This window comes from Bacillus sp. AY2-1 (assembly GCF_008368965.1).
Taxonomy (GTDB): domain Bacteria; phylum Bacillota; class Bacilli; order Bacillales; family Bacillaceae_G; genus Bacillus_A; species Bacillus_A thuringiensis_S.
Map to the genome: position 1 here is coordinate 115,343 of NZ_QPEL01000016.1, position 57,671 is coordinate 173,013.

Below are 57,671 nucleotides of genomic sequence, written 5' to 3' on the forward strand. Positions count from 1 at the left end.
TGCTTCATAAGCGGGCTCTAAAGTAATATATGGATTATCCCAATCTGCACGTACACCTAGACGCTTAAATTGTTCACGTTGACGTTCTACTTGTTCATATGCATACTCTGCACATAACTTACGGAACTCAGCAACTGTCATTTCTTTACGCTTTACACCTTTATTTGTTAAAGCTTGTTCAATTGGTAAACCGTGCGTATCCCATCCTGGAACATATGGCGCACTAAAACCAGTCATTGATTTATAACGAACAATAAAGTCTTTTAATACTTTATTTAATGCATGTCCCATATGAATGTCACCATTCGCATATGGAGGTCCATCATGCAATACAAATAAAGGACGACCTTTTGTATGTTCTTGTACTTTTTCGTAAATATTCATTTCAGCCCATTTTTCTTGCATTGCAGGCTCACGTTTTGGTAAGTTCCCACGCATTGGGAACTCTGTTTTCGGCATCAGTAATGTATTTTTGTACTCCATGCTCAATTCCTCCTTACATGTATATAAGAAATACTTAAAAAACGGAATAAAAAAGAGACTTTCTCATCCCAAAAAGGGACGAGAAAGTCTCCCGCGGTACCACCCTAGTAGATCATATACATATGTATAGAATCCTCTTATATTCTTAACGCGAATACACGCCTACGCTTACTCTATTTGTTCAGCGCGGAACTCCAGGGTGATATTCCCACTATCTCCTTATCCTGAGCTTACACCGTCCTCAGTTCGCTATATAAGGTTTGAAAAGGTACTTATCCCTATCTTCGTTTTTCTTAATAAATATGTTGTTTAAAATTATATGTAATAATGAGAAAAACGTCAAGCTTACACTGTTTCTTCTTTTTTCAACAGTTCATCTACTTCGTCTTCTAACTCAATTAGTTTATCCCAATCATCGTTGTTTAACATTTCAAGCTGTGTTTCTAATAACATACGGAAACGAGTTCGGAATACTTTCGCTTGTTTCTTTAACTCTTCAATATCAAAAGCAACTTTTCTTGATTTTACTAATGCTTCGTTAATAATACGATCAGCATTCTTTTCAGCTTCACGCACAATTAATTTCGCTTCTTTTTGCGCATTACGTTTTACTTCTTCCGCTGCTTCTTGCGCAACAACGATAGATTTGTTTAACGTATCTTCAATATTAGAGAAATGATCTAACTTCCCTTCTAACTGCGCAACTTTTTCTTCTAAAGCTTTTTTCTCACGAATGACCAATTCATAATCTTTGATAATTTGATCAAGAAACTCATTTACTTGATCTTCATCATAGCCACGGAATCCGCGACCAAATTCTTTGTTATGAATATCTAATGGTGTTAACGGCACAACGCCACCTCCAAGTAGTTATCTAAATTTCCTCTTTCAATTATATCTTTTCTTCGACAAAATAGGAGGATTTCCTTCTAAAAAACCAATCATTTTAGTATACCATACAAAATTCTCCATTTGTCGCGTTTTGTTCTACCTTCTACAGAAAATAATTTACTTCGGCCATATCCTCTAACAGAGAAAACGTCTCCTGGATAACATTCATAAGAAGTTTGTTCCACTATTTTCCAATTAACTTTTACTAAACCATTTTTAATGAAAGGTTGTACTTTCTGTCTAGATAAATGTAACATTTCAGCTAACATAACATCTAAACGAAGTGAAGAAACCGTTCCAGATTTCTCCCCCCACGTTTCATGTATCTGTAGAATTTGTTCTCCTTGTACTGCTGATAAGGAGACTTTTACTTTTCCTATTGCTTGTAAGTTCATCTCAATGTACGATACGATTTCTTTCGCAACTACAATTTGGGCACGATTTTCTTGCAGCAAAATATCACCACATTTTTCTCTCGTTAAACCAAGAGACATAAATGTACCTAATATTTGCCTATGTTCTAGCGTATAAAACTTGGAAGGATAGTCAATTTCTAATACTTCTACTTGAAATTCTTCTTCATTTAATTCTAGATAGTCTGGATAAATGAGTGCTCTTTTACGCTCTGCATTAGGCGTTGCACCACCAAATTGCACAGCAACATCTCCTTGTCCAATTACCATAGAAACAATTTGTTGCTGTCTTGGATCAAGGAAATCTGTTAATTTCACTTGATGGTACTCCGCCGTTCGCTTCCACTCTAGCACTTTATCTACAAAGACCTCTTCATCAGGCCTAAAATGTTCGTAAATGCTCATGTATTTAACCTCTTACTATAAGAAATAGCCGAACAAGCTGAACAAACCACTTTTAGCAAGTTTTAACGCAAAAATCGCAACGAGTGGAGAAATATCAATCATACCCAGCGGCGGAATAAATCTGCGGAATGGTTCTAAATACGGTTCACAAATTCGCGCCAAGAACTCTCCAAAAGATGATTCCTTTGCACCAGGAAACCATGATAGGAGAATGTAAATAATCAGTGCCCACGAGTAAATCTCGATAGCAGAACTTAACACCATTAAAACTGTTGTCATGGCGTATTACCACCTCTTTATATTTGTTTCTTCTTCTTCACCGAATAACTCTGAAATTGCACCAACAATATCAACATTTTCAGGTGTACACATAAATGTTTTCGGTCCTATTTTTTGAATGTCCCCGCCTATAGCGTATACAGTACCACTTAAAAAGTCAACGATACGTACCGCTTGATCAGTAGACATTCTCTGCAAATTAATTACAACAGCTCGTCTACCTTTTAGGTGGTCCGCAATCCCTTGCGCTTCCGAATATGTGCGTGGTTCTAATAAAACAACTTTTGAAGATTGTTTTGCTGTTTCAATACTCACAACATTTTGCTTCGGTTGCGCTTTCGGAAACGTAACATCTTGTTGTTCTGGTGGATCTTGCTGCTTTTTCATGTCTGTTTGCTCCTTTTCATAACCATATTGAGCTGCTTCTTTTTCTTCCGGTGTATCAAAAAAGAAGTATTTTACTTTTGACCAACTCATAATAAGATTCTCCTTCCTTTTACGCTTTTCCTACTAAAATCGTTCCCAAACGAATATATGTAGCCCCTTCTTCAATTGCAATCGTGTAATCGTTGGACATTCCCATTGATAATTCTTTACATGGCGCATGTAATAATTCTAGCTCCTGCACCTCTGTTTGTAGCATACGTAATTCCTTAAAACAGCGTCTGATTTCTTCCTCTTCTTCTGTAAATGGAGCCATCGTCATTAGTCCAACCACTTCAATTTTATCGAATTCTTGCAAACTTTGAATAAAAGAAACAACCTCTTCTATTGCCAATCCTTGCTTCGATTCTTCAGATGAGGTTTTCACTTGAATAAAGCATTTCACTTTCTTATCAGCACGTTTCTGAATTTCTTTCGCCAGGGAAAGACGATCTAACGAATGTAAATAATCAATTTCATTAATGATTTCTTTTACTTTTCTCGTTTGTAATGAGCCAATAAAGTGCCAATTAACTTTTGAACCGAAATGCTCGTATTTCTGTAAGAAACCTTCATTTCTATTTTCACCTAAATCGATAATTCCAGCTTCAATTACTTCGTTTGTTTTTTCAATCCCTACAGTTTTTGTCACTGCAACAAGTTTAATATCTTGCAACGAACGTCCAGCTCGAGCGCAAGATTCTTTAATAGCTTCGTTTACAATCACTAAATTTTCTTGTACTGTCACTTGCTTCCTTCCTCCTTAAAACCTATGAAACTCAACATTCTTCCTGTCTTACCTTGATCACGACGATGAGAGAAAAATAGTTGCTCTTCACAGCTTGTACAAAGAGATGACATTACAATATGCTCTTCTTTTATGCCTGCTTGTACACATAATATACGATTAATTTCTTTTAAATTAATTGCGTACTGCCCGTCAGAAATTTTTTGATGAGGAACAGCACCGCTAACTACTTCCTGTGCTGCTGTTAATACACGATCATCCACAACATAACAACAAGATCCGATCGACGGCCCAATTGCAACATGAATTTCATCACTTGAAATACCTTCTGCATTCCACTTTTGAATCATTTCCTTTGCAATCTCTTGTACAGTGCCTTTCCATCCAGCATGCGCAAGTCCTATCATACCATGTGATGGTGCATAAAAATAGAGCGGAACACAATCCGCGTAACAAGACGTTAACAGAACATCTTCATTACTCGTATAAATGCCATCTGTTTTTGAAATGCCGTCCTCATATGAATAGACGCCACTTCCTTTTTCCTGTTGCCCTACTTTTTCAACATGATGAGCATGAACTTGTTCAGAGCAAATCCAGTTTTCTAATGGTTTTTGTAACTTATTTGCTAAAATGCGTCTGTTTTCATGAACGTTCTCCACGATATCATTCACATGTAATCCTAAATTCATCGCATGAAAGGAGCCCGTACTTATCCCACCATCTTTTGTCGTAAATCCAGCAGTAATGTTTCCAAGTTCTTTCCACGCTTGTAAATACAGTATACCGTCCACATATTTAAATGGTTCTCTCATAATAAAGCGGCTCCTTTTAATTAAAATAACAGAAAAAAGCATGGTACTTCCTGTCTATTTTACCATACTTTTATTTTTTCATAATCCTAACAGAAAAAAAAGAGGAATTTGTAATATTCTTTATGAAATTGTCGGTGTTTGTATTGATTCTGTTACAGAATTAACAGGATTTACTCTTACAAGTATGACATCTTCCCCAATTTTCACAATTTCCTTCCAAGGAATTACAATCTCAACATCTTTTCCAAAAATACCTAGCATACGTGTCTGTTTGGAAATAATAACAGAACAAATTTTCCCTGTGTTCATATCAATTTCAATATCTCCAATATTCCCAATCCTTTTTCCATCTGAAATATTTATAACATCCTTCATCTGTAACTCTGAAATTCGTATCACCATTTTTATCCTCTCCCTTATATGACGAATTGGAAACTGTTTCTCATATTTACAGGAAGCCACCTATACGAAACACCATGCTAGTTTCATTATATGAACACTAATCCCCTACTATGAGCACAAACCATATTACATATAAAAAGGTCTCACCATAATTGGTGAGACCTTATCCTTGAATCGTTTTATTCATTTGTTTAATGGCTGACTTCTCTAAACGTGATACTTGCGCTTGGGAAATCCCAATTTCTTCTGCAACTTCCATCTGTGTCTTTCCTTGGAAGAAACGTTTTCTAATAATCATTTTCTCTCGATCATTTAAACGCTTCATTCCTTCTTTTAATGCTAATTCTTCAACCCACTGCTCGTCCTTTTGTTTTTCATCACTTAACTGATCCATAACAAAGATAGGATCTCCTCCATCATTATAAATCGGTTCAAATAATGAAACTGGGTCTTGAATCGCATCTAAAGCAAATACTATCTCTTCATGAGTTACTTCTAGCACTTTTGCAATATCCATTGCTGTTGGTTCTTTTGAATTTTCTGCAATCAACTTTTCTCTTACTTGCAAAGCTTTATACGCAATATCTCGCAATGAGCGCGATACGCGAATTGGATTATTATCACGCAAATATCTGCGTATTTCCCCAATAATCATCGGCACAGCATACGTTGAAAATTTTACATTTTGGCCTAAATCAAAATTATCAATTGATTTCATAAGTCCAATGCAACCAACTTGAAATAAATCGTCAACATATTCTCCTCTGTTATTAAATCTTTGGATGACGCTCAGTACAAGACGTAAGTTTCCATTCACTAATTTTTCTCTTGCGCTTATCTCTCCACTTTGCATTTCACGAAATAATTTACGCATCTCTTCATTTTTTAATACTGGAAGTTTAGCTGTATCAACACCGCAAATTTCTACTTTGTTTCTCGTCAAAGTGTTCCCTCCTATCGGGAGTTGCTGTACAGTGTAAAGTATTTCCTTTGAAGGGGATTTTATGCATATGGTTTTTTCACGATTTTTTATTTAAATTATCTTTCCTAATACAACTAAATAGAATAAGACCAGCCTACATAACGGCTGGTCTTATTCTTCACACCATTTTATTAAATTCTTTTCGTAATCTTTTTATAATTCTTTTTTCTAAACGCGAAATGTATGACTGTGAAATCCCAAGCATATCCGCCACATCTTTTTGCGTCTTTTCCTCTCCTCCAGCAAGACCAAACCGAAGTTCCATAATTTGTTTTTCACGATCATTTAATTGGTGTAATGCTTTCATTAAAAGGTGACGATCTACAGTAGCTTCTAAATCTTTTGTAATAATATCATCATCTGTACCTAACACGTCAGACAACAACAGTTCATTCCCATCCCAATCAATGTTTAGCGGTTCATCAAAAGAAACTTCTGAACGATTTTTGTTATTTCGACGTAAATGCATTAAAATTTCATTTTCTATACAACGCGATGCATATGTTGCTAATTTTATTTTCTTTTCTGGATTAAATGTATTTACCGCTTTAATAAGGCCGATTGTTCCTATACTAATCAAATCTTCAATATTTATCCCTGTATTTTCAAACTTTCTTGCTATATATACAACGAGCCTTAAGTTACGTTCAATAAGTAATGACCTTGCTGCCTGATCTCCCTTTGGCAATTTATTCAAAAGAACTTCCTCTTCTTCTTTCGTTAACGGTGGTGGCAACGCTTCACTTCCACCAATATAATAAATTTCATCGGTCTTAATTCCTAATTTCAGCAATACTTTATACCAAAGGTATACTAAATAAAATTTTAATTTCATCATATTATCCCGCCTCTCATTATTAAGCGATCACCATTTTTTGTGAAATCAACATTTTTGGATGCACAATACATTGATACTCCCCATTTGTAGACAGTTGTTGTGTATTTAATCCAATTAATACTTTGTTTACAACAATAGAACTACCTTCATGATCAACTTGCACACTGTCAGGCTTAATTGCCCACAAAAATTGACTTTCTACTCCTACTGCACGGAAAGGAATTAAACGTAATTTTGTCGCCCAACCAGAATCATTTTCTGGTATTTGAGGAATTTCTGTTTTGGAATAAATTTGTTCTGTTAACCAAGATGGTAAGCAATGTTCTAATGATGAAACATGCATAATCATAACGGGTGTTTTTGTTAATGGATCGTAAAGTTGGTTCCCACTGTCAATAAGACCTGCCAGTTCTAGTTCTTCTTCGGCCAATTGAATTTTTACTTTCACAATTTGGTCATAGTGTATTTTCGTGACCTCTACGCTTTCAATACGCTTTTTAGAAAAATAATAAATTACCGGAAAACCAAAAATAACAAATAACCAACTAATTGGATCGCCGTAAGAAATTGACTGAGATTGAACCAATCCATTTACCATTTCATTCGTTTGCAAAAAGAAATGAGTTCCAATTAATCCTCCGCCAACCATAAAGGTTACAAAGTAAAAAGTACAAACAGTCTGTGCATAATTTCTAAATGTTGTAAACCCAAATGCTGTATACACAATAAGTAACGAGTACAGTAGTTTCATAATTGGATGTGTCATCATAGAAGCAAAAGGAGTAAAGGCAAAAATAACAATAGTTGAACCTATAAATGCCCCTAACACAAGCCTCCATCTTTTGATTTTCTTTTTTAACACGGTAGCTGTTAATAAAAGCAAAAGAAAATCAATGCAGGCGTTTAACAACCAAACAACGTCGGCGTAAACAACCAAACAATTCACCTCTTTTTTCAAGTTGAGACTAGTATAATGCATATCCAATAGGAAAGTGTGTCAATTTGCGGAGGTGTTTTTTTGTTATTTTGTGATTTCTAGACATAATCTGTCGGTAAAGAATAAAAGTACAAATTCATAGAATGATATACTCTTATTTTCACCAACAAAATATATTGAAATATACCAAATAAAAAAAGACCTGCTTAGCAGGTCTTTTCCATTTAAAAAACAAAAAAGGAGCATGAAAGCTCCTTTTTTTATCGTCTACGACGGTTACGTAAAAATGCTGGAATATCGATATCATCTGAATCTGAATGACGTTCATGTACAACTGGCTCTTCACGCTTCATTTCACGTTTTACTTCACGTTGTTTTGAAGGTTGAGCTACTGGTTGTTGCTGTTGTTGCGTGTGGTTCGCATTCGGACGAATAATTGGTTTTGGTGGTTGAGTTGCAATGCTATCATCAAAACCAGTTGCAATTACAGTTACAACGATATCATCTTTTAATCCTTCGTTAATAACAGAACCGAAGATCATATTTACTTCTGGATCTGAAGCTGAGGCTACGATATCTGCCGCTTCTTGTACTTCATATAAGCTTAAGTTAGCGCCACCCGTAATATTCATGATAACACCTTGAGCTCCATCAATAGATGTTTCTAGTAATGGACTAGAAATCGCTTTTTTCGCAGCTTCTGCAGCACGATTTTCCCCGTTACCAGAACCAATACCCATTAAAGCAGAACCTCTATTAGACATAATTGTCTTTACGTCTGCAAAGTCTAAATTAATTAAACCTGGCGTTGCAATTAAATCCGAAATACCTTGAACACCTTGACGTAATACGTTATCAGCTTCACGGAATGCTTCTAACATTGGCGTATTTTTATCAACGATCTCTAATAAGCGATCGTTTGGAATTACAATAAGAGTATCTACATTTTCTTTAAATGCTGCAATACCAGATGCTGCTTGCGTTGCACGTTTACGTCCTTCAAAAGTAAATGGACGTGTTACAACACCAACTGTTAAAGCACCTAATTCTTTTGCAACTTGAGCAACAACTGGAGCTGCACCAGTTCCAGTTCCACCGCCCATACCAGCAGTTACGAAGACCATATCCGCACCACGAAGTGCTTCTTGGATCTGTTCTTTACTTTCTTCTGCAGCTTTTTTCCCTACTTCAGGGTTTGCGCCTGCACCAAGTCCACGCGTTAATTTTCCACCAATTTGCATTTTTGTTTCAGCTTTTGATAGATTTAATGCTTGTGCATCAGTGTTCACAGCGATAAAGTCTACACCTTGTACACCGTGTTCAATCATACGGTTTACAGCATTGTTTCCGCCACCGCCGACACCGATAACTTTTATATTCGCTAATTGATCTTGAGTAGTATCAAACTCTAACATGTCGAAATCCCCCTAGAACCTCATTTTTCGTGTCCAATTTTAATCCCATAAATAACGGAATACACGTTTTACTTTTGACATCATACGGTCATCATTTTGATTATTATTGTTTTGATTACGAGTTTTTTGTTTCGCAGGTTGCTGTTGTACCGGCGTTGGTGCTGGTGCTGGTACTGTTTCAAAATGCTCTTGCTTTTCCTGCACATTTTTCCCACGTAATTTAGCTTTTTGATAAGAATGTTTAATTAATCCAACTCCGCTTGTATATTGGGGCTCACGCACACCAATATAATCAGGAGTTGCTACACGAACATTTTCATGTAAAATATCATATGCAAGATCAAGAACACCTGGCATAGAAGCAATTCCGCCAGTTAGTACATAACCAGAAGCCACTTGCTTTACTCCTAACTTACGCACTTCATCTTGAACAAACATTAAAATTTCCTCTACACGAGCCTCTATTATATCCGATAATTCCAACTGAGAATATTGTTCTGTTTGATCACTTCCCATAATAGGAACCGTAAACATCTCTTCTTCAGATGCTGTATCATAAAAAGCATGTCCATATTTCAACTTAATTTGATCTGCATTTTCTGTTGAAGTTTTCAACCCAATTGCAATATCCTTCGTTATATGGTCTCCACCTAATGGTAATACGCTCGTCGCTTGTAACTCTCCGTCTTTAAAAATAGATAAAGTTGTAGATCCTCCCCCCATATCAACAAGGGCTACTCCTCTATTTTTTTCATCTGAAGATATAGCAACTGTTGCAGCCGCTAAAGGTTGAAGACAAATATCAACAATTTCAAGACCTGCTTTTTCTACACAACGAAGTAGGTTATGTAGTAAAGTTCTCGAGCCTGTAATAAGTGTGCCTTCCATTTCTAATCTTACACCGATCATCCCGCGTGGATCGTTAATCTCGTCAAGACCGTCTACGATGAACTGTCGAGGTACCACATCAATAAACTCACGTTCTGGAGCAATTGACACAACTTGTGCTGCATCTAGAACGCGTAAGACATCTTCATTCCCGATTTCACGATCTTCATTTGAAACAGCGACTACTCCGTGACAAGGAAGTAGCTGTACCTGGTTTGCATTGACACCTACTACAACTTGCTCAATGTGGATTCCCACCATACGCTCAGCTTGTTCAATTGCTTTTTTAATTGATCGAACAGTCTCGTCTATATCAACTATCGATCCCTTCTTTAAACCATTTGATTTTACATTTCCAACACCAATAATGTTTAAGCTGTCATTAACCATTTCACCAATGATGACTTTAACATTGGATGTACCGATGTCAAGACTAACATATATTTCATTGCTGTTCATTCTTTGGCACCTCCTTCTTTATTTATACCATACAACTCAATATATGGAACAACAATCGCAACTTTACTATTTATAAGAAAAATATTCAACGTCTTTATACGTTTCCCTTTTTTAACCCTATATTTTTCTTATTTTTATTTAGCATTCAATTAAGAATATCGCAGTAAACTATGAATAACTGCTTATCTTGAAATAATTCTATTTCGAGTGTAAAGTTTACCGCCAAGTATAAGTCTACACTAAGATGTACTCATAGAAAAGTGAAACTTGTACCAATACTAGTATGAATCTAAGAATTTTTACATATTTTTCATCAAATGAACCATTCTTCTAAATTCGTATGCATATAATAGAACGTTTGTTTTGTTTTTTCTGCTATAAGCAACGAAAACTACCATTCTATTCTTTTTTTTCTCCCGCACCTAATTCTTTCGTATATGCACCTACTTCTAAATCAATTAATACCTTCTTACCTGGTTCAATTGTTTTTAAAATAAGCGGATAGGCTTCCATACGTTTTGCGAAATTTTGAATCGTAGTGCTCACTTCATAACCTTCATTCATATATAAAGTAAGATGATCTTCATTCGCATTCGTTGGAGAATAGCGAATCTCCGAAATAGATTTTAAAATAGCTGGTGTTAATTTTTCTAGTTCAGCGATTAACTCCTTCATTTTCTCTTCTTTAAAAGGTTCGAAAATCGGTGCTGCAACAGGAAGTTTTCCATTAGGTAGTACATCAAGTGTTTTTCCATTCTCTAATAACGGTTGTAATTTTCCCTCTTTATTTATATAACCAATCGTTAAATATTCTTCAATATGAACATCAATCTTGTTTGGAAAACGTTTTTTTACATTTACTGCTTTAATTTCTTTTCGCTTCGTTAAGTTTTCTTCAGCTTTATGTGCTGTCACTCGGAAATAACTTGTATCATATGTCACGCCTGAATCCTTCATTACTTGCTCATCCGTCATATAATGATTTCCAAACACACTAATCTTTTTTATATTACTAAGCGGAGACCGAAAATAAATTAAAAAGAGCACTAATAAAAATAAAATTGATATGTATAAAATCAATCGATGATTAACATTTTTTTTGTTTTTTTTCTTTTGATTTTTCAATTTTGGTACACGATCTTGTAGTTTAATCACTTTACTATTATTCATGTACGATCCCCCTATGTAACATAAAGAACGGCATGTTCCTCATGCCGTTCTTATCTTCTTATTATAACATAAATGATAATGAGCGGAACGAATAACCGTTATCTTCCAATGATTTCTACTTCTGTGTGCATATCTACATCAAATTTATCCTTAATTGTATGTTTTATTAATTCAATTAAGGACAATACATCTTGCGCTGAAGCTCCCCCGGTATTAACAATAAAATTGCCATGCATTTGAGAAATTTGAGCTCCACCAATCCTATAACCACGAAGCCCTGCTTTTTCTACTAAATCGCCTGCAAAATGTGGGATTGGATTCCGAAATATACTTCCTGCACACGGGTGATTCCATGGTTGCGTTTCACGGCGGTAATCTTTATTATTTTGCATGCTACGTACAATTTCTTCACGTTTTCCCGCCTGTAATTGAAACTCCGCCTCTAAAACAATACCAGGCCGTTTCGTTTGCAATACAGATGCCCGATAAGAAAACTCCAGTTCTTTATTCGTTAACCAGTCAATTGTACCGTCTTCAAACAGAATGAGAGCCTTCGATAATACACTCGATATATCCGATTTATGTGCACCTGCATTCATATATACTGCACCACCGACACTTCCTGGAATACCGCTTGCAAACTCCAATCCAGCTAACCCTTGACGACTAAGTAAAGTTGACAATTTAATAAGAGAATATCCACTACCAACTCTTACCTTATGTTTTTCGACCTCTAAGTGATCTAATCCTTCTCCTAAACGAATAACAACACCTTCTATGCCTTGATCAGATACAAGAAGGTTTGAACCGCGCCCAATTACAGTCCACTTCGTTTTGTATTGCTTTACTAACTGTAATGTTTTTTCAATACCGGCTACATGCTTAGGCACAATTAAAATATCCGCTGGTCCACCTATTTTCATAGTTGTATAACGCGCTAACGACTCGTTAACTAAAACACGACCAACGTCTGCTTCTATAAGCTCATTTACTAATTGTTCCATAGACAATCTCCCCCATATTAAGTCTCCTTATGACAATAATATGCAGGGCGTTCACCTAACGTTATCCCTCTATTTACGGGCAGTACAGCTCCTAAATCAAAATTCGGCGGTAACAAAGAAGTTAGGCGGTATCGGGATGCCAGTAAACATCCGATTAGTGAAAGGTAATAATCAACGAGAGAGAATCACTCCCCACTGATTAAAGCCTCACTTTATTTTTTTACAAGCTTATTCATTACTTCATACAGCTTATTTGCTGCATCTGGAATACCTAGTTTCTTAGCAGCTAGCTTCATATTTTGTAATGTTTGTGCATCCAATAAAATCTCATCAATATCACGAATAAGTGTTTCAGCTGTTAAATCTTTTTCAAGTAACATTTTTGCCGCTCCTTTATCAACAACTGAACGTGCATTCTTTTCCTGATGATTATTTGTTACGTACGGACTCGGTATTAACACACTTGGTTTTCCTAACGCTGTTAATTCTGCAAGTGTTGTTGCCCCAGCCCTTGAAACAACAAGGTCTACACCAGTTAGTACCTCTGGCATATTATGAATGAACGGCTTAATAATAACATTGTTCGGGTTCCCTTTTTGCTTCACGGCTTCCATCACTTTGTCATAATGTACTTCACCTGTTACATATAGTATTTCGTAGCTTTTGTTCCCAAACTGTTCAATTGCTTCAACGAAGGCATCGTTAATCGGTCTAGCCCCACGACTTCCACCAAATATAAGTACAGACTTTTTAGGAAGAGAAAGCCCAACTGAACGTTTCCCTTTCATTCCATTTTGATCCATTACCTCTGATGCTCGCGGATTACCTGTCATTACCACTTTTGACTCTGGAAAATGCTCTGTAGCTGCTTCAAAACAAACAGCAACTTTATCAACATAACGACTTAAAAATTTGTTCGTTACACCTGGTACACTATTTTGTTCATGTACAATAGTCGGAATACCTAATTTGGCTGCAGCGTATACAACTGGTCCACATACATATCCACCCGTTCCAATTACGATATCCGGATTAAAACGACGAATATATCGTTTACTATCCTGTACACCTTTTAGAAAACGCATTACTGTTTTCACATTATCTAATGATATTTTTCGTTTAAATCCACTTATAACAATAGATTGAAATGGTATACCTGCTTTTGGAACGATTGTACTCTCTAGTCCATTTTCCGTACCAATATATAAAAATCTTGCTTCTGGATTTAACTTTTTTATTTCTCTAATTAAAGCAAGAGCTGGATAAATATGACCACCAGTACCCCCACCACTCACTAATACACGCACTACTAACTCCTCCGCTTCTCTTTTCTTATTTCCATTATATTTATTTCTATATACATATTGCATTTTTACACACATACGAAAAACCCTGTCTTATAAACAGGGTTTAGTAGCGAGAATGGCGACTTATATTTAATAATACACCTACTGCCATTAACATTAATGTCAAACTTGATCCACCATAACTTAAAAACGGCAAGGTAATACCCGTAACAGGCATCAGTCCTGTTACAACACCAACATTAATCATTACTTGAATCGCAATCATCGCCACAATACCTACTGCTAAAAACGTACCATATAAATCTGGCGCTCCTAATGCGATACGAATCCCGCGCCATAATAATAGACTAAATAATAATAACACAAATGACCCACCAATAAAACCTAATTCCTCGGATAAGATTGCAAATATAAAGTCAGTTTGTGGTTCAGGTAAATAAAGAAATTTTTGTCTACTTTGTCCAAGCCCAAGTCCAAATAATCCACCGGGTCCAATTGCGAGTAATGATTGGATAATTTGAAATCCACTTCCAAGCGGATCTGCCCACGGGTCTAAATATGATGTAATGCGCTTCATTCGATACGGTGCTGATGCGATTAACCCTACAAACCCCGCTACACCAAGCAAACCAAACATCGCAAAGTGAAAGACCCTCGCTCCCGAAATAAATATCATAATGATACATGTCCCAACCATTACCGTTCCTGTCCCAAGGTCTGGCTGTAACATAATCATCCCAAAAGCAAGAAACACAAAACTAAGAGCCGGTAATAAACCACGTTTAAAAGATGTAATCAATTTTTGCCGTTCCGCTAAAAACTTTGCCAAGAAAATAATCATCGCAAACTTCATAAATTCTGACGGTTGAATCGAAAATGCTCCGATCCCAATCCAACTTCGTGCTCCTCCTCGAACAAGACCTACTCCAGGAATAAGAACGAGAATAAGAAGAATGAAGCAAACTAGCAAAATTACTTTTGAATACGTACGCCACACCCAATAATCAATTTTCATAATAAAAAACATAGCTACTACACCAAGACCCGCAAACAGTAATTGTCTTTTGGCAAAAAAGAATGAGTCCCCCATTTTATAAGAGGCCCAAACTGCACTCGCACTATAAACCATAATCATTCCGATTGTCAACAATGAAAGTGTTACGATGATGAGAATAAAATCAGGCGTTTTCTTCATTACCCACAAACACCACCTCTTTAGGCAGAACCTTTTGCCCTATGTAACAAAACATCAGTAGGTGTTAGCCTACTGATGTTTTGATTTACTTTATATAAGTTTATGCACAGCTTGTATAAAAATGTCTCCTCTTTCTTCAAATGTTTTAAATTGATCCCAGCTTGCACACGCTGGAGAAAGAAGAACAACATCATCTTCTTTAGAATGAGCATAAGCTTTCACCACTGCTTCATCTAAAGTATCGACACTTTCAATTATATCTAATCCCGCTTTTTCTGCCGCTCTTACTAGTTTGGGAGCTGTTTGTCCAAATGTTACAATCGCTTTTACATTTTTGAAATACGGAATTAAATCATCGAATTCATTTCCGCGATCAAGCCCACCTGCTAGTAACACAATCGGTTGTGTAAACGCAGATAGTGCTTTCTCAGTCGCTAACATATTCGTTGCTTTTGAATCATTATAAAACTTACGGTTGTTAATCGTTGTTACATATTCTAAACGATGTTTTACACCAGTAAAACGTTTTAACACGACCGTAATTGCTTCATTAGAAGTACCTAATAATTTCGCAATACTCATCGCAGCTAAAATATTTTCTAGATTATGTTGACCAGGTAAAACGATATCACTTACTTCAACAACTTTTTCACCTTTGAAATAAAGAGCGTTATCTTTTATACACGCGCCATCTTCAATTTCTTTCGTTGTCGAAAACAGGATTTTTTGACCTTTAGTATCCGCAGATAACTCCATCACATCTGCATCATCCGCATTTATTACACTATAATCGTTTTCTGTTTGGTTTTTAAAAACATTTGCTTTTGCTAAACCATATTCCTTCTTCGTCCCATGATAATCTAAGTGGGCTTCAAATAAGTTTAAGAACGCTGCAATTTTAGGTTGGAACGATTCTACTCCCATCAATTGGAACGATGAAAGCTCTGTAACTACAACTTCATTTTCTTTTGCATCCTGTGCTACTTCACAAGCTACAGTTCCTATATTCCCTGCAATAACAGGATGCTTTTGTCCTTCTTTTAACATTTCAAATGTCAGCATTGTTGTCGTCGTTTTACCATTAGACCCTGTAATTCCAACAAATGGTGCTTTTGAAATACGATATGCTAATTCAACTTCCGTAACAATTGGAATTTCTTTTTCTTTCGCAGCAACTAATATTGGATTAGAATACGGGATTCCTGGATTTTTAACGACAAGAGAAATATTTCTCTCTAATAATTCTAAAGGATGGCCACCGCATACAACGTCCATTCCTTTTGCTTGTAATTCTGCAGCAAGTACATTGTCTGCTAAAGGCTTTCCGTCATTTACAATGACATTCGCCCCTAATTTTTGCAACAAAGTAGCTGCTGCATAACCACTCTTTGCAATGCCTAATACAAGAATATTTTTATTTTGAAATTCAGTTACAGTTTTCAATTACATCCACACCCCGATATAAATTCCTAACACAGCTAATAAAAATCCTACAGACCAAAACGTTACAACAACGCGCCATTCTGACCAACCACATAATTCATAATGGTGGTGTAATGGACTCATTTTAAAGACACGTTTTCCTGTTGTTTTAAACGAAATAACTTGAATAATAACAGATAAAGTTTCCATTACGAATACTCCACCAATAATTACAAGTAGTAATTCTTGTTTTAATAAAATTGCTACAGCTGCGATAGCTCCACCTAAAGCTAAGGAACCTGTATCCCCCATAAATACTTTTGCTGGATTCGCGTTGAATACTAAAAATCCCAGTACTGCTCCGACAACTGCCATACAGAATATCGCAACTCCAAATTGTTCTTGTGCTACTGCAATAATACTAAATGCTCCAAATGCAATAGCCGCTGTTCCTGATAATAAACCATCTAAACCATCAGTTAAGTTAACCGCATTCGAGCCACCGATTAGCATAAATAGTACAAGTACAAAATACGCCCAACCTAATTCAAACTTAACATCCGTACCTGGAATCATGATATATGTGTGAAATGCTTGCCCTTTTCCAATTAAAAAGAACGCAATAGCAATAACAAGCTGACCTACTAATTTTTGTTTTGATGTTAAACCAAGATTTCTCTTCTTAACTACCTTTATGTAGTCATCTAAAAATCCAATCAATCCATAACCAAATGTCACTAATAATAATAACGAAACCTCTGCACCTAAATGATTAAACTTAATCGCCATAATAAGTGAAGTGACCATCATAGATACATATATGACAATACCGCCCATTGTCGGTGTCCCTGATTTTTTTTGATGTGACTTTGGTCCCTCATCACGAATACTCTGTCCGAACTTTAATTTTCTTAAAAATGGAATAAACAATGGCGAAAGGGCAACAGAAATTAAGAATGCTACCCCAGCCGTTACTAATAAACCTTGCTCAAGCACATGTAGTCCTCCTCTCACGTTGTTACTCTTCGTTGTTTAAACGCCCTGTAATTGCTTCTTTCGCAACTTCACGATCATCAAAATGATGAACTTCTTTACCAATAATTTGATACGTTTCATGACCCTTACCAGCAATAATAATGATATCATCTGCTTTCACATTAGCGATCGCATGGTGTATCGCTTCTTTTCTATCAATAATCACTTCATAATTATTCCCACTTGCACCCTGTACCATATCATCTAAAATAGCCGCTGGATCTTCACTTCTTGGATTATCTGATGTATAAATTGCATGAGTTGCATATTTTGTTGCAACACTTGCCATTATCGGTCTCTTTGTTCGATCCCTATCGCCGCCACAACCAACGATACAATACACATCACCTTTTGCAAATTGTTTTGCAGTTTTTAATACATTTTCTAAACTATCCGGCGTATGCGCGTAATCAACAATAACTGTATAATTTTGTCCGCCATCAACAACTTCAAAACGTCCTGGAACCCCAGCTAGTTCTTTTATAACAGCAATGATTGTTTGTAATTTCACACCCGAAACAAGTCCTGCTGCTGTTGCTGCAAGTACGTTATATACATTGAATTTACCTATTAATTTCATCGTAACATTTACACTTTCATACGGTGTGACAAGCGTAAATGTAGTCCCACCACTCGTCATAACGATATTTTTTGCCATAATGTCACTTGTTGTATCAATACCATATGTTACAACTGTTGCTGCAGTACTTCTCATATACTCTTCTGTTACATTATCATCGCTATTCAGCACAGCGTACTTTTCACGATTATGATTATAACTATTGCCAAGCTGTGCAAATAGTAACCCTTTTGCATGTTTATATTCTTCCATCGTTTTATGATAATCTAAATGATCTTGTGTTAAATTCGTAAACACCGCTACATCGTAATCACATCCGTGTACACGACCAAGATCTAACGCATGTGACGAAACTTCCATTACCGTGCTGTCCACACCTTGTTCAACCATTTTTGAAAACGTCTGTTGAAGTGTTAGTGCATCTGGTGTTGTATTTTTCACCTCAAATGTTTCATCACCGATTTTCATATTAATCGTCCCAATTAGCCCTGTTTTATGACCATGTGCTCGCATAATCTCATCCATAATATGCGATGTTGTTGTCTTTCCATTTGTACCTGTAATTCCGATTAAATGTAACTTGTGTGTCGGTTGACCATAAAAATAATCAGCTAAAACCGCTAACGAACGAAAAGTATTTTTCACAAGTACAACTGGAACGTCAACATCAATTGGTCTTTCCGCAACAATAGCAGCCGCTCCTTGTGCCGCTGCTTGCTTAGCAAAATCATGGCTATCAACCGTATATCCTTTCATACATACAAATAAGCTTCCTTCTTTCACTTTACGTGAATCAGCTTCTATAGATGTGATTTCTGGATTTTCTTTTGGAACAACTGGAAAATCATGCAAACATGATAAAAGTGTATGCAACTTCATTTCACTAAACCCTCTCTACATTGTTTATTTATCTTTTTTTCAGTAAGCAACACATTACCTCCTATATAAGGAGGTAAGTGCTACTGGCCTATTTATGAATGAGACACTTATTGTCTCACATTAAGTAACTGTTCTATAAAGAACTCACTTCCACCAATTGTACCATAAAACGTACTATGTTACCTTTAATTCCCGAAGTAAATTCTAATTTTTGAGCCTTCTTTTACTTTAGCTCCCGCTTCTGGTGATTGCTTAATTACTTTCTCTCCATCTCCACTTATATCAAGCTGCAAATCGACGAGTTGTGTTTGTAAGTCTTTCTTTTTCATTCCAATTAAATTCGGAACTTCCACAGTTGGTGTATCGCCCCATTTATATTCTTTCTCAACTTGTTCTTTTCTCGGTTTCACTCCCATAACAGGAAGAGCATCTCGAAGGATATTCCCGACAATTGGAGCTGCTACCACTCCACCAAACTGTGTAACCCCTTTTGGATTATCCACAGCAACATACACAACAATCTCTGGATCATCCGCTGGGGCAAATCCGATAAAAGATACAATATAATTATTCTCTAAATATTTACCATCTTTCACCTTTTGAGCAGTACCCGTTTTTCCACCTACACGATATCCATCAATATAAGCTCCTTTACCAGAACCTTTCGCTACAACATTCTCTAATGCATAACGAACTTTTTCTGAAGTTTCCTTGGAAATAACTTTTCTTTTCTCAACAGGTGTCTTTTTACTAACAACTTGATTATTTTTTGAATCAATAAACTCCTTAGCTATATACGGCTGATACAATGTTCCACCATTTACAGCCGCCGCTACAGCTGCTACTTGTTGAATTGGTGTAACAGAAACCCCTTGGCCGAATGAAGTTGTTGCTTGCTCTACTGGACCAACTTTATCTAAATTAAATAAAATCCCACTACCTTCACCTTGCAAGTCAATTCCAGTCTTCTGCCCAAAACCAAAATTACGAATGTATTTAAATAATCGGTCTTTACCAAGGCGATCACCAAGTTCAATAAATCCCGGGTTACATGAGTTTTGAACGACTTCTAAAAACGTTTGACTGCCATGACCTCCTGCTTTCCAGCATTTCAATCTAGCTCCACCGACTTCAGCTGCTCCATCATCATAAAACGTATCCTTCTCTAAGTCTACTAAATTTTCATTCAATGCTGCAGCTAATGTAATGATCTTAAATGTTGAACCAGGCTCATACGTACTCCACACAGGTAGATTTCTGTTATACACTTCTGGAGAGACACTTTGAAAATCCGCTGGATCAAAACTCGGCCGACTAGACATACCTAAAATTTCACCATTTTTAGGATTCATTGCAATCGCAATCATACCGTCTGGATTATAAGTTGACTCCGCAATATTCATTTCTCTTTCCATAATCCTTGTAATACGCGCATCGATTGTTAATCCTAAATTTAAACCAGCTTCTGGTTTTTTGAAATCATCACCAACATTAGGCATCCTTTGTCCTTTCGCATCTGCAAAAAAACGCACATGACCTTTGTCCCCATTTAGCTCCTTATCATAATATTTTTCTAGTCCCATAAGACCTTGGTTATCGCTACCTGCAAAACCTAATACATGTGATAAAAAATTCCCAAATGGATAGTACCGGATAGAATCCTCTGCGATATACACGCCCTTCAAACTTAAGCCTCGTACCTCTTTCGCTTTGTCATGTGATATTTTCCTTCCGCCTTTATCTAACCTTACAATCGATTCTTTTTTTGTAATCCTCTTATAAATCTCATCTTTTTCCACACCTAATACTGCAGCTAACTTCTCTGCAGTCTCTGCTGGTTTTTCAATTTGCCTCGGTACAACAAAGACAGTTGGAGCACTTTTATTCGTGGCAAGTTCCACACCATTTCGGTCTAAAATTTTCCCACGTTCGGGTTCAAAAGTAATATTACGACTCCATGAATCTTTCGCACGATCCGTTAACATATTCCCAAGAAAAAATTGCACATATCCAAGACGAATATCGATAATAGTGAAGATAAGTATACCTGATATAAGTATAAAAATAAGTCGTTTTCTAACTGTTACATTTGATACACGCATATCGGAACAAGCCTCCCTTACGCCTAGCTTGTTCCAATATATGCTTGTACTTATTTAATTAGAACTTCTTCTCTTTTACCATTACGGCTTTTCTGCTTCTTGTTGTGGTTCAAGTGGCGGTACGAGTGTGACACCTAATTCTGTACCCGGTTGTAATAATGTTCCTTCCGCCACACTTTGTTCTGTTACGTATCCTGTACCAGAAGGCTTCAAGTTAAGCTGTAATGTCTTCGCTAAATTCATAACATCACGCAGTGCCCATCCTTGTATATTTGGCATTGTAGGTTTATCTCCTACCAAGAAGACTCGGTCGCCTTTCAATGTTTGTTCAGTCGCTTTTGGTACTTGTTGCTGTACTTTCCCTTCACCTAATACGATTGGACGAAGTTTTGCTTTATCAATTGCTTTCCCCGCTTCAGCCATCGTTTTACCAGTTACATCTGGAACAGTAGTTTGTTGCTCTTTCAGATGTTTTTTCGGATCTTTCACTTCATTTGGCTTAATCTTTAAATACTCTAAACTATTTTTTGTTACATATTTAAAAATATCAGCTAAAGGCTGTGCACCGTTCTCATCATCTTTTAATTTCGGCTGTTTTACAGCTACATACACAACAAGTTGTGGGTCGTCCATTGGTGCCATACCTAAGAATGAGAATATATAATTCTGTCTTCCTGTCATATAGCCGCCTTTTCCATCCGGAATTTGCGCTGTACCTGTTTTACCACCAACTGAATATCCATCAATTTTATAAGCTGTCCCTGTACCTTTCGGAGATGTAACAACACGTTCTAATAACTGTCTTACTTGCGCTGCTGTTTCCTTTGTAACAGGTTTTCCTACTTCTTCTGGCTTATGTTCTAATTTTACTTTCCCTGTTATCGGATCTACAATTTTATCAATTGCATAAGGTTTCATCATTTTCCCATCATTTGCAATAGCTGTTGCAGCTTGTACAAGCTGAATTGGTGTTACAGTGGAACCTTGTCCAAAAGCTGTTGTCACTTGTTGTATTTGCTGATCAAATAAAATTGTATTCGATCCTTCACCTGATAAATCAATGTTCGTTTTTTCATCTAATCCAAAACTATGAATATATTTTCGGAAACGTTCTGGACCAAGTTTTTGATCTCCTAAAATTGCAAACGCTACGTTTGAAGAACGTTCTACCCCTTCATCAAACGTGATAGAGCCCCAACCAGCACCGCCGTTATGATCTTTTATTTTCCTATTTCCAACTTGATATGTCCCGGACTGATAATAATCTTGCCCTTTGTACACACCTTCATTAATAGCTGCCGCTAACGTGAAAATTTTCATTGTTGATCCAGGTTCAAATGCATTGGCAATTGCGTCATTGAAGAAATATTTAATTTGACGATCATTAGGGTCATAACTAGGTTTAGTAGACGTCGCTAATATTTTTCCAGTTTTCGGATCTGCAACAATCCCTATTAAACTTTCTGGTTCATATTGCTTACTTGCTGCTTTCATCGCGTCTTCTAAATAACTTTGGACACGGTGATCAATTGTTAAATACGCGTTATCTCCATTTTTAGGTGCCTTTACATTAACTTTTCCACCATCAAGAGACACACCTTTACGGTCACCTGTATATGCTACTTCTCCGTTAGAAGCACTTAAATATTTATCCAAGCTTTTCTCTATGCCAAATTGACCTACCGAGGTTCCATTCTCATTTGGTTTTGCATGACCTATAACGTAAGATGCGAAATCACCGTTTGGATACACCCTTGCATTTTCTGTAATAAAAGATATTCCCGGCAACTTCAACGCTTCTATTTGTTCCTTCTTTTCTTTCGTCAAATCCTTACCTAACGTTCCAAATTCGACTTGACTTCTACCTTCCTTATTTAAAGAAGCTAAAATATCCTCTTCGCCTTTTCCAAGTACTCCTGCAATTTTCTTTGCAGTATCTTCTTTATTCTCAACAGAGTTAGCACCTTTTAGGGCGGCTACTATTTTATAAGAGTTTGCGTCTTGCGCTAACACATGACCGTTTTGATCATAAATGGTTCCTCTGTTCGCTTCAAGAACTCCTGTTTTACTATGCTTTTGTTTAGCAAGTGCATCTAAATCTTGATTATGAACTGTTCCTGTTGATTGTATGTAAAAAAATCGGGCTAATAACAGCAAAAAGAGCAGGAGGAAAAATATCATAAAATAACCTGCTCCCTTATTGGTATGAAATTTAGTCATATTCTTCTTCATCGTTCCTTCACACCTATTGCCTTATTTGAGGCCTTTCACATTATTCGCATTAATTTCTAGCCCGTGTTTTTTTGCAACTTCAGCGATTCGTTCATAGCGACTTAACTTCTCTACTTCAGCTTGTAATTCTTGATTTTCTTTTTGCTGCTGTACAATTTTTTCTTCTATCGTCGCTGCTTCTACATTAACTTGATAAAGGCCTGCTTTATTTCCAATAAACGCGACACAGGCATACAATAAAAAGCCAATAAACGCTACATACAACAGTTTTTCGATTCTTGTAATTTTCGCTTTAACTTTCGGCTTAACCATCTGCTGTGGGGGCGTTTGAATTTGCACCTCTTCTTGCGCTTGTTGTTTGTACTTTACAGCTAAATTAGTCATACCTCTCTCTCCCTTTTATCGTTTTTCAGCGATTCTCAACTTCGCAGAACGCGCACGATTATTTTCTTCTAGCTCTATATCAGAAGGTAAAATCGGTTTTCTTGTAATAAGCTTTAATTTCGGCTTAAATTCATCAGGAATAATCGGTAATCCTGGCGGCAATTGTGGCGTTGTACTATTTCGCTTAAACGTTGTTTTACAAATACGATCTTCTAATGAATGGAATGTTATAACACTAACTCTTCCACCTGGCTTAACCATCTCAATAGCAGATTCCAATGCTTCTTCAAATACTTTTAATTCATCATTTACAGCTATACGAATTGCCTGAAACACTCGCTTAGCAGGATGCCCACCAGTTCTACGAGCAGGAGCCGGAATACCTTCTTTAATTAGCTCTACTAATTCTCCTGTCGTTTCAATAGCTTTATTCTCACGATAAACTTCAATTTTTCTTGCAATTTGTTTTGAAAATTTCTCTTCACCGTATTGGAAGAAAATCCTTACAAGTTGTTCATATGACCAACTATTTACAACATCATATGCTGTTAATGGGGCATCTTGATCCATCCGCATATCTAACGGTGCATCATGATGATAACTAAAGCCTCGCTCTGGTGTATCTAATTGTGGGGATGAAACACCTAAATCAAATAAAATACCGTCTACTTCTGTTATACCTATTTCCTGCAGTTTTTCAGCTAAATAGCGGAAATTACTCTTTACTGTTATAAACTGTTCACCGTATGAAGAGAACTTTTCTTTCGCGTTTTGAATCGCTATCTCATCTTGATCAAACGCTATTAATTTTCCACCTTCAGTTAATTGGGATAATAAATAAGAACTATGTCCTCCTCCCCCCAGTGTACAATCTACATATGTACCATCTGGCTTTATATCTAAGCCGTCTACTGTTTCCTTTAAAAGCACTGTTACGTGTTTAAACATTGTTGCACCTACTCTTTTTCCAATTAATTATGTTGAATGTATCCCTTCCTCTAAACACATCTTTCACGCTTAGAGAATGAAATAATACGAAAGAACGACTCATTTAACTTACCAATAAAGGCAACATACTATACAAATCGCTATTTTCTTTTATTATATACTAAATTTTATCATCTTTTGCGGGAATTTAAATAAAAAACTGTCGAAAAAGCGAATAATACGTTTACATTTTGTGCTATTTTGTCATATATTTAAGTATCCAACACAATTACCATATCTATTTTTCCGATTGATAATTCAGAAAAAAATCACTTCACAGTAAATTCAACGGAATAAAAATAAAATCCTGCTCCAAGGAGCAAGATTTTATAGTTTTATAACATGATGTTTTCCGTCCCAAGAAAAAGGGTTTTCCATTACACGATCAACGAAATCCAAACCAAACTGATTTAAATAATAACATACATTCCACACACGTTCTTGCGGCGCACCTAATGGACGAAGTGCGAATTGTATACGGCGAAATTTATTTAGCTGAACCTCATACTTTTTCTCAACATTTTTTTTCAACATTCTTTCCAGCAGTTCAATTTGTTCATTAATTTTCAATTCGTTTTTCCCTGCAAACGCACTTAACCCCGGCTCTATTTTCTTTACAAATTGCTGTAAAGATGTATGAATATCGGCAATTTCTTTTTTCGCCTTTTCAAAATGATTATCAATCGGTTCCTCTATTTGATTAGACAACCAGTTTTCACGCAGTTTATCGACATCATTTAAAAACGGATCACTTTCTCTCAATTGCAGATCGAATAAATCTGTCGCTATACATCTCTCCACATAAGTAATTGTAAGACGAGGAACGACAGGTGGCATTTGAAAACCGACAGTATGGAATACTTGTTGTAATTCACTCCAATAAGCTAATTCCCCTGGACCTCCAATAAATGCGAGCGTAGGAAATACATACTCTTGCATAAGAGGACGTGTTACAACATTATTACTAAAACGTGCCGGATTTCTCTCCATCTCTTCAATCAACTCTTCGTATGAAAATGAATGCGCCCCATCCTTTCCAACAAACTTACCTTGATGCTCTTCAAGCAATACTCGTTCATTATCTATTTCCATAAATATATGCACTGCATGAGACTTCGTTTCAATAATCGGTTTGTATCCTAGTTCTTTAATTACTTCCTGCTGATTACGAAGGCCCTCTTGTACCTCTTTATACTTACTTATAATTCGCTTAAAAAATGGAATTTCTAACTTTCTTAATTCAGGATGATGTGAATCAACAAGGATTAAACCAGAATTAGCAAAGATTTTCGTAATAAGATGAGCAAAGAAATCTACATACGTATTCGATTTTTCCAAAGCATCATCAACAAATTTTAATACATCCTTTGTAAAATTTGTTTCTGGATATGTTTTAAAAATCTCTTCAATCCAATTTCTACAATCTTCAACAGAAAGTTCAGACTCAGAAGCACTCGCCTTTTTCGGATTACGATCATAAAAAATAGTTTTTTTCATCTTTTTATTTTTCGCTAAAAAAGTATGGTTAATCTCATCCATATCATGGTCTTCACCCGCAATCCAGAAGACAGGGACAACTTTCACCCCTAAACTTTCTTCTTTTTCCTTTGCAAGCTTTAAAATTGAAATAACTTTATGAATTGTATAAAGCGGTCCAGTTAATAACCCCGCTTGTTGTCCAGCTATTACAACATATGTATTTTCATCTCCAAGCGCTTTTACATTTTGAAGTGTAGATTCTCCCGCTTGTAATTTTGTATTATATTCTAATAAATGCGCTACTAAATCTTGGCGGAAAAACTCCCTTTCACGCAAATCATGTAAACGCTGTTTAAAAGCATCTTCTGTTAACATATAATCAAAACATGACTGTATCTCTTTTTTACCGTTCATATAGTCCGCTACAACACCTTGTTGCGGAACAGAGATTTCTTTTATCTCCATATAATTCTTCCTTTCGTATCCAGTTCTCTCACCAATCCACATTGTAGTCAATGTTTCACGTAAAAGCAAAGAATAACACTTATACTCTTGTTTCTAACCCTTTTATTGCATCGAACAAAAATTGAAGTGTCGGAACTGGTCGTTGCTGTTTCTTAGCCTCTTCTAATACATATCCAACAATCGCATTAATTTCCGTCTGTCTATTCGCTCTTACATCGGCTAGCATAGAGGATGTATTACGAGACGTTCCTTCACACACATTGCGTACCATTTGCCATACCATCTCTTTTTCTCCTCTAATAAGAAAGGCGACCTCCTGAAACACTTGCTCCATCATTTGATAAAAAAAACGATTCTTGATTAATTCACCATTCTTAACTCCCAATAACGCCGTCAACGGATTGATACATACATTTACCACTAATTTTTTATGCATAATCTCTTTCCAATCCGTTTCTATTTGAACTGGAAAATAAGAAACGGGAAAAGAATGGAATACACTTTCGAAATGTATAGATTGACCACAAACCACTCCAAATTTCGTTACCCCAACTCCAGTATGATGAACGATATGCCCTCCCTCTTTTTTCGCACCATGTTCTACAATACCAACAGCTATATTTTCACACCCTATGTTCAGCATCTTTTGAAGATGTGACATTCCGTTTTGCAAAAAGATTAATGATGCTGCCCCTTCCACAAACGGTAGTATGTCATCTATATGATATTGCTTCACAGCAATAAATATATAATCTAAATTTTGCGCTACTATACTTTCTATCGGTAAAACAGATGGATATACTGTTTCACATGTTCTATCTCTAATACAAGTTACACCTGTTTCATTTAACTCTTCAGCCTGCTTAGCTGTTCTTGTAAACAACGTAACATTTTGGTTACTTTTTTGTAAATAAAATGTATACAATAGACCAATAGCACCTGGTCCGACAATTCCAATTTTCATTTTCACACAAGGGATTCACATTAAGCACCCTTGCCGCCCCCCTTTTTTTATATCTTTTTAAAGTACATGAGCACGCCCTATAATTTCGTTGTCCTCTGCCAAACAAATACACTCTCATTTTTCACTACGTATATACTGCCTATTAATACACTTATACTCTTAATTTAGCAAATCCTCAAAAAAATAATAAAAGAAATATACTATCTTCTTCATAAAAATAAAAAAATGAGTTATACTATTTTTGTAAATATTTTTACTTTTCTGCATTCAACGAGATAAGAAAAGGATGTGATGTAATGGGATTCCCAAAAGTTGAGCGCTTGCTCATCAATTATAAAACGTTAGATGAATTTAAAAAATTTAAAGGGTGCGGAGCCCAAGAACTATCTATGCTGGAAGAATTGCAAGCAAACATTATTGAAAACGACAGTGAATCTCCATTTTACGGTATTTATTATGGCGGATCACTAATTGCACGTATGAGTCTATATATGAAAAGAAACGGCGGAGAACCATTCGAAATTACAGGTCCTTACCTAGAACTTTATAAACTTGAAGTATTACCAACTTTTCAAAAACAAGGATTCGGGCAAATGCTTGTAAATCATGCGAAACAAATGCAATTTCCTATTAAAACGATAGCGCGTATTCATTCATCTGGTTTTTGGGATAAATTAAGTTTCAACCCCGTATCAGTAACTGATGGAGATTTTTATATTTGGCATCCAGAAACAAATTTGAATGCGGTTACAAACGAAGAATCGGCTTAATAAATAAATAAAAAAAAACAGCTGTATAACAGCTGTTTTTTATTTCTTAAGCTTCTCTAACTTTTCATTCGAGCGAGCGTTGTTTCTTTCCACTACCATTACACTTCTTTTTTGATCGATATAATCAAGTAATGTTCTATACTCTTCCTCATATACTGATAATCGCTCCAGAAGGCGCTCTCTTTCTGTTTGTAATGATTCAACTTGTTGTTGCAACACCGTTAAAGAGTTTTCATCTTTATAATTTTGCAAGAAGTCAATAACATCATTCAACGTAATTGACGTAGGTTCTAACACCTTCGTCTCTTTCACTTCATAATTTTCTACTTTACGAAGTTGCTTTGCTTCCTCAATACGTTCTTTATATTGCTTTCTTACGTAAGAATTCCATCTAAATCCACATGCTGCTGGTGTACGTGATAAATTTTTTCCCACTTCCTTAAAGGCAGAAAGTTGTGTTCCACCTTCTCGAATATGCCGGAGTACTACTTCTGCCAGAAGCAAATCTTCATCATCAGTCCAAGCATCTTGTCTTGTTGTCGCCATCTCTCTAGTCCTCCCTATGCATTTTTTATTAAGCATATGCAGTTACTAGAAAAGATAGAATACAACAACTAAAGATTAAGACAAAAAAAATAAACGCAGAAGATATCTTCTGCGTTTATTTTCCCGCAATTACTTGCTGATTACTTCTTTACCTTTGTAAGTACCGCATGCTTTACATACACGGTGAGCTAATTTCGCTTCACCACAGCTTGGGCACTCTACCATACCAGGTACTGATAATTTGAAATGCGTACGACGCTTTCTTTTTACTGTTTTAGAAGTTCTTCTAAAAGGTACAGCCATTCTTCCCACCTCCTTAAAAGAAATAGTTATTTTCATATGAAGGCCTGAACCAGTCTTCCGATTATTTGTCAAAAAACTTTGCAAGTCCTGCCAATCTTGGATCAACAGTCTTTTCTTTGTCTTCTTCCGAAATCACTTGCCAGTCTTGACCTTGCGTCGGTGCTCCACCAGAAACATCATCACTGAAAATTTGCATTGGAATCTCCAAAAGTATATTTTCCTTGATTACGGGCAGTAAGTCAAGTACTTCTCCTTCTAAAGAATGAATTTCAGCTTCAGTTTCAAATTCTTCTTGTGAAGTTTGGAACACCTCAGTTGTTTTAATGTCAAATGGTAATGTCACATCTACTAAAGAGCGAGAACATGGTAAAACCATGCTTCCAGTTATATGTAGATGAAACGTAAACTTACCGGAGCCAAAATCAACTCTTCCCATTACATGCACAGGATTAATTTCACGAATATCTTTCTCGACCTCTTTTAGCTCACTTACATCTACCATCTCATCCAATGTCAATCCTTTATTTCTCAATTTATTCAATTGATGGATGGACCATTTCATATCATATCACCTCAAGGCAACAAACAAAATTATAGCTAGCCATTTTATATTTGTCAATGTTTTTTCTTTACACTATAATGAAGTCATCATAGTAAATAATATATAGAGTATCACGTTTTTCAAAAAGATGCTACATCGAAAGGAGAGATTACCATAAAAGCTGGTGGTATTGTTGTTGAATATAACCCTTTTCATAACGGTCATCTTTATCATGTGCAACAGACAAAAAAGTTAACACAATCCGATATAATAATTGCCGTTATGAGTGGTCCTTTTTTACAGCGTGGTGAGCCCGCACTCATTTCCAAATGGTATCGCACTAAAATGGCCTTAACAAACGGCGTAGACCTTGTTGTAGAGCTTCCATACGTCTTTGCAACACAAAAGGCTGAAACCTTCGCAAATGGTGCTATTTCCATTTTAAATGCCCTACGTGTTTCTGAAATTTGTTTCGGTAGTGAGGATGGACAAATCAAAAACTTTTATAATACCATCTCCGTACAAAAAAACGAAGAAGAGACTTTTAACTGCCTTGTAAAACAATTCATGGACACTGGTAATAGTTATGCAAAAGCAACATCAGATGCTTTCTCACACATTTTAACATCCGAAAACAACATTGATATGTCACAACCAAATAATATTTTAGGCTTCCAATATATGAAAGCAATTCTGTCACAGAATAGTTCTATACAAGCTCAAACTATACAAAGATTTGCCTCTCATTATCATGATGAAACATTTAATGACCAATATATTGCAAGCGCGACAAGCATCCGAAAACAACTCTTTAGCGAAGAAGGATCATTTACAACAATTGAACCTTTTCTCCCACAGGCAACCACTTCGCTTTTAGCAAATTACAAACAAAACTACGGGATATTACATAATTGGGAACAATACTTTTCATTTTTTAAATATAAACTCATGACGATGTCTCCAGGGGACTTACGACATATATATGAAATAGAAGAAGGTTTAGAGCATCGTATTTTATCAAAAATACAAAACAGTTCCTCCTTCTATTCATTCATGGAAGCATTAAAAACAAAACGTTATACATGGACTAGATTACAAAGAGCTTGTACACACATTTTAACAAACACAACAAAAGAGGAAATACGTAGCGCAAATATAGAACAACACGCACCATATATCCGCCTGTTAGGCATGTCACAAAAAGGTCAAACTTATCTTTCAAAAAACAAGAAAAAAATCGAACTTCCAATCCTTACTCATACAAAAACATTTGACCATGCCGCTTTAGATATAGAGAAAAAAGCAAACTCTGTATATTTCTCCATCATGCAAGAACCGTTACGCACGCAACTATTAAAACAGGATATAACACACCATCCTATTCGCTATGATGAAACAACTACAAAATTCCTATAAAAAACCTCTCTATTTCAGAGAGGTTTTTCCCTTATCCATCTTTTCTAAATATGTTAACGCATCATCCAGCGTATCCACTGGTATAATTTTCATTTTTGTTTTAATATCCTTTGCAGTCTCAAGTGCATCTTTATAGTTCGATTTCTCCGCACCTTTTTCATTTGGCGCAAAAAACACTTCAGCCCCGGCATCGCTAGCAGCCACCACTTTTTGATTTATACCACCAATTGGGCCCACTTCTCCTTTTTCATTAATTGTACCTGTTCCAGCTATCTCATGTCCTTTTGTTAAGTCTTCTTCCACAAGTTGATTATATATTTCTAATGTAAACATTAAACCTGCGGATGGTCCACCAATTTCATGAGAATTAATTTTCACTTTCGGATCGACCACTAATTCTCTTTCCGTAACGATAGAAACACCTATACCGACACGTCCATTTCCATTAGGAATCGTCTTTACATTTAAATTTTCTTTCAATTGTTTTCCATTTCTCATGTACTCAATACTTACAGCATCGCTTTCTTTTTTCCCAGTCATATATTCAATAAATTGCTCCGTCTTTTCAAATGTTTTTCCGTCAACAGCTATAATAACATCACCAAGCTTAAGCTTTCCTTCTGACGGCATTCCTTTTGCCACACCAGCAACTAATACACCTTTATTTTCAAAAAAAACAGAGCGATTTGCACGTTTATATGCATTATAAATTGCGGCATTTTGTGAATCTTTCATCGCATAATTTTGGCGAAATTGATATTCTTCATCACTCTCACCTTTTTGCAATATTTCTTCCGCTTTCGAAATATGTGTATATTTATTAAACTGTGCCGCTATTAAATTCACCACATTTGCTGGCCCCATTGAAACCGTAACAAGCATAAAATCACCAGATTCTTTCGTTCCACCCTCAACTTGAACGTAAGGCTCTAATTTGGCAGCCATTCCTGGTTTTGTTACATAATACGGTAAACGTACGTAAACAAGTAACATCGCCAATATAACCCCTATTAAGATTGCATATATAAACCGAAAACGCTTAAACATTATGTTTCTCCTTCCACTGCTCAATTAATAAATAAATATTTGAAACATGTTTTTCCGCTTCTACTTCTCCAACTCGAATAATGTCTTCAATGTTCGTAAAAGCACGTGAACTAAATTGCTCTACAGCTGGTCGCATCATTAAATCCGATGCAATTTGCCGATTCATTACAAGCTCATGCTGCATAATTTCAATACTTTGCATGATTACGTCATAAATGGACGTAACATCTCCATTCACCTTAATTGGAGATACATCAACAGCGATAACAATATCGGCCCCTAACTCTTTCACAACCGATACTGGGATGCGATCAATAACTCCACCATCCACTAATAATCGTCCATCTATTTTTTCTGGTACAAACACTCCAGGAACAGATATGCTAGCCCTCACCGCATCTGCAACTGGCCCACTTGTAAAAACCACTTTTTCCCCCTTCAGTATGTCAGTAGCCACAACAGCCGTCGGGATATCTAACTCTTCTAAATTTTTATTATATGTAAACACTTTAATCATATCTTTGACACGTTTTCCAGCAATAAATCCCATTTTTGGTACCGTGAAATCTAAATAATACTTCCGCTTAAAAACAGATGCCAATTTATACAATCTTTCAACGTTACTACTTGCCGCATAAAACGTACCTATTAGCGCCCCCATACTACTTCCTGCAATCATATGAATAGGGATACCCGCTTCCCTTAAAACCTTTATTACACCAATATGAGCAAACCCTTTCGCTCCTCCAGACCCAAGCGCTAAACCAATCTTTGGTTCTTTCATTTTTCTCACCCTTTAATTTTTTTCATTCCTTTTTCATACTTATGGTCTAAATTCACTACGTATCCACGTATACTGAAATGAACGTTTTTTGGGACAAAGGGGGATTTACTTACATGTATGAAAAATGGAAAACCGCTTTCCTTACCATATCAACGCTATTTTTAACCTTTTCTCTTGTACTCCACCCCCAAGCCGCTTTGCAAGCTTCTATTCGCGGGTTAAATATATGGTGGGAAGTTGTATTCCCTTCACTACTACCGTTTTTCATCATTGCAGAACTTCTAATTAGTATCGGTGTTGTAAAATTTATTGGCGTTATATTAGAACCACTCATGCGCCCACTTTTTCGCGTTCCAGGGATAGGTGGATTTGTTTGGGCCATGGGAATGGCTTCTGGTTTCCCTGCAGGCGCCAAATTAAGCGCTAGACTACGAAAAAGCAATCTTTTAACTCAGATTGAAGCGGAGCGCCTCGTTTCTTTCACAAATTCTTCTAATCCACTTTTTATTTTCGGTGCTGTGTCTATCGGTTTTTTTAATAATCCGAAATTAGGAATTATATTAGCGGCTGCCCATTATTTCAGTAACTTTGCCGTCGGATTAATTATGCGTTTTTACGGACATAATATCGCTTACAAAAATAATACACACACTACAAAAAAACGCCGCTTTCAAAACCCTTTTTTAATTCTTCACGAGACGCGCTTACAAGAAAAAAGGCCAATCGGTAAATTACTTGGGGATGCTATCGTTTCTTCTATTCAAACATTACTTATGATTGGCGGATTTATTATTTTATTCTCTGTGTTAAATAAAATGATTACTGTATTCCACATTACAGCAGCTCTTTCTTTTATTATGCAACATATTTTATCATTCTTCCAACTAAGTACGGATTTTAGTATACCTATATTATCAGGTATTTTCGAAATGACACTCGGAAGCCAAATGATTAGTCAAATAAATGAAACACCGCTCTTACAACAAGCTATGGTAACAAGCTTCATTTTAGCATTTAGCGGTCTTTCTATTCAGGCACAAGTTGCTAGCATATTAGCTGAAACAGATATCCGATTTAAACCCTATTTTTTCGCACGAATTATTCAAAGTATTCTTGCCCCTATTTTTACATTTGTATTTTGGACACCATTTTATGAGAAAGTGAGTTCTTTCTCACCTATACCAAAAGATATTCCTGTATTTTTATCCAAGCATCCTTCTATACTACATGAAATTTGGACATCTTTTATACATTACGGACCAATTTTTACATTATTTTGTCTATACTTATATGTTATTTTATTATTTTTGCGCACGTATAAAGAAAAACCCCGTTCACTTTAACGGGGTTTGAAACTTTTCTTTTAAAGCACGCTCCACAATAGGAGGTACAAGATCTACTACACTTCCTCCATACCTCGCAACTTCTTTCACAATACTCGAGCTTAAAAATGAATATTGGTTGTTTGTCATAATAAAAAATGTTTCAATATTTTCATCTAATTTTCGATTCATAGAAGTAATTTGCATCTCATATTCAAAATCAGAAACTGCTCGTAAACCACGTAATATTGCATTTGCATTACGCATTTTTGCATACTCTACTAACAGCCCACTATGCGAATCTACTTTTACATTCGGGATATCCTTTGTCGCTTCTCGAATTAGTTCTAATCGCTCTTCAACTGAAAAGAATGGTTTTTTTGATGAATTGTTTAAAACGACTACGTACACCTCATCAAATACTTTTGCTCCCCTTTTAATAATATCCAGATGCCCAAGGGTAATTGGATCAAAACTTCCTGAAGAAATAGCTATACTTGTCATTCTGTCCCCTCACCTTCATACTTATAAATCGATATTGCAGTAATCCCATAATTCTCAGCTCGTACTTTCACAAGCCTGCCTATTGAATTAGGTAAAACCACATCATTACCATGCTCTGCCATAATTAATCCATCACTATGCAGCAATCCATGTTGATCCATTACACTAATTAAAGATACAATTTTTTGCTCTTTATATGGAGGATCTATTAATATAAGATCGAATGACATTTCACGTTTTATTAGCGCCTTTACTGCACGTTCCGCATCATTTCGATATACTTCAGCTTGTTCCTGTATTCTACAACTTTCTAAATTTTGATGAATTACTTTTATCGCTTTACTATCCCTATCAACAAAAATCGCTTTATCGATCCCTCTGCTCAAAGCCTCAATTCCAAGACCACCACTACCACCAAATAAATCAAGGGCAATACCACCATCAAAATAAGGACCTATCATATTAAAAATAGATTCTTTTACTTTATCTGTCGTTGGACGTGTTGTATTACCAGGAACCGCTTTAAGTGGGTGTCCTTTACATTTTCCTGAAACTACTCTCATCTGTTGTCACTACCTTTATTTCAATCTATCGAGCGATTATACAAAGCCATTCCCACTTCGGTAACCGTTAACAAATTACATTCACCTAAATATCGGAAAACTCACCATCAAATAACCGCTCATTATTTTTATGTATTCATCTCATCATTCACTAATATGAATCCAATATGTATATTAGTTCCACTTTATCTTTTTTATCCTATCACAAAATAAAAAAAAGAAAAATAAAAAGCCCAACATAAAATTTAATTTCATTATGTATATCTTCATTTAGATTGGACATAAATAATTATAACAACATCACCTTCGATGTTGTTGCCAACCGCGGAGAAGACTTACGTTTCCCCATAAGTTCTTCCTCCGGTTTCTCCTCTCCCTTTTCCTTCTTACTAGTACATGCTAGTATAAGAAGGGCCCTGCTATGCAGGGTTTTTTTCTTTGTGTGCTTTTCATTTAAAAAGTGAAATGGTACAGTAAAAGAAAGAGGAGGAAAAAATATGATTCAACGCTTTATAGAACTCGGAGAAGGCTACTCTGATTTATATGAATTACTTGAAATTGCCAAAACAAATCAAGAACGTATAGCACATATGTTACAATTTGAAACGATAAAAAACGATAAAAAAGTGTGTTCGCTTGTTGTAATATTAAAACCAACTACTACTGGTGATTTCCAACCATTATACATATGTCGTGAAGGCATTCCTGTATTTGAAAATAAAAAAAGTAAACGTGTCATTTTATTTGAAGAAACGGCAGAGCAACTCGGAAAAAAAGTGGCTACTTTTACTGTAAAGCCATCTACAACTTTCCCAGAAAAAGAACTATTTTTTAATCATTTAATTGGCATTTTACGAATGAACAATTTCATTCCTCCGATGAAATAACACTTTATTTCAATTAAAAAATCCCCCGCTAAACTTAGCAGGGGATTTTTTCTATTAGCTATAATCGTATTCTTTTGCTCGATCAGGACGGGAATTTTCAAATTCCGTTTTTAAATACGGGCGATACGACTGTTCTATCTTTTTCACAAAAGGAAGTTTGTTCAACTTATGCATCATATGCTCAATTTGTTCCATGTCACAATATACTACAGCATATTTTAATCGTTTTGATATGTAATGTATGTTACCATATTTCCTTAAAATCTTGGCATGTTTCAATGAATGTAAATAAACAATCATACTTTGTCGTTGCCCGAACATAATCTTCTCCATCTTCTCCTTTTAAAAACATATATTTTATATTCTATGAAAACCAATCAGAAATTTATAACATTACAGGACAAACTCTGTATACGTTTTCTTCCAACTTCTAAAAAACGGGGTACATCACCCCGTTTTTTTACAACCACAACCTCCGCCAGTACCACAACCTCCACCACAGCCACCAGCATCAAAGAATGGATTTCCTGTTGGTACTTTAATGGAAGAAGACACTTCCGAACCGATTGCTACACTAACTTCATCTAATAACTTCTGCAAAGCAGTTTCTGCTCTTTTAAAAGCTGCAACCTTATCATGTAAGTCCACAGAACGCTTTAATTCTCTCATTTTCATTGATACGGTAGTGTAGTCAGGATGGTATTTTCCAAAACGCTGTACTTCCTCATACCGTTCTTTCATCGCTGTAAATTGCTGAATTAACGTCTGAAGTTCTATATCTTCATGTAATTCTCTATAATACTTACGATAATCTTCTGCTATATCTGAACAGATAATCGCTTTTGCAAGCTGCTCTGCCTTATCTAATATTAATACGCTTTCTAGCGTCGCTACAATCATGAGAGACACCTCCGAGTATCCATCATACCACATTTAGATTAGAACTACTAATTGAAGTGACTTACTCAAAAGAAAGATATAATGAAACTATTTTCACACTATATCCGTACACACTTATACATTAATATGTTCCGCTATATTATATTTAAGAACATCCCATTTCCCACTATTTTGTTTCACATAACTAATACACGCATTTTTTAATGGTGTCTTAAATGTAATTTCATCTGGTTCAATGGCATGTAAAATTGCTTTTATCGCGTGTGAGTGAGCAACAATAATAATACGTTTGCCAAAATGAGTTGTTGCAACATCTTCTAAAGCAGCAAAGCAACGAGCTACAATCTCTTCATCTTGCTCCATACCTTCTACTTTACCCTCAGCAATCAACTCTCTAACAGTCGCAACTGGCTTCCCTGAAGCTTCTCCAAAATTCCGTTCAACAAATCGATCATCTAATAAAATCGATTGTAATCCAGCCGCCTTTGCGATTTCATTAGCCGTTTCTTGCGCTCTAATTAACGGGCTACTTATAATGATATCCCACGTTTCTTCTTGTAAAGCAGCTGCACTTTGACTCGCTTGCTTCTTACCAACTTCATTAAGCGGAATATCTTCTCGCCCCTGAATAATTTCTTGAAAATTCCAATCAGTTTGTCCATGTCGTACTAAACAAATTTCCGTCATGCTGCAACTCCTTTTTAAATAATCAATCTCTATTGTAACAAAAGTTCTGCATGACGGACATATTTTTCACTTGCAATTAGGTTGCATTTTGTTGCTTCATATACTGAAACATATCAATCATGATCGAAGCAACAGCCAATTGATTTTGAAATTTTTCCACTTTATCTGGTATTGTTTTTTTGAAATGTTGCATCGCCGCTAACTCAAAAGCCTCTTTTTCTTCAGGATTTCGTGTTAATTTTCTATACCAGTACGGTTGCTCTCTAATATAGCGAGATAAATCCTCATCAGCCTTTATAAACTCCATAATTTCTGCTCTCATCATCTTTCCCCCTAATCCTTTTGAAAGAAAAACGGGTTATTTTCTGAAGTACTTTGTTCTTGCTGCGTACGGTTACCTTGAAATTGCTGAATAACTTGTTGCACGCTCCCAATAGCACTCGTCACATTGGCTAAATGGTTCTGCATTTGTTCCACGTCCAACTTTTTAAAAAAAGAAAGCATTTGCCCCATCACATCAGCAGTTTTTTCCTCTTCAGTTCGATTATCTTTTTCTTTTTTATTTTCTTTTACCGAAGAAAACGCAGGCGCTTCATCCGGTCTATAAGTTGCCCATATTGGATCTTCTTCACCAAGTAAGTACCATTCTTCATAAAATTGTTGCCAAGTTTTGTGACCATTTCTAACCTCATGAACCATTTTAGGGTGATGGTTTACAAATTCTTTAAACTGTTGAACCGATGGATGTAACGGCCCTTTTGTTGTTGGCATAATCCTCACCTCTCCATGTATATCTACTATATAGTAAGAAAAAAAAGGCACATGGTTCGCCTATTTTCAGACGATTCATGCACCTTTTTTTCTGCTATTTGCATACGTTCAGATTCCCACCTACAATTCAGTGAATACGAAGTAACTAATTAGGTGATGTAACACCCCACCGCTTACAGTTTCGCTTTATTTTCGAATAAAGTTTTGTGTATAAAATTTATCGTATACACCAACACCTAATCCTGTAAATTGTTCATTTAATAAATTCTTTCTATGCCCCTCACTATTTAACCAACCTTGCACTGCCGCAATTCCATCACTATGTTGCGCCGCTATGTTCTCACCAGCAAGTTGAAATCCTACTTTCCCGCGCTGCAATCGATCTCCTAGCGTACCTAATGTAGGTGAGTCATGAGAAAAATAATTATTGTCTTTCATATCTTTACTGTGACCAACAGCAACATCTGCTGTTTCCTGATCCCATGTTAATAATGATAATTTATGACGACTTCGAATGATATTTGTTAAATCAAAAATTTGTTGCATATTCCCATTTTCTACTTGTTTTATTTTTTCTGGAGTCAATGGTTGTTCTGCTATTAATTCACCTGAATAAACGAGCTGATACGGTCTTTGGCGTAATAATGTTTCATCATCCATATAACGAACACCCACAAGCTCATGTGTAAATTGATCAAAATACAATTGCGCCCATCCATCTTCTACAGGTATTAACGGTTGTTCCATGACTTCGGTATCAGATAGTTCAAATTGATAACTATTTTTCCCTCTTTTTAACGCAATTTCATGCGAAGGCGGACTTTTTTTATATACTTCTTCATATTTTTCATTTATATAATAAGGTGGAACCTTAACTTGTTCACCAGCAGCATACGCCGTTACAACTTTACGTTCAGAAACTCCAAATTGAGCATACTGAGTTAAATCCTGATTGTATACCCACCATTCATATCCGTATGCAGACGGCTCTATTCGAGAGGGTTCTCCCCACTTCGCCAATAAATTTTCAGAGTCTTCACCAATCATATTTAAAACAGTGTCTGAGGAGTCTTCCTTAATTTGCTTTTTCTTTTTCACAATTTTATTTTCTTGCTTTGATTGAGATGGGGTTAATATATATTGTGAAACGAGTAATTTTCCGTATAAATCAACAGCTAAAATTAAAAATGTAATCATTACGATACGCAATAATTTCTTCAAACGATATACCTCCTGAACAAAACATAAAATTGAGATATACACAAATCCTTTTCTTTCTTTTTGTGTGTACCGTACTCTTTTCACTATATCATATTTTCGTGAAAAAAGTCTGGATTATCCCTTTTCTCTCAATATGAATTGCACTTTCTTATTATTCATACTATTATAAAAATAATGGTGTAACATTAAAAAAGGAGGTATTATATGCAATTTACAAATACGAAATTTAATGGAGCCGTCGTTGAATTAACTCTTTTAACTGAAATCATGGAAAACAACCACTTCGTACTTGCTGGACAGTGGGATTATGAACGGGTTACATACGATTATAAATTTGAAATATTAAAGGATATTTATTATTTACGAGTGCAAGGAGTTGCTGTTGAAGGTGACATCGGCAGTAGACACGCTGAAGTAAAACTACTCCCCCCCTTATTAGGAAAACATTATTATCCTCACGGCGTTGAATATGGCGATGATGAGACTTTCCCAACGAATGTACTTCAAAAAAGTGAACAACTCCTACAAAATGTCGAAAAAGAGTTAAAAGAACTTCAAATTATTGATTAACAAAAACAAGCGCATCAATATGATGCGCTTGTTTTATTTCCCTTCCCTAAGAATGAATCGTTTTTTTTACTGGATATCCATAAATAGATCCATCTTTTACTTTAATCTCATCTTCCCAAGGAACCTTATATTTACCTTCAGCTAAATCTTTTATAAACGTATATGGGTTTTCTTTCACCCCACCAGGAGTTGCTACATATCCTCTTGAACCTAGATTATATATATTATTTTCTAATCCCCATCCTAATCTAGCCTGATCTGCTAGTTCTGGATATACTTCAGCAGTAACAATCTCCCAAGGATTTCGATGCCCCTGTACTAAAGTAGTCCCATCAAAATTACATACTTGTCCTTCACCAAAGTAATAAAATACACCATCATAACCCGCTAAGTTTACCGACAATGTATACATTAAATTCTGCCATGCATTTGAACGATTGGTTAGCATCCATTGTTCGCTAACTTGTGTGCTATATCCAGAAATACGAATCAAGACATTTGCACCTTTATAGGCCGCTTCACGAGCTACTTCAGGGAACATGCCATCATGACAAATACAAACAGCTAATTTACTTCCTCCAGGTCCAACACAAACAGGTAAGCCTAAATCTCCAGCTTTCCAAGGCTCGACTGGTACCCAAGGATTTAGCTTACGATACTTCAAAATCATTTCACCTTGTGGATCAATAATAACTGCTGTATTATATGGCTCTCCACCACCAGGATTTTTTTCCATTATCGAAAAAACACCATATACTTTAGATTCTTTACATGCCTCAGCAAATAAGTCGGTTTCTGGCCCAGGCACTGTACATAAAAATTCTTCTGTGGTCCATTTTTTTGTATTGAGCCCTTGTGTACTATATTCAGGAAATACTATTAATTCTAATCCAGGATAACCTGATTTGGTCGAATGAATTGTTTTTATGATTTGTTGAATTTGTTTATCAATGTCCGCACGTGACTCTACTACTGGTACTGGATATTGAATTAGTGCTGTCAAAAAACCACTAATCGGCTTTACCATACTTCCACTACTACCCATTAAAATTCCCCCTTAAAATAGTTCGTGTTTATTAAAGATAACAATATATATTTGTAACTCTCTAAAAAACTTGCACTACATATGGAATTATTACGCATGAAAGCTAGTAGTAAATTTTATATCCACTTTTAGTACACGCCTACACTAACTTAACATAAAAAGTCAGAAAATTCAACCTTCTTAAAAAGAGCTAAAACTAAAAAGAAAAAGCGCATGGAATCCCATACACTTTTTCACTTAGTCTGTAAATACGGCGGCAATTGTTGCAACTGCTCCTTATCCTTTTCACGTTCTCTACGTGCCCACCTAAAAAATACATAGCCTATAATTGTACCGTACACTATTTCCTGGACAATTTTCATTATGATACCACCAGTTTGCTGGTCTTGTACAACTGGCATCCAGTGCAAAAATTCTGGTCCCGTTATATTTAAATCTGATAAAGTGCCCGCTGGTACACATAGTTCCATCGCTTTCATCCAAGCAGCCGGATCCGTATACGTTGCAAATAACGGGGCTGTCGCAAAAATGATTAACGCACAAGCAGGCGTTAATAATATACCGTTAGCAAACATATAACCAAGTTTCTTTATATCACTTAACGTTTGATATTCTGGTAATGGATTTAACATCGGCCACCACATCATAATTGCTGTAAAAAACAATATAGCTAAACAAATAGGATGAGCTATTTGACTTTGTTTTACTGTATCAAAAACAACTGGTAAATGATAAAAAGAAAACAGGCCGTTAAATACAAACAACGCAATAAGTGGTTTAGCAAATACCTTTAATATAATTTGAACGAACTTAAAAGAAGTAATGTAACGATATAACCAAATCGGTATACCAAGCAACAGTAACGGTGGAACTGCAATATACATGACTGCCATTTCAAACATATGAGCACTAAATATAATATGGCCAATTAAATCAATAGGCCCTCCCTTTACAAAATACAAAAGAACAATACCAGTCGTAAAATAAAAAATTTGCTTCTTACTTACCTTCGTCGCATTTTCAAATCGCATTCTATATGGACCAATAATTAAGAAGTACCCAATAAGAATCGACAGCATAAATATTAAAAAGATTGGACTCCATAAAGCCTGAAATCCAAATATCCACAAGTTACTCATTTTCACACCTACCTTCGTAAGGTTATCCATAATATGAAGAGGGAGCTGTGACAACACAAGCTCCCTTATTTTTCACTTTTCAAATCCAGACGATTGTCATAAATGCTAAAATTGTAATTAACCCTATTAGCAGACCAGAGTATAGAAAGAAACTTGCTGCTTCATGTCCTTTATGACTCATATGCATAAAATAATACAATTGAAAAATTACTTGTACCACTGCTAATAGTAAAATAAATGGAACAGAGAAAGTCGGACTAAAAGTTTTTGGATACGCCACTGCTACAAATGCAACTAATGTTAAAAAAATCATTAATGCAAACGTAATAACTTGATGCTTCATTTCCTCCGCACTTTTTCTCTTCCGATAAACAAGATCAACTTTAGGATTATTCGTTTGCTTTATCGCCATTGTTTATCCCACCATTCCCATTAAATATACTACAGTGAAAATAAACACCCAAACTACGTCAATAAAGTGCCAATAAATCGATGCAACATAAAACTTTGGTGCATTGTATAAATTTAGACCTCTCTTCGCATTTCTAAAGATTAATGTTAAAATCCAACATAACCCAAACAATACGTGGAGTCCATGTGTACCAACAAGAGCATAAAACGCAGAGCCAAACGCACTACTTCTCATAGTATGCTTAAATTCATGTGTATAATGATAAAACTCATATATCTCAAACCCTAAAAACCCTAAACCTAGCAATACAGTTACTAGTAACCAAAGTTGCATTTTCTTAAAGTTAAAGTTTTTCATGTGATACATCGCATATACACTCGTTAAGCTACTCGTTAATAAAAGCATCGTCATAATGAAAACGAGTGGCATTTGGAACATCTCTTGAGATGTTGGTCCACCATTTGTAGAATTCTTTAACGCTAAATATGTGCCAAATAAGGAAGCGAACAATACTGTTTCGCCTCCAAGAAATAACCAAAAACCGACAAACTTATTTTTCCCTTCAAGGGTTGCTTTTTCAGGCTCTGCTGGAAATGTTTCATTCGTTAATTTTTCATCTACATGCATTATGCCTTGCCCCCCTTATCATCTAAATCTTCTTTATGAATATGATATCCATGATCATCGATTACTGAACGTAGGAACATTGCGCCAAATGTAATGATTAAACCAATAATTGCTACCAATAACCAGAACTTATCTTTTCCACCCTGCATATACATTGCACCAAATGCCGCTATAAACAATCCAAAAGAAATGACAAATGGTGAAAACGAAGGATTTGGCATATGAATATCACCAACTGGTTCCGCTGCTGTCATCTCTTTATTACCTTCACGTTTTTCAATCCAAAACGGATCTAATCCGCGAACAAATGGTAATTGTTTAAAGTTATATTCTGGTGTCGGTGCTGGCATTGTCCATTCTAATGTACGTGCATCCCACGGATCACGACCAGCTTTTTCTTTTGATACTGTCGTTTTAATTACATTGAATAGAAGAACAATAGTCCCAAGAGCCATAAACACCGCTCCAATAGAACTAATCATATTCCCCATTTCCAACCCTTGCCCTTCAAGATATGTGTAGTAACGGCGTGGCATACCAATCAAGCCAAGGAAATGCTGAATAAAGAACGTTAAATGGAAACCAATAAAGAATAGCCAAAACGTTATCTTTCCTAATGTTTCATTTAATACTTTATTAAACATCAGTGGCCAATAATAATGAGCTCCTGCAAGTAAACCAAATACAACACCGCCAACGATTACATAATGAAAATGTGCTACTACGAAATAGTTATCATGAAATTGATAATCAGCTGGTGCAGATGCTAGCATAACCCCTGTAACTCCACCCATTACGAATGATGGAATGAAAGCTACTGCCCACATCATTGGTGTCGTAAAACGAATACTTCCGCCCCACATTGTAAAGAGCCAGTTGAATATTTTGATACCAGTCGGAACCGCAATCGCCATTGTTGCAACTGAGAAAATAGCATTAGCAACTGGACCAAGTCCAACAGTAAACATATGATGGGCCCATACCATAAATCCTAAAAATCCAATTAATACAGTCGCAAACACCATCGATGAATAACCAAACAATCGTTTTTTCGAAAATGTCGCGAATATTTCTGAGAATATTCCGAAAGCTGGGAGTATAAGAATGTATACTTCTGGATGACCGAAAATCCAGAATAAATGCTCCCATATAATTGTATTCCCGCCCAATGCTGGATTAAAGAAACTTGTTCCAAATAAACGATCTAACATTAAAAGTCCTAATCCTACAGTTAACGGTGGAAAAGCGAATAATATAAGCGAAGATGTTACAAATGTCGTCCATGTAAACATCGGCATACGCATATACGTCATTCCTGGCGCACGCATATTAATAATGGTTACAAGGAAGTTAATACCTCCAATTAATGTACCAATACCTGAGATTTGCAAACCGAGTACATAGAAATCAACACCATGACCCTTAGAGGCTAAAGCTAAAGATGCATAAGATGTCCATCCTGCATCAGGTGCTCCACCTAAAAACCAACTTAAATTTAAAAATACTCCACCAAAGAAAAATAACCAAAATCCGAGTGAATTCAAAAACGGGAACGCTACATCACGTGCACCAATTTGAAGTGGTACAGCGGCGTTCATAAATGCAAACACGAGTGGCATAGCTGCGAGGAAAATCATTGTTGTACCGTGCATCGTCAATACTTGATTATAAGCATCCCCAACAAGAAAAGCGTTGTTAGGAATCGCTAATTGAAGGCGAATAAATAGAGCTTCTATTCCGCCTATTACAAAAAACAATCCACCTGCAATTAAATAGAGAATGGCAATCTTTTTATGGTCTACTGTCGTTAAATAATCCCATATGACAGCACCCATCCCCTGTTTTTTTGCTACAGAACTCACGTTTTCAACCTCCCCTTCGCGAATAATCCCTCTTTACTTTTCAACTTTTAACGTTTGTAAGTATGCATTTAATGCATCAATTTGATCATCCGTTAAGTTGCCATATTTGCCAGTCATTTTGTTTCCTGGCTTCATATTTTCAGGATCTTTCAGCCATTTTTTTAAGTTTTCTTCATTGTTTTCGGCAATACCGGCAACCATATCGCGATCCGCAAAGTTTGCTAAGTTTGGTGCGATACGAGCGGAAGGTGGTCTACTATCATTAGATCCAACTGCGTGACAACCAATACAGCTTTTATTAAATATTTCTTGGCCCTCTTGCGCCTTTGTTGAAGCTACTTCTTTCTTCCCATCAATCTTCTTCATATCAGCAAGCCAATTTTTGTACTCGCTTTCATCTAAAGCTTTCACTTTAAATTGCATTAAAGAATGTGATGGGCCGCAAAATTCTGTACAAAAACCATTATAAGTGCCCGATTTATCTGCCTTTAACCACATTTTGTTCACATTGTCTGTATTTGTATCCATTTTCCCAGCTAAAGATGGAACCCAAAATGAGTGTTTAATATCGGCACCCTTCAAATTTAAATACACTTTCTTACCTGTGGGGATGACTAAATCTTGCGAAGTTACTATCTTTTCTGATTTGTAAGAAAATTCCCACCAATAAAGATTCGCTGTTACATCAACAACGATAGTATCTTTATCAATATTCTTTTTCTCCATCGCACTTACATCAGCAAGTTTGAATGTATATGTAACCGTTGGAACAGCTAAGATTAGTAAAAGAATAATCGGAATAACTGTCCATATAATTTCTAGCTTGTGATTTCCTTCAACTTGCTCTGGAATATAATCTTCCTGACCTTTCTTTTGTCGGAAACGCACAATTACATACAAGAAAATAATAGTAACTACTAGTACTACTCCTACCATGATTGCACTCGCCAGTAGAAGTAAATCATATTGCATTTTTGCTACTTCTCCTTGCGGAATTAAAGTAGATTGAAAGGCTTTACCGCATCCCCCTAACAGTAAAGCCAGCAGTGAAACGAACGAAAGCAGTCGCCACTGTTTCTTCATACAAACAACCCCCACTTTCCTTGTGAATTAGATTGTACTTTATAGTTAAGTAAAGTAAATCTCAACGTAAAGAAATCCAATTATGTCGTTGTCTTAGAAGAATGTAACTACAATCATTGATACAAATAAGATTGTTAAATAATTTAGGGAATAAACAAACATTTGCACGGACCATTTTATGTCATCTTTCTTACGGAAGCCATAAAATCCTAAAGCGATCCATCCGATGTTAAGCAGTGTTGCAATTACCATAAATGTTATCCCTAGTCCACTCATATAAAATGGTAGTGGTAATAAACATACTGTCCAAATCATAATTTGGCGTTTCGTAATTTCAAATCCATGAACTACAGGAAGCATTGGAATTCCTGCATTTCGATATTCATCAACACGTTTCATCGCTAATGCAAGGAAATGTGGGATTTGCCAAATAAACATAATTAAAAATAACATCCAAGCAATTGGATGACCTAAAGATGGATCGATTGCTGCCCATCCAATTAAAGGTGGAACTGCTCCAGATATACTACCTACAACAGTATTTAGTGTATACTTTCTCTTTGTCCATAAAGTATATAGGACAACATATGTGAAAGCACCAATAAATCCCATTAAAACTGCCATTGGTGTTGTTAATAATAAGAATACAAATCCAAGAAGTAATATAACTAGTCCAAATGTAAGTGCAAATCCTGGTTTATACTTTCCAGTAACCGTTGGACGAGTCTTTGTTCTCTCCATTAACGGATCGATGTCTCTATCGATGTAGTTATTTAAACAACATACCCCCGCCATAATTAATCCAGAACCAACGATTGTAAAAAATAGCTTATCCAGATTGTCCATCACACTTAATCCATTAAAGTGTAACGCCAACCAAAATCCTGTAAATACAGTAAGTGTATTTGAGTTTACAATCCCCATTTTAACGAGTGCTGATAAATCTTGTAACCGAGTTGTTTCCGGTACACTTGTAACAGCGGACTCATCATGCAGCTCACTTGTTGCATGGTTCATCACTCTAACCCCCTCTTAAAACTTTCATCTTTCTTTTTGCGCCTATTTCAAATGAAATAATTCGCTTCTATATAGCAATATTATTACAGTAGAAACATTGTTAACCCATTCTACTACTAATCTACGCCCATACTCCAATATATTAAATCATATTTCCCGAACATTTTGTGAAGAAAACATGAACTTTTTGTGTCGAATATAAAAAACTTCATTCTGAGTTGTCCTTATCATAACATGATGTTACATTCTATAATAAACTATTTTCTCCTATTTAACACGTATTCTCCCCATTTCTTTTCAAAATAGCCTATTTTCCACCTAAATTTTTCCTTACGAATCCTGTTTTCACACCTATTTTCTCTCCCTTGTCTTCCCCCTCCATTTCTTTGCTATTTTATTATTTTTTATATATCATAGGAACTAGCGCGTTTTATTCTATACATAATGGAATGAAAATATTTCGCAATAACTTCATAGCAGAAAGATGGTGAAAGAGATTGCAACGCTTTATTAAATGGTTAGCAGTCATTACAAGCCTTGATTTATTAATAGTTTTATTAGGAGGCGCTTTAGTTACAAAAACAGGTTCTGGTCAAGGTTGTGGTAAATCATGGCCACTTTGTAACGGTGAATTTGTTCCATCTAATTTATCAATGGAAACTATTATTGAACTTAGCCACCGATTAACATCAGGATCAGCTGGAATTCTTGTCACTCTCCTTTGTATTTTGTCCTGGAAATATTATAAACATGTGCGTGAAACAAAAACGTTAGCAATTTTATCCTTCGTATTTTTAGTTGCACAAGCATTAATGGGAGCAGCAGCAGTTGTTTGGGGACAAATGCCAGCTGTACTTGCTATCCATTTCGGTATTTCCTTAATTTCATTTGCTTCTGTCATTTTATTAACGTGTCTTATCTTTGAAATTGACCAAAAATTTGATGCACGTTCACTTATTATGGACAAAAAAATGAAATTTCATATTTATGGTGTAACAATTTACAGTTATATCGTCGTCTACACAGGTGCTTTAGTACGTCACGAACGAGCTAGCTTAGCTTGTCCAGATTTTCCTTTATGTAGCAAAAACAGACCTATGCCAACTCAACTACATGAATGGGTTCAAATGGGCCATAGAGTTGCAGCGATGTTAATTTTCGCTTGGATACTATACGCGATGATTCTCGCTATTCGCCATTACAAGCAGCAACCTGTAGTATATTGGGGATGGATCATTTCATTTATCCTTGTTACACTTCAAGCTGTAGTAGGAGTTTTAGTTGTATTTACAAACGCTAGTTTAGCGATGGCATTGTTACATTCTCTATTCATTTCTTGCTTGTTTGCCGTACTATGCTATTTAGTTATGTTAGGAACAAGAAGTAAAGTGAATGCAAAAGAAGCCGGATCAACTTCTAAACAAACAAAATAATTTAAAACTAAAATCCCTTGCCAATTAGGCAAGGGATTTTTTGCAATAAAGAAAAGAGCTGTATTTACACAGCTCTTTTCTTTATTTTAGTGATCTAATTCAATAAGTAAATCACCCGTTTGAATTGCATCACCATCGTTAACATATACTTTTTTCACTTTACCATTAAACGGCGCTTGAACTGTTGTTTCCATTTTCATTGCCTCTGTAATTGCCATAGAATCGCCTTTTTTCACTTCATCGCCTTCTTTTACAACTACTTTAATTACCGTTCCTGGCATTGTTGCACTAATGTGATTTGGATTTTCACGGTTTCCTTTCACACGTTGTGCAACTGTTGCTTTCACATTCTCGTCTTTCACGACAATTTCACGTGGTTGACCATTAAATTCCAAGTAAAGGACACGATTTCCATCCGGCTGTGGTTCTCCAATTGATACAAGTTTAACCATCAATGTCTTACCTTGTTCAATTTCCACATCAATTTCTTCACCTAGTCTCATACCATAGAAGAACGTCGGTGTATCAAGTACAGATACATTTCCATAAAGCTCAGCCACTTTTTCATAGTCCATAAATACTTTTGGATATAATGCATATGCAACTACATCAAAAATTGTTACTTCGCGTCCAAGTTTATGGAATAATTCTTCTTTTAACGCGTCGAAATCTACTGGCTCTAGTAGTTCACCTGGTCTTACTGTTAACGGCTCTTTCCCTTTTAAAATAATCTTTTGCAATTCTTTCGGGAAACCACCGTACGGTTGACCTAAATCACCAGAGAACATTTCAACAACAGATCCCGGGAAGTCCAACGCATGTCCACGCTCTAAAACATCTTGTTCTGTCAGGTGGTTTTGAACCATAAATAATGCCATATCGCCAACAACTTTTGATGACGGTGTTACTTTTACAATATCTCCAAACATGTCATTCACACGACGGTACATTACTTTCACTTCATCAAAGCGATCTCCTAAACCAACCGCCTTCGCTTGTTGCTGAAGATTACTATACTGTCCACCTGGCATTTCATGCATATATACCTCTGTGTGAGGTGCATTCATACCACTTTCAAACGGTGCATAGTATTTGCGTACATCTTCCCAATAATGAGATAGCTTTTCTAAAGAATCGATATTAACATCTGGTTGTCTTTCATTTCCACCTAGTGCATAGAATAATGTGTTCGCACTCGGTTGTGACGTTTGACCAGCCATAGAACTCACCGCTACATCGACAATATCAACACCTGCTTCAATTGCCTTCGTATACGTTAATATACCATTTCCACTCGTATCGTGCGTATGCAGGTGAATCGGAATTGATACCGTCTCTTTTAATGCTGAAACTAAATCATATGCTGCGTTTGGTTTTAGTAAGCCAGCCATATCTTTAATACCTAAAATGTGAGCTCCCGATGCTTCCAACTCTTTTGCTAAGTTTTTATAATAATTCAAATCATATTTACTACGTAATGGATCATGAATATCTCCTGTGTAGCACATTGTTGCTTCTGCAATTTTACCAGTATCTCGTACAGCATCAATTGCAACTCTCATGCCTTCTACCCAGTTTAAACTATCAAAAATACGGAATACATCAATGCCAGCTTGAGCAGAACATTCTACAAATTTTTGGATTAAATTATCTGGATAGTTTTTGTATCCAACTGCGTTTGAAGAACGAAGTAACATTTGGAATAACACGTTCGGCATTTTTTCACGAAGATCTAGTAATCGTTCCCATGGATCTTCTTTTAAGAAACGATACGCAACATCAAACGTTGCACCGCCCCACATTTCCGCTGAGAATAGGTTCGGTAACATTCTCGCTGTTGGCTCTGCAATTTGATGTAAATCTTTTGTACGAATACGAGTTGCAAGTAATGACTGATGTGCATCACGGAATGTTGTATCCGTCAAAAGTACACGTTTTTGATCCTGTACCCACTTTACTAATCCGTCCGCTCCACGCTCATCCAAAATTTGTTTCGTGCCATTTTGGATTGGCTCTGAGTGTAATACATTCGGTATACGAGCATCTGGAAAAATTGGTTTCTCTTTTTTCCCTACTCCTGGGAAGCCATTTACTGTTACTGAACCAATATAATTTAACATTTTCGTTCCGCGGTCTTTACGTTTCGGGAACAAGAATAGTTCAGGTGACACATCAATAAACGAAGTATCATATTCTCCTGATAAAAAGTTTTTATGTTTTACTACATTCTCTAGGAATGGAATATTTGTTTTAATACCACGAATACGGAATTCTTTTAAGTTACGTTCCATTTTTGCAGCTGCTTGCTCAAAAGTAAGTGCCCAAGTTGTAACTTTTACAAGTAAAGAATCGTAGTACGGTGTAATAACTGCACCTTGGAAGCTATTTCCTGTATCAAGACGCACACCAAAACCACCGCCTGATCGATACGCCATAATTTTTCCTGTATCCGGCATAAAATTATTTAGCGGATCTTCAGTTGTTACACGAGATTGAATTGCAAATCCATGCACAACTACTTCCTCTTGCTTCGGCACACCTACCATTTTGCTATGTAATGAATGTCCATCAGCTATTAAAATTTGTGATTGAACGATATCTACTCCTGTAATCATTTCTGTAATCGTATGTTCTACTTGAACACGTGGATTTACTTCAATGAAGTAAAACTCATCATCTTTTACAAGGAATTCTACTGTTCCTGCATTTAAATAGTTTACATTTTTCGTTAACTTCACAGCAGCATCACAAATACGCTGACGCAAATCATCTGAAAGTGATACACTCGGTGCTATTTCTACAACTTTTTGATGACGACGTTGTACAGAACAGTCACGCTCGTATAAATGAACAACATTGCCTTCTTCATCTGCTAAAATTTGTACTTCTATATGTTTAGGTTTTTCAACGAATTTTTCGACGTAAACTTCATCATTACCAAAGGCTGCTTTCGCTTCTGATTTCGCTCGATTATATGATTCTCCTAATTCCTCACTAGTACGCACAATACGCATACCACGACCGCCACCACCAAGGGACGCTTTAATAATAATCGGGTAATCATACTTTTCAGCAAATTTTTCGACTTCTTCTAATGAATCTACTGGACCATCACTACCAGGTATAACTGGAATTTGTGCTAGCTGCGCTTGTGTTCTTGCTTTCACTTTATCTCCAAACATATCTAAATGCTTACTTTTCGGACCGATAAAGATAATTCCTTCTTCTTCGCAACGTTTCGCGAATTGAATATTTTCTGACAAGAAACCATATCCAGGGTGGATTGCATCTACATGATTACTTTTTGCAATCTCAATAATGCCTTCAATATCTAGATAAGCATCAATTGGTTTTTTTCCTTCCCCAACTAAATAGGACTCATCGGCTTTATAGCGATGATAAGAACCACTATCCTCTTTAGAATAGATTGCAACTGTTTTTAATCCTAGTTCCGAACAAGCTCGAAACACACGAATTGCAATCTCTCCACGGTTAGCTACCAATACTTTTTGAATACGTTGCAGCTTTGTCATGATTTTCCCCCTCTACTTTCCTACCACTCTAGAGATAAAATATATACACACCTTAAAAAGCGTGAAGTTCTTCACTTTCCACATTATATTATACTTAGAAAGCTTCACTTTATTTTTATCCATCATACCTTATTTTTTAACAAATGATAAGTTTTCTGTGCAATTTGTTTCACAAAAATAGTATAGCATACCTCTTCCTTTTCTAACAACTTAATTGTATATCACATTAAACTTAATGTGATATATTTTTTAACTGAAATATATATTAATACATCACATTTAAAACTACTTAAAAATAAAAAACACATCATGCTCTAAAGCACAATGTGTTTTTATTTTACAACTACAAGATGTGGTCCATTTTGTTCTTTTTCTTTCATTAATCCATTCTGTTGTTTCTCTTGTCGTTTCACGTGACTAGCAATATTGAGTAGTATCCCCATCGCAAGTAGATTAGCTAATAAAGAACTACCACCGTAACTGACAAACGGTAATGGTACTCCGGTAAGTGGTATTACCCCAGACATACCACCAACATTAATAAACGTTTGAACTCCAAACAAGCTTGCAATTCCGATAGCTATTAAACTTCCAAATGGATCTGTACACTTTTGTGCAACTCTAAATGACCGAATAATAATTAGTAATAAACAGATTAAAATGATAGCTACACCTATAAAACCAAGTTCTTCAGATATAATTGCCATTATAAAATCCGTTTGCGGTTCTGGTAAATAACCATATTTTTGTACACTATTCCCTAATCCTCTACCATTAAGCCCTCCAGAAGCGATTCCAATAAATGAATTCACTAATTGAAATCCATCCTTTTGAGGATCATTAAACGGATCAAGGAAAACAGAAAAACGTGCCTTTTGATATGGATTTAATGCATAATTACCAAGCAGATATAGTGCTGGAATCCATACTATAGAAGTTAAAGCAATTCGTTTAATCCATAAGTTAACCTGTACTCCCGAACAAAGAAACATAATTCCTACTGTTCCTGCAATTAACAAATCAGTACCTAAATCATTTTGCTTTAATATTAAAAACATGATTATACCAACACCAATAAGTACTGGACCTGACCCTTTGGAAACAGGTGTATTCGTTTCTTGTCTTTTGGCAAAGAAATGAGCTAAGACGAGAATAACTGTTATCTTAACAAATTCTGCAGGCTGTATCCCAAATATCCACCCGTTTGCACCGTTTACTTTCTTAGTGAAAAAAGCAGCTGCAGCTAATAAGGCAACACTAGCACCGTAACTCCCCAACAAAAAAATTCGTTTTCTCCAAACTTTATATGGGATAGTAGCAATAATTATTAATACTATTGTCCCAACAACTAAAGTAATTAATTGTCTTTTAAAAAAGAAATTTGCTGGTTTATCAAATCTCGAAATCGCAACAATGGAACTAGAACTATATACCATTATAACTCCCAGCACACATAAGATAACAAGAGGAAGTACCAATGAATAATCCATTGATTTCCATACTTTTTTCATTTCATTTCCTCTTTCTGTTTCAATTTAATTATTGTTGTATTCCATATGTACATTGATTCTTCCTGCTTTATTATACAAATAAAAAGCTCAAACTAATTTAGTTTGAGCCCCCTTATTTGAACCCGTTATTGTTGTTTGTTTGTAAACGCTTCATGAAGTGCAGATAACTCACGTTCGAGCTCACCTAACATTGCTTTCCCTTGTTCTTCTGCAATAAGACCAAGGCGAACTGCAAAATCGACCTCGCGGGATAGTCCAAACATTTGTGTGTCTAACACTTCTTCATATAATGGACATTGCGGCATTGTAAGATGGTCCATTTGCACCTTAATAAGTCTTAAAATCTTCTCTGCATCCGCTTGTAGAAGGGCTAGTGCCTTTTCCTGATGATTTGCTACTGTCTCAGACGCCAAATTGATTCCCTCCGTTTCCGTCCTACTCTCCTCTATCCTATCTATTAATATTAGCGATAGTTTTCATAAATTGCAATAGAAACATTTTTTGTGACAACAGTGTTTAATACTATTATACTGAAAAGTGGGAGTATAACACAAATGGGGGAAGAACAATGAGCGAAATTTTATTTATTAACGGAAAAGTACGTTTTCCAATCACTATTGATCCAACTGTTTGGATCTTTGATGATCGAAAAGTAGATTTGACAACTTACTTTGATGAAACTAGAGAAAACACGTCTGAACTAGAAACTTATTTAAAAAACACTTCAGAACATTGGGATCGCGAAATCCGTGATGGTGCCGCTTTTCCTCCAATACAACAAAGTGTGAAGAAATATAAAAAAGAACAGCTGATTACTGGAACATTTGGTATACTATTTCATCCATTCCTTGCTAACGCTGAAATTTTAGAGGGCGCTACGCAAGTTGAAATTGAAACGGTAGATCATACAATGACACTTCCATTAGAAACTGTCAAAAATGCTATACTAGGCTTTTCAAAAGAAGGAAAACCATTAAAAGAAGACGGACCTGTTCATCTCTATTTCAATGATGGATCTAATCGACAAAATCCAATCCGGAACATCCGTAAATTTACAATTATTTAAAGAAAAGGAGTGAGCTTAAGCTCACTCCTTTTTACAATAAATCTGCTGCTAGTTGAGCTAAATTAGATCGCTCCCCTTTAACAAACTTCACATGACCACTAATGCGCTGTTCTTTAAACTTCTCTACAACATACGTTAAGCCATTATTATATTCATCTAAGTATGGGTGATCAATTTGCTGAGGATCTCCCATCAATACAATCTTACTCTTTTCCCCTACCCTAGTTAGTATCGTTTTCACTTCATGCTTTGTTAAATTTTGTGCTTCGTCAATGATAATGAACTGATCTGGAATACTTCTCCCGCGTATATAAGTAAGGGCTTCTACTTCAATTGAACCCATTCCAGCTAAAATAGCATCTAACTCTCCTGGCTTTTTCGTATTAAATAAATACTCTAGGTTATCAAAAATTGGCTGCATCCATGGTCTTAACTTTTCTTCTTTTTCTCCTGGTAAATAACCGATATCTTTTCCGACTGGGACAATTGGTCTTGCAACGAGTAATTTTTTATATAACCCTAAGTCTTCTGTTTGCATAAGTCCCGAAGCTAATGCAAGTAACGTTTTTCCTGTGCCGGCTTTCCCTGTTAACGTTACAAGCGGAATATCTTCACGAAGCAACAATTCTAATCCCATGATTTGCTGCACGTTTCGTGGTCGTATCCCCCACACTTGTTCATTGTGAAAAATAAGTTTCTTTACCTTCTTACCTAAGTGATCCACGATGCCAAGCGCAGAACTAGAGCCCCCCAATGCATCTTTCATTACTACAAATTGATTTGGATAAAAAGGATGATTCGCAATTTCAGATAGAGGCAATTCACCTTTCTCATAAAAATAATCCAATTGTTCTTTTGATATATATCCTTCTAAAAAGCCAGAATATATATTTTCTACTTCAATTACGCGATCACTTAAATAATCTTCAGCCTTCAAACCAATTGCATCAGCTTTTACCCTTACGAGTACATCTTTACTTACTAAAATAACAGACTTCCCGTCCTCTTTTTCCTGTTCTTCTAAAGATAGATTTTTTGCTACAGCTAAAATTCGATTATCATTTGTTTTTTCTACAAAAATATCTTGTAGTTGCACAAATGAACGATGGTTCAATTCAATACGAAATGTTCCGCCGTTTTCTAGCGGGATACTTTCATGCAGCTTTCCTATTTCACGAAATTTATCTATTAACTTAGATACATAACGAGCGTTTCGTCCTACTTCATCCATATAACGTTTTTTCGAATCAACCTCTTCTAATACAACTGCTGGAATCACTACTTCATTGGTTTCAAATGAAAAAATAGATAAAGGATCCTGCAAAAGTACATTCGTATCTAACACATAAATTTTATCCAACCTGTTACCCCCTGACTCCACTTTTAAATTTGTAGAACAAGGGTTTCATCCATAAAATATGGACGAACCATTGTTATAATTATATGTACCGTGTAAACGAGGTAGAATCGAAAATCATAGTCATTAAACCTTTTATTTATTCTTTATTCATTTCTATTCAATATATTACCTTTTATTATAATTATTAACGTTAAATCACAATAACCGATTACAAAAGTGAATAAACGAATTTCTTATTTAGCATCTTTATAATTCTCTTATCCCTACTAGCACTTCGTTATCCAGCTTTTTCGCTGCCCGAAGATCATATGTTTTTTCATATGTTGGTTCAATTGCAAGTTTCGCTCCATAAAACATAACATCACGCACTTCTTGCACATTTACTTCTATTACAGTTAATTTTAAAGAAATGCCTTCCATTCTATCTGTCAAAATTTCACCTGCACCACTTATGGAAAATACGGATTCATTCGCCATTATAGTCAATACCACACCTGTATTATGCCGTATATTTTCCACAATACGTGAACGTTGATCTACTGCAAATCGAATACTAGTTTTACTCACTGCATACACCCAAGAAATAGCACTTACGTTAGGAACTTGTTTTTCGAAATCTGTCGTTGCTATCATAACAATACACTCTTTACGCAACGTTTGTACTAAACCCTCTGTTAAGGTAGGCTCTACTACATTCGCCATATTTTCACCTCCAAACATACTTGGTATATCCTTATCATAACTTATTTTTTGAATTGCGAAAATATTATTTTTTCCCACTATTATTCAAAAACATTATACTTCCATGATATACTTATACTGATAGAATTCGTATTGAGGTGACGAAATGAGAGTCAAATGTATGATTTGTGATAAAAAAGATATGTTAGATGATGAAAATCCTATGGCAAAAAAACTGCGTAATCGCCCTATTCATACATATATGTGCATGGAATGTTCGGAACGAATTGCAGAGCGTACAATGGAACGTCATGCAAGTGGTAATTTCCGATTATATCGTGATAAAAAAATCGAAGACGATTGGTAAAATGTAAATAAGTCCTTACTCATATAGATAAGGACTTATTTATATTTTTCTGGTTCACGATTCATCTGATCCAAAAAACAATCAATGGCTTCTAGCGGAAACCTTGCAGATTTCCTTTCC

60 protein-coding genes and 1 other annotated feature (2 of these 61 running past the window's edge) are annotated in these 57,671 nt (G+C 35.9%); of the genes, 8 read left to right on the plus strand and 52 right to left on the minus strand.

Annotation, left to right across the window (positions count from 1 at the left end; genetic code table 11):
• The 26 genes from ileS2 to panE all read right to left on the minus strand — a co-directional run.
• Positions 1-483, minus strand: the 5' end (the start) of a protein-coding gene (gene ileS2 / locus DN403_RS03420) for an isoleucine--tRNA ligase (RefSeq protein ID WP_000455953.1). The gene continues 2,283 nt to the left of window position 1, outside the view; only the first 483 of its 2,766 coding nucleotides appear in the window; the start codon lies at positions 481-483; its stop codon lies beyond the left edge, outside the window.
• Positions 484-554: 71 nt separating this feature from the next.
• Positions 555-777 (minus strand) — a binding site (T-box leader).
• 51 nt (positions 778-828) lie between these two features.
• Complete coding sequence (divIVA, locus tag DN403_RS03425) at positions 829-1,335, minus strand: septum site-determining protein DivIVA (RefSeq protein ID WP_001131611.1); 507 nt, start codon at positions 1,333-1,335, stop codon at positions 829-831.
• 89 nt (positions 1,336-1,424) lie between these two features.
• The gene (locus DN403_RS03430) at positions 1,425-2,192 is read right to left on the minus strand and encodes a YlmH family RNA-binding protein (protein ID WP_000029712.1); all 768 of its coding nucleotides are present in this window, start codon (positions 2,190-2,192) and stop codon (positions 1,425-1,427) included.
• A gap of 15 nt (positions 2,193-2,207) precedes the next feature.
• Positions 2,208-2,471: a YggT family protein gene (locus DN403_RS03435; protein ID WP_000214323.1), complete on the minus strand. Its 264-nt coding sequence runs from the start codon at positions 2,469-2,471 to the stop codon at positions 2,208-2,210.
• A 6-nt stretch (positions 2,472-2,477) separates the two neighbouring features.
• A complete protein-coding gene (locus tag DN403_RS03440) occupies positions 2,478-2,948 on the minus strand; it encodes a cell division protein SepF (RefSeq protein ID WP_000119129.1) in 471 nt (156 codons plus the stop codon).
• A gap of 19 nt (positions 2,949-2,967) precedes the next feature.
• Positions 2,968-3,642: a YggS family pyridoxal phosphate-dependent enzyme gene (locus tag DN403_RS03445; protein ID WP_000218005.1), complete on the minus strand. Its 675-nt coding sequence runs from the start codon at positions 3,640-3,642 to the stop codon at positions 2,968-2,970.
• Entirely contained in the window at positions 3,639-4,457 is an 819-nt protein-coding gene (pgeF, locus tag DN403_RS03450) for a peptidoglycan editing factor PgeF (protein ID WP_001209008.1), read from the minus strand. The genes DN403_RS03445 and pgeF overlap by 4 nt, the downstream gene beginning before the upstream one ends.
• 120 nt (positions 4,458-4,577) lie before the next feature.
• Positions 4,578-4,859, minus strand: a complete 282-nt coding sequence (locus DN403_RS03455) for a YlmC/YmxH family sporulation protein (RefSeq protein ID WP_000236745.1) — start codon at positions 4,857-4,859, stop codon at positions 4,578-4,580.
• Between the two features lie 163 nt (positions 4,860-5,022).
• Positions 5,023-5,802: an RNA polymerase sporulation sigma factor SigG gene (gene sigG / locus DN403_RS03460; protein ID WP_000197755.1), complete on the minus strand. Its 780-nt coding sequence runs from the start codon at positions 5,800-5,802 to the stop codon at positions 5,023-5,025.
• A 157-nt stretch (positions 5,803-5,959) separates the two neighbouring features.
• On the minus strand, positions 5,960-6,679 hold the full coding sequence (sigE, locus tag DN403_RS03465) for an RNA polymerase sporulation sigma factor SigE (protein ID WP_000976948.1): 720 nt from the start codon (positions 6,677-6,679) through the stop codon (positions 5,960-5,962).
• Positions 6,680-6,698: 19 nt separating this feature from the next.
• Positions 6,699-7,616: a sigma-E processing peptidase SpoIIGA gene (gene spoIIGA / locus DN403_RS03470; RefSeq protein WP_000261973.1), complete on the minus strand. Its 918-nt coding sequence runs from the start codon at positions 7,614-7,616 to the stop codon at positions 6,699-6,701.
• Positions 7,617-7,876: 260 nt separating this feature from the next.
• The gene (gene ftsZ / locus DN403_RS03475; RefSeq protein WP_000888984.1) at positions 7,877-9,031 is read right to left on the minus strand and encodes a cell division protein FtsZ; all 1,155 of its coding nucleotides are present in this window, start codon (positions 9,029-9,031) and stop codon (positions 7,877-7,879) included.
• A 39-nt stretch (positions 9,032-9,070) separates the two neighbouring features.
• The gene (gene ftsA, locus DN403_RS03480; RefSeq protein WP_001087559.1) at positions 9,071-10,378 is read right to left on the minus strand and encodes a cell division protein FtsA; all 1,308 of its coding nucleotides are present in this window, start codon (positions 10,376-10,378) and stop codon (positions 9,071-9,073) included.
• 399 nt (positions 10,379-10,777) lie between these two features.
• A complete protein-coding gene (divIB, locus tag DN403_RS03485) occupies positions 10,778-11,548 on the minus strand; it encodes a cell division protein DivIB (RefSeq protein ID WP_001065792.1) in 771 nt (256 codons plus the stop codon).
• Positions 11,549-11,646: 98 nt separating this feature from the next.
• Positions 11,647-12,552, minus strand: a complete 906-nt coding sequence (gene murB, locus DN403_RS03490) for a UDP-N-acetylmuramate dehydrogenase (protein ID WP_000437030.1) — start codon at positions 12,550-12,552, stop codon at positions 11,647-11,649.
• Positions 12,553-12,764: 212 nt separating this feature from the next.
• Positions 12,765-13,859: an undecaprenyldiphospho-muramoylpentapeptide beta-N-acetylglucosaminyltransferase gene (murG, locus tag DN403_RS03500; RefSeq protein WP_014894899.1), complete on the minus strand. Its 1,095-nt coding sequence runs from the start codon at positions 13,857-13,859 to the stop codon at positions 12,765-12,767.
• A 103-nt stretch (positions 13,860-13,962) separates the two neighbouring features.
• Positions 13,963-15,054 carry a stage V sporulation protein E gene (gene spoVE, locus DN403_RS03505; protein WP_000753521.1) on the minus strand — a complete coding sequence of 364 codons (1,092 nt, stop codon included), beginning with the start codon at positions 15,052-15,054 and terminating at the stop codon, positions 13,963-13,965.
• 90 nt (positions 15,055-15,144) lie between these two features.
• The gene (gene murD, locus DN403_RS03510; protein ID WP_000860096.1) at positions 15,145-16,497 is read right to left on the minus strand and encodes a UDP-N-acetylmuramoyl-L-alanine--D-glutamate ligase; all 1,353 of its coding nucleotides are present in this window, start codon (positions 16,495-16,497) and stop codon (positions 15,145-15,147) included.
• Positions 16,498-17,472, minus strand: a complete 975-nt coding sequence (mraY, locus tag DN403_RS03515; protein ID WP_000893058.1) for a phospho-N-acetylmuramoyl-pentapeptide-transferase — start codon at positions 17,470-17,472, stop codon at positions 16,498-16,500.
• 22 nt (positions 17,473-17,494) lie between these two features.
• Entirely contained in the window at positions 17,495-18,970 is a 1,476-nt protein-coding gene (murE, locus tag DN403_RS03520; RefSeq protein WP_000766291.1) for a UDP-N-acetylmuramoyl-L-alanyl-D-glutamate--2,6-diaminopimelate ligase, read from the minus strand.
• 185 nt (positions 18,971-19,155) lie between these two features.
• Positions 19,156-21,072: a stage V sporulation protein D gene (locus tag DN403_RS03525; RefSeq protein ID WP_017763550.1), complete on the minus strand. Its 1,917-nt coding sequence runs from the start codon at positions 21,070-21,072 to the stop codon at positions 19,156-19,158.
• An 81-nt stretch (positions 21,073-21,153) separates the two neighbouring features.
• On the minus strand, positions 21,154-23,304 hold the full coding sequence (locus tag DN403_RS03530; RefSeq protein WP_000739962.1) for a penicillin-binding protein: 2,151 nt from the start codon (positions 23,302-23,304) through the stop codon (positions 21,154-21,156).
• A gap of 21 nt (positions 23,305-23,325) precedes the next feature.
• Positions 23,326-23,688 carry a cell division protein FtsL gene (gene ftsL / locus DN403_RS03535; RefSeq protein WP_000182806.1) on the minus strand — a complete coding sequence of 121 codons (363 nt, stop codon included), beginning with the start codon at positions 23,686-23,688 and terminating at the stop codon, positions 23,326-23,328.
• Between the two features lie 15 nt (positions 23,689-23,703).
• A complete protein-coding gene (gene rsmH / locus DN403_RS03540) occupies positions 23,704-24,636 on the minus strand; it encodes a 16S rRNA (cytosine(1402)-N(4))-methyltransferase RsmH (RefSeq protein WP_149185304.1) in 933 nt (310 codons plus the stop codon).
• A 366-nt stretch (positions 24,637-25,002) separates the two neighbouring features.
• Positions 25,003-26,619, minus strand: coding sequence for a bacillithiol biosynthesis cysteine-adding enzyme BshC (gene bshC / locus DN403_RS03545; RefSeq protein WP_000403034.1), 1,617 nt, complete (start codon positions 26,617-26,619; stop codon positions 25,003-25,005).
• A 79-nt stretch (positions 26,620-26,698) separates the two neighbouring features.
• Complete coding sequence (gene panE / locus DN403_RS03550) at positions 26,699-27,583, minus strand: 2-dehydropantoate 2-reductase (RefSeq protein ID WP_149185309.1); 885 nt, start codon at positions 27,581-27,583, stop codon at positions 26,699-26,701.
• A 296-nt stretch (positions 27,584-27,879) separates the two neighbouring features.
• On the opposite strand from panE, the gene DN403_RS03555 reads away from it, so the two are divergent.
• Positions 27,880-28,353: an N-acetyltransferase gene (locus tag DN403_RS03555; protein WP_000506698.1), complete on the plus strand. Its 474-nt coding sequence runs from the start codon at positions 27,880-27,882 to the stop codon at positions 28,351-28,353.
• 39 nt (positions 28,354-28,392) lie between these two features.
• Here the strand turns inward: DN403_RS03555 and DN403_RS03560 are convergent, their stop codons facing one another.
• The 3 genes from DN403_RS03560 to DN403_RS03570 all read right to left on the minus strand — a co-directional run bounded on the left by DN403_RS03560 (position 28,393) and on the right by DN403_RS03570 (position 29,764).
• Entirely contained in the window at positions 28,393-28,899 is a 507-nt protein-coding gene (locus tag DN403_RS03560; protein ID WP_000246470.1) for an RsfA family transcriptional regulator, read from the minus strand.
• Between the two features lie 129 nt (positions 28,900-29,028).
• Complete coding sequence (gene rpmF / locus DN403_RS03565) at positions 29,029-29,202, minus strand: 50S ribosomal protein L32 (RefSeq protein ID WP_001984764.1); 174 nt, start codon at positions 29,200-29,202, stop codon at positions 29,029-29,031.
• A gap of 61 nt (positions 29,203-29,263) precedes the next feature.
• On the minus strand, positions 29,264-29,764 hold the full coding sequence (locus tag DN403_RS03570; RefSeq protein ID WP_000872137.1) for a YceD family protein: 501 nt from the start codon (positions 29,762-29,764) through the stop codon (positions 29,264-29,266).
• A gap of 213 nt (positions 29,765-29,977) precedes the next feature.
• Between DN403_RS03570 and DN403_RS03575 the strand changes: the two genes are divergently transcribed.
• On the plus strand, positions 29,978-31,159 hold the full coding sequence (locus tag DN403_RS03575; RefSeq protein WP_255451752.1) for a nucleotidyltransferase: 1,182 nt from the start codon (positions 29,978-29,980) through the stop codon (positions 31,157-31,159).
• A gap of 9 nt (positions 31,160-31,168) precedes the next feature.
• Here the strand turns inward: DN403_RS03575 and DN403_RS03580 are convergent, their stop codons facing one another.
• Entirely contained in the window at positions 31,169-32,206 is a 1,038-nt protein-coding gene (locus tag DN403_RS03580; protein ID WP_000476293.1) for a SepM family pheromone-processing serine protease, read from the minus strand.
• Positions 32,199-32,990, minus strand: a complete 792-nt coding sequence (locus DN403_RS03585) for a patatin-like phospholipase family protein (RefSeq protein ID WP_074789108.1) — start codon at positions 32,988-32,990, stop codon at positions 32,199-32,201. The genes DN403_RS03580 and DN403_RS03585 overlap by 8 nt, the downstream gene beginning before the upstream one ends.
• 113 nt (positions 32,991-33,103) lie before the next feature.
• On the opposite strand from DN403_RS03585, the gene ylbJ reads away from it, so the two are divergent.
• Entirely contained in the window at positions 33,104-34,333 is a 1,230-nt protein-coding gene (gene ylbJ, locus DN403_RS03590; RefSeq protein WP_016098920.1) for a sporulation integral membrane protein YlbJ, read from the plus strand.
• Here the strand turns inward: ylbJ and coaD are convergent.
• Both coaD and rsmD read right to left on the minus strand, forming a co-directional pair.
• Complete coding sequence (coaD, locus tag DN403_RS03595; protein ID WP_000200601.1) at positions 34,325-34,816, minus strand: pantetheine-phosphate adenylyltransferase; 492 nt, start codon at positions 34,814-34,816, stop codon at positions 34,325-34,327. The two genes, ylbJ and coaD, sit on opposite strands and share 9 nt — an antisense overlap.
• The gene (gene rsmD / locus DN403_RS03600) at positions 34,813-35,379 is read right to left on the minus strand and encodes a 16S rRNA (guanine(966)-N(2))-methyltransferase RsmD (protein ID WP_001266977.1); all 567 of its coding nucleotides are present in this window, start codon (positions 35,377-35,379) and stop codon (positions 34,813-34,815) included. The genes coaD and rsmD overlap by 4 nt, the downstream gene beginning before the upstream one ends.
• A gap of 497 nt (positions 35,380-35,876) precedes the next feature.
• On the opposite strand from rsmD, the gene DN403_RS03605 reads away from it, so the two are divergent.
• The gene (locus DN403_RS03605) at positions 35,877-36,266 is read left to right on the plus strand and encodes a DUF7147 family protein (RefSeq protein ID WP_000616017.1); all 390 of its coding nucleotides are present in this window, start codon (positions 35,877-35,879) and stop codon (positions 36,264-36,266) included.
• Between the two features lie 54 nt (positions 36,267-36,320).
• On the opposite strand, the gene DN403_RS03610 is transcribed toward DN403_RS03605, so the two are convergent.
• The 6 genes from DN403_RS03610 to DN403_RS03635 form a co-directional block, all read right to left on the minus strand.
• Positions 36,321-36,587 carry a YlbG family protein gene (locus DN403_RS03610; protein ID WP_002082261.1) on the minus strand — a complete coding sequence of 89 codons (267 nt, stop codon included), beginning with the start codon at positions 36,585-36,587 and terminating at the stop codon, positions 36,321-36,323.
• Between the two features lie 126 nt (positions 36,588-36,713).
• The gene (locus DN403_RS03615; protein ID WP_000634361.1) at positions 36,714-37,166 is read right to left on the minus strand and encodes a YlbF/YmcA family competence regulator; all 453 of its coding nucleotides are present in this window, start codon (positions 37,164-37,166) and stop codon (positions 36,714-36,716) included.
• A gap of 114 nt (positions 37,167-37,280) precedes the next feature.
• A complete protein-coding gene (locus DN403_RS03620) occupies positions 37,281-37,853 on the minus strand; it encodes a histidine phosphatase family protein (RefSeq protein WP_000134944.1) in 573 nt (190 codons plus the stop codon).
• A 76-nt stretch (positions 37,854-37,929) separates the two neighbouring features.
• Positions 37,930-38,175 (minus strand): YlbE-like family protein, encoded by a 246-nt coding sequence (locus DN403_RS03625; protein WP_001200990.1) that lies wholly within the window; start codon positions 38,173-38,175, stop codon positions 37,930-37,932.
• An 11-nt stretch (positions 38,176-38,186) separates the two neighbouring features.
• Complete coding sequence (locus DN403_RS03630) at positions 38,187-38,624, minus strand: YlbD family protein (RefSeq protein ID WP_149185306.1); 438 nt, start codon at positions 38,622-38,624, stop codon at positions 38,187-38,189.
• 186 nt (positions 38,625-38,810) lie between these two features.
• Positions 38,811-39,845: a CAP domain-containing protein gene (locus DN403_RS03635; protein ID WP_000735371.1), complete on the minus strand. Its 1,035-nt coding sequence runs from the start codon at positions 39,843-39,845 to the stop codon at positions 38,811-38,813.
• 204 nt (positions 39,846-40,049) lie between these two features.
• Between DN403_RS03635 and DN403_RS03640 the strand changes: the two genes are divergently transcribed.
• Positions 40,050-40,415 carry a YugN family protein gene (locus DN403_RS03640; RefSeq protein ID WP_001160945.1) on the plus strand — a complete coding sequence of 122 codons (366 nt, stop codon included), beginning with the start codon at positions 40,050-40,052 and terminating at the stop codon, positions 40,413-40,415.
• Positions 40,416-40,461: 46 nt separating this feature from the next.
• On the opposite strand, the gene DN403_RS03645 is transcribed toward DN403_RS03640, so the two are convergent.
• The 7 genes from DN403_RS03645 to ctaB all read right to left on the minus strand — a co-directional run bounded on the left by DN403_RS03645 (position 40,462) and on the right by ctaB (position 47,600).
• Positions 40,462-41,460, minus strand: a complete 999-nt coding sequence (locus DN403_RS03645) for a formamidase (protein ID WP_000535809.1) — start codon at positions 41,458-41,460, stop codon at positions 40,462-40,464.
• Between the two features lie 233 nt (positions 41,461-41,693).
• Positions 41,694-42,599: a cytochrome c oxidase assembly factor CtaG gene (ctaG, locus tag DN403_RS03650; RefSeq protein WP_041488175.1), complete on the minus strand. Its 906-nt coding sequence runs from the start codon at positions 42,597-42,599 to the stop codon at positions 41,694-41,696.
• A 79-nt stretch (positions 42,600-42,678) separates the two neighbouring features.
• Positions 42,679-43,011: a cytochrome c oxidase subunit IVB gene (gene ctaF, locus DN403_RS03655; RefSeq protein ID WP_000985703.1), complete on the minus strand. Its 333-nt coding sequence runs from the start codon at positions 43,009-43,011 to the stop codon at positions 42,679-42,681.
• A gap of 3 nt (positions 43,012-43,014) precedes the next feature.
• Entirely contained in the window at positions 43,015-43,638 is a 624-nt protein-coding gene (ctaE, locus tag DN403_RS03660) for a cytochrome c oxidase subunit III (RefSeq protein WP_000557861.1), read from the minus strand.
• Positions 43,638-45,473 (minus strand): cytochrome c oxidase subunit I, encoded by a 1,836-nt coding sequence (gene ctaD / locus DN403_RS03665; RefSeq protein ID WP_153577875.1) that lies wholly within the window; start codon positions 45,471-45,473, stop codon positions 43,638-43,640. The genes ctaE and ctaD overlap by 1 nt, the downstream gene beginning before the upstream one ends.
• Positions 45,474-45,533: 60 nt before the next feature.
• Entirely contained in the window at positions 45,534-46,583 is a 1,050-nt protein-coding gene (gene coxB, locus DN403_RS03670) for a cytochrome c oxidase subunit II (protein WP_000745273.1), read from the minus strand.
• Between the two features lie 93 nt (positions 46,584-46,676).
• Complete coding sequence (ctaB, locus tag DN403_RS03675; RefSeq protein WP_001015060.1) at positions 46,677-47,600, minus strand: protoheme IX farnesyltransferase; 924 nt, start codon at positions 47,598-47,600, stop codon at positions 46,677-46,679.
• A 497-nt stretch (positions 47,601-48,097) separates the two neighbouring features.
• Here ctaB and ctaA point away from each other — a divergent pair, with 497 nt between their 5' ends.
• Complete coding sequence (gene ctaA, locus DN403_RS03680) at positions 48,098-49,033, plus strand: heme A synthase (protein ID WP_001188745.1); 936 nt, start codon at positions 48,098-48,100, stop codon at positions 49,031-49,033.
• Between the two features lie 86 nt (positions 49,034-49,119).
• On the opposite strand, the gene pyc is transcribed toward ctaA, so the two are convergent.
• The 3 genes from pyc to DN403_RS03700 form a co-directional block, all read right to left on the minus strand.
• Positions 49,120-52,566, minus strand: a complete 3,447-nt coding sequence (gene pyc, locus DN403_RS03685) for a pyruvate carboxylase (RefSeq protein WP_000164058.1) — start codon at positions 52,564-52,566, stop codon at positions 49,120-49,122.
• A 332-nt stretch (positions 52,567-52,898) separates the two neighbouring features.
• Positions 52,899-54,077, minus strand: coding sequence for an FtsW/RodA/SpoVE family cell cycle protein (locus tag DN403_RS03695; RefSeq protein WP_000758416.1), 1,179 nt, complete (start codon positions 54,075-54,077; stop codon positions 52,899-52,901).
• Positions 54,078-54,202: 125 nt separating this feature from the next.
• Complete coding sequence (locus DN403_RS03700) at positions 54,203-54,490, minus strand: Fpa/YlaN family protein (protein WP_000135694.1); 288 nt, start codon at positions 54,488-54,490, stop codon at positions 54,203-54,205.
• A gap of 155 nt (positions 54,491-54,645) precedes the next feature.
• Between DN403_RS03700 and DN403_RS03705 the strand changes: the two genes are divergently transcribed.
• Positions 54,646-55,143, plus strand: a complete 498-nt coding sequence (locus DN403_RS03705) for a hypothetical protein (protein WP_001289805.1) — start codon at positions 54,646-54,648, stop codon at positions 55,141-55,143.
• A 31-nt stretch (positions 55,144-55,174) separates the two neighbouring features.
• On the opposite strand, the gene DN403_RS03710 is transcribed toward DN403_RS03705, so the two are convergent.
• Together DN403_RS03710 and DN403_RS03715 are read right to left on the minus strand one after the other, a co-directional pair.
• Positions 55,175-56,503, minus strand: coding sequence for a PhoH family protein (locus tag DN403_RS03710; RefSeq protein ID WP_000358083.1), 1,329 nt, complete (start codon positions 56,501-56,503; stop codon positions 55,175-55,177).
• A 246-nt stretch (positions 56,504-56,749) separates the two neighbouring features.
• Complete coding sequence (locus DN403_RS03715) at positions 56,750-57,205, minus strand: pyridoxamine 5'-phosphate oxidase family protein (protein ID WP_000024600.1); 456 nt, start codon at positions 57,203-57,205, stop codon at positions 56,750-56,752.
• Positions 57,206-57,350: 145 nt separating this feature from the next.
• Between DN403_RS03715 and DN403_RS03720 the strand changes: the two genes are divergently transcribed.
• Positions 57,351-57,551 (plus strand): YlaI family protein, encoded by a 201-nt coding sequence (locus tag DN403_RS03720; protein WP_002082250.1) that lies wholly within the window; start codon positions 57,351-57,353, stop codon positions 57,549-57,551.
• 35 nt (positions 57,552-57,586) lie between these two features.
• On the opposite strand, the gene DN403_RS03725 is transcribed toward DN403_RS03720, so the two are convergent.
• Positions 57,587-57,671, minus strand: partial view of a hypothetical protein gene (locus tag DN403_RS03725; protein WP_001258140.1) — the 3' end only. The gene runs 191 nt beyond the window's last position; the window shows 85 of its 276 coding nt (coding positions 192-276); its start codon lies off the right edge, out of view; its stop codon occupies positions 57,587-57,589.

Bases quoted from the DNA above. Each gene is read 5' to 3' on its own strand.
- sigE (WP_000976948.1), bottom strand. From the start codon at position 6,679: ATGATGAAATTAAAATTTTATTTAGTATACCTTTGGTATAAAGTATTG.
- DN403_RS03645 (WP_000535809.1), bottom strand. From the start codon at position 41,460: ATGGGTAGTAGTGGAAGTATGGTAAAGCCGATTAGTGGTTTTTTGACA.
- divIB (WP_001065792.1), bottom strand. From the start codon at position 11,548: ATGAATAATAGTAAAGTGATTAAACTACAAGATCGTGTACCAAAATTG.
- DN403_RS03625 (WP_001200990.1), bottom strand. From the start codon at position 38,175: ATGAGAGCAGAAATTATGGAGTTTATAAAGGCTGATGAGGATTTATCT.
- rpmF (WP_001984764.1), bottom strand. From the start codon at position 29,202: ATGGCTGTACCTTTTAGAAGAACTTCTAAAACAGTAAAAAGAAAGCGT.
- pyc (WP_000164058.1), bottom strand. From the start codon at position 52,566: ATGACAAAGCTGCAACGTATTCAAAAAGTATTGGTAGCTAACCGTGGA.
- coxB (WP_000745273.1), bottom strand. From the start codon at position 46,583: ATGAAGAAACAGTGGCGACTGCTTTCGTTCGTTTCACTGCTGGCTTTA.
- DN403_RS03570 (WP_000872137.1), bottom strand. From the start codon at position 29,764: ATGAAATGGTCCATCCATCAATTGAATAAATTGAGAAATAAAGGATTG.
- DN403_RS03530 (WP_000739962.1), bottom strand. From the start codon at position 23,304: ATGAAGAAGAATATGACTAAATTTCATACCAATAAGGGAGCAGGTTAT.
- DN403_RS03430 (WP_000029712.1), bottom strand. From the start codon at position 2,192: ATGAGCATTTACGAACATTTTAGGCCTGATGAAGAGGTCTTTGTAGAT.
- DN403_RS03610 (WP_002082261.1), bottom strand. From the start codon at position 36,587: ATGTTCGGGCAACGACAAAGTATGATTGTTTATTTACATTCATTGAAA.
- DN403_RS03525 (WP_017763550.1), bottom strand. From the start codon at position 21,072: ATGCGTGTATCAAATGTAACAGTTAGAAAACGACTTATTTTTATACTT.
- ctaD (WP_153577875.1), bottom strand. From the start codon at position 45,473: ATGGGTGCTGTCATATGGGATTATTTAACGACAGTAGACCATAAAAAG.
- DN403_RS03715 (WP_000024600.1), bottom strand. From the start codon at position 57,205: ATGGCGAATGTAGTAGAGCCTACCTTAACAGAGGGTTTAGTACAAACG.
- DN403_RS03560 (WP_000246470.1), bottom strand. From the start codon at position 28,899: ATGGCGACAACAAGACAAGATGCTTGGACTGATGATGAAGATTTGCTT.
- panE (WP_149185309.1), bottom strand. From the start codon at position 27,583: ATGAAAATTGGAATTGTCGGACCAGGTGCTATTGGTCTATTGTATACA.
- DN403_RS03605 (WP_000616017.1), top strand. From the start codon at position 35,877: ATGATTCAACGCTTTATAGAACTCGGAGAAGGCTACTCTGATTTATAT.
- DN403_RS03615 (WP_000634361.1), bottom strand. From the start codon at position 37,166: ATGATTGTAGCGACGCTAGAAAGCGTATTAATATTAGATAAGGCAGAG.
- pgeF (WP_001209008.1), bottom strand. From the start codon at position 4,457: ATGAGAGAACCATTTAAATATGTGGACGGTATACTGTATTTACAAGCG.
- ylbJ (WP_016098920.1), top strand. From the start codon at position 33,104: ATGTATGAAAAATGGAAAACCGCTTTCCTTACCATATCAACGCTATTT.
- DN403_RS03695 (WP_000758416.1), bottom strand. From the start codon at position 54,077: ATGAAAAAAGTATGGAAATCAATGGATTATTCATTGGTACTTCCTCTT.
- rsmH (WP_149185304.1), bottom strand. From the start codon at position 24,636: ATGTTTAAACACGTAACAGTGCTTTTAAAGGAAACAGTAGACGGCTTA.
- ftsA (WP_001087559.1), bottom strand. From the start codon at position 10,378: ATGAACAGCAATGAAATATATGTTAGTCTTGACATCGGTACATCCAAT.
- DN403_RS03435 (WP_000214323.1), bottom strand. From the start codon at position 2,471: ATGACAACAGTTTTAATGGTGTTAAGTTCTGCTATCGAGATTTACTCG.
- DN403_RS03720 (WP_002082250.1), top strand. From the start codon at position 57,351: ATGAGAGTCAAATGTATGATTTGTGATAAAAAAGATATGTTAGATGAT.
- rsmD (WP_001266977.1), bottom strand. From the start codon at position 35,379: ATGAGAGTAGTTTCAGGAAAATGTAAAGGACACCCACTTAAAGCGGTT.
- ctaB (WP_001015060.1), bottom strand. From the start codon at position 47,600: ATGAACCATGCAACAAGTGAGCTGCATGATGAGTCCGCTGTTACAAGT.
- DN403_RS03555 (WP_000506698.1), top strand. From the start codon at position 27,880: ATGGGATTCCCAAAAGTTGAGCGCTTGCTCATCAATTATAAAACGTTA.
- DN403_RS03585 (WP_074789108.1), bottom strand. From the start codon at position 32,990: ATGAAAGAACCAAAGATTGGTTTAGCGCTTGGGTCTGGAGGAGCGAAA.
- murE (WP_000766291.1), bottom strand. From the start codon at position 18,970: ATGAAGTTGCATACACTTTTATCATGTTTGCATGATTTTCCAGTTGTT.
- DN403_RS03455 (WP_000236745.1), bottom strand. From the start codon at position 4,859: ATGGTGATACGAATTTCAGAGTTACAGATGAAGGATGTTATAAATATT.
- ftsL (WP_000182806.1), bottom strand. From the start codon at position 23,688: ATGACTAATTTAGCTGTAAAGTACAAACAACAAGCGCAAGAAGAGGTG.
- ctaG (WP_041488175.1), bottom strand. From the start codon at position 42,599: ATGAGTAACTTGTGGATATTTGGATTTCAGGCTTTATGGAGTCCAATC.
- DN403_RS03440 (WP_000119129.1), bottom strand. From the start codon at position 2,948: ATGAGTTGGTCAAAAGTAAAATACTTCTTTTTTGATACACCGGAAGAA.
- DN403_RS03580 (WP_000476293.1), bottom strand. From the start codon at position 32,206: ATGTTTAAGCGTTTTCGGTTTATATATGCAATCTTAATAGGGGTTATA.
- ctaF (WP_000985703.1), bottom strand. From the start codon at position 43,011: ATGGCGATAAAGCAAACGAATAATCCTAAAGTTGATCTTGTTTATCGG.
- DN403_RS03630 (WP_149185306.1), bottom strand. From the start codon at position 38,624: ATGCCAACAACAAAAGGGCCGTTACATCCATCGGTTCAACAGTTTAAA.
- bshC (WP_000403034.1), bottom strand. From the start codon at position 26,619: ATGGAGATAAAAGAAATCTCTGTTCCGCAACAAGGTGTTGTAGCGGAC.
- DN403_RS03705 (WP_001289805.1), top strand. From the start codon at position 54,646: ATGAGCGAAATTTTATTTATTAACGGAAAAGTACGTTTTCCAATCACT.
- DN403_RS03620 (WP_000134944.1), bottom strand. From the start codon at position 37,853: ATGACGGAAATTTGTTTAGTACGACATGGACAAACTGATTGGAATTTT.
- murB (WP_000437030.1), bottom strand. From the start codon at position 12,552: ATGGAACAATTAGTAAATGAGCTTATAGAAGCAGACGTTGGTCGTGTT.
- ftsZ (WP_000888984.1), bottom strand. From the start codon at position 9,031: ATGTTAGAGTTTGATACTACTCAAGATCAATTAGCGAATATAAAAGTT.
- coaD (WP_000200601.1), bottom strand. From the start codon at position 34,816: ATGACAAGTATAGCTATTTCTTCAGGAAGTTTTGATCCAATTACCCTT.
- DN403_RS03640 (WP_001160945.1), top strand. From the start codon at position 40,050: ATGCAATTTACAAATACGAAATTTAATGGAGCCGTCGTTGAATTAACT.
- ctaE (WP_000557861.1), bottom strand. From the start codon at position 43,638: ATGCATGTAGATGAAAAATTAACGAATGAAACATTTCCAGCAGAGCCT.
- spoVE (WP_000753521.1), bottom strand. From the start codon at position 15,054: ATGAAGAAAACGCCTGATTTTATTCTCATCATCGTAACACTTTCATTG.